This window comes from Bacillus sp. FSL W8-1127 (assembly GCF_038006725.1).
Taxonomy (GTDB): Bacteria; Bacillota; Bacilli; order Bacillales; family DSM-4216; genus Bacillus_O; species Bacillus_O smithii.
The window spans coordinates 1,614,806-1,672,476 of sequence record NZ_JBBOVU010000001.1 but is presented as its reverse complement, the minus strand read 5'-3'; the positions used below and the strand labels follow the sequence as shown (position 1 = coordinate 1,672,476).

General features: G+C 38.8%; 47 protein-coding genes and 6 pseudogenes (2 of these 53 running past the window's edge). 15 read left to right on the top strand and 38 right to left on the bottom strand.

Translation table 11 applies throughout. The features are described from left to right. From NST12_RS07940 to NST12_RS07925, 4 genes are all read right to left on the bottom strand, one after another. Positions 1–1,360: the start of a DEAD/DEAH box helicase gene (locus NST12_RS07940; RefSeq protein WP_341102163.1), read on the bottom strand. The gene continues 1,529 nt to the left of window position 1, outside the view; 1,360 of the gene's 2,889 nt are visible here — the first part of the coding sequence; it begins with the start codon at positions 1,358–1,360; its stop codon lies off the left edge, out of view. Between the two features lie 140 nt (positions 1,361–1,500). Then, positions 1,501–1,905, bottom strand: coding sequence for a (deoxy)nucleoside triphosphate pyrophosphohydrolase (locus NST12_RS07935; RefSeq protein ID WP_003352883.1), 405 nt, complete (start codon positions 1,903–1,905; stop codon positions 1,501–1,503). 1,123 nt (positions 1,906–3,028) lie between these two features. Continuing rightward, positions 3,029–4,000: a 2-hydroxyacid dehydrogenase gene (locus tag NST12_RS07930; RefSeq protein WP_048623346.1), complete on the bottom strand. Its 972-nt coding sequence runs from the start codon at positions 3,998–4,000 to the stop codon at positions 3,029–3,031. A gap of 255 nt (positions 4,001–4,255) precedes the next feature. Beyond that, entirely contained in the window at positions 4,256–5,218 is a 963-nt protein-coding gene (locus NST12_RS07925; RefSeq protein WP_278898847.1) for a bile acid:sodium symporter family protein, read from the bottom strand. A 339-nt stretch (positions 5,219–5,557) separates the two neighbouring features. On the opposite strand from NST12_RS07925, the pseudogene NST12_RS17090 reads away from it, so the two are divergent. Beyond that, positions 5,558–6,517, top strand: a pseudogene (locus NST12_RS17090) (HAMP domain-containing protein); the annotation flags it as partial. After that, positions 6,491–7,459, top strand: a complete 969-nt coding sequence (locus NST12_RS17085; protein ID WP_445662342.1) for a methyl-accepting chemotaxis protein — start codon at positions 6,491–6,493, stop codon at positions 7,457–7,459. The pseudogene NST12_RS17090 and the gene NST12_RS17085, both read left to right, overlap by 27 nt. A gap of 76 nt (positions 7,460–7,535) precedes the next feature. On the opposite strand, the gene NST12_RS07915 is transcribed toward NST12_RS17085, so the two are convergent. The 7 genes from NST12_RS07915 to NST12_RS07885 all read right to left on the bottom strand — a co-directional run bounded on the left by NST12_RS07915 (position 7,536) and on the right by NST12_RS07885 (position 15,835). Continuing rightward, positions 7,536–9,167: a pyridoxal phosphate-dependent decarboxylase family protein gene (locus tag NST12_RS07915; RefSeq protein ID WP_341102160.1), complete on the bottom strand. Its 1,632-nt coding sequence runs from the start codon at positions 9,165–9,167 to the stop codon at positions 7,536–7,538. A 425-nt stretch (positions 9,168–9,592) separates the two neighbouring features. Next, complete coding sequence (locus NST12_RS07910; RefSeq protein WP_341100851.1) at positions 9,593–11,521, bottom strand: ABC transporter permease; 1,929 nt, start codon at positions 11,519–11,521, stop codon at positions 9,593–9,595. Continuing rightward, on the bottom strand, positions 11,496–12,266 hold the full coding sequence (locus tag NST12_RS07905; protein WP_341100849.1) for an ABC transporter ATP-binding protein: 771 nt from the start codon (positions 12,264–12,266) through the stop codon (positions 11,496–11,498). The genes NST12_RS07910 and NST12_RS07905 overlap by 26 nt, the downstream gene beginning before the upstream one ends. A 108-nt stretch (positions 12,267–12,374) precedes the next feature. After that, entirely contained in the window at positions 12,375–13,346 is a 972-nt protein-coding gene (locus tag NST12_RS07900) for a HAMP domain-containing histidine kinase (RefSeq protein WP_341100847.1), read from the bottom strand. Beyond that, positions 13,343–14,044: a response regulator transcription factor gene (locus NST12_RS07895; protein ID WP_270583792.1), complete on the bottom strand. Its 702-nt coding sequence runs from the start codon at positions 14,042–14,044 to the stop codon at positions 13,343–13,345. Before NST12_RS07895 ends, NST12_RS07900 begins: the two co-directional genes overlap by 4 nt. Positions 14,045–14,636: 592 nt before the next feature. After that, on the bottom strand, positions 14,637–14,816 hold the full coding sequence (locus tag NST12_RS07890; protein WP_003352877.1) for a hypothetical protein: 180 nt from the start codon (positions 14,814–14,816) through the stop codon (positions 14,637–14,639). Beyond that, on the bottom strand, positions 14,813–15,835 hold the full coding sequence (locus NST12_RS07885; protein WP_340397298.1) for a nucleotide-binding protein: 1,023 nt from the start codon (positions 15,833–15,835) through the stop codon (positions 14,813–14,815). The genes NST12_RS07890 and NST12_RS07885 overlap by 4 nt, the downstream gene beginning before the upstream one ends. 294 nt (positions 15,836–16,129) lie before the next feature. Here NST12_RS07885 and NST12_RS07880 point away from each other — a divergent pair, with 294 nt between their 5' ends. The 3 genes from NST12_RS07880 to NST12_RS07870 all read left to right on the top strand — a co-directional run bounded on the left by NST12_RS07880 (position 16,130) and on the right by NST12_RS07870 (position 20,116). Next, positions 16,130–16,852, top strand: a complete 723-nt coding sequence (locus NST12_RS07880; protein ID WP_341100845.1) for a DsbA family oxidoreductase — start codon at positions 16,130–16,132, stop codon at positions 16,850–16,852. 187 nt (positions 16,853–17,039) lie between these two features. Further along, positions 17,040–18,122 (top strand): FUSC family protein, encoded by a 1,083-nt coding sequence (locus NST12_RS07875; protein WP_341100843.1) that lies wholly within the window; start codon positions 17,040–17,042, stop codon positions 18,120–18,122. A gap of 659 nt (positions 18,123–18,781) precedes the next feature. Continuing rightward, positions 18,782–20,116 carry an amino acid permease gene (locus NST12_RS07870; RefSeq protein WP_048623338.1) on the top strand — a complete coding sequence of 445 codons (1,335 nt, stop codon included), beginning with the start codon at positions 18,782–18,784 and terminating at the stop codon, positions 20,114–20,116. A 222-nt stretch (positions 20,117–20,338) separates the two neighbouring features. On the opposite strand, the gene dhaM is transcribed toward NST12_RS07870, so the two are convergent. Genes dhaM through NST12_RS07855 form a run of 3 tightly spaced genes read right to left on the bottom strand, consistent with a single transcriptional unit; the run spans position 20,339 to position 21,452 of the window. Then, positions 20,339–20,716 carry a dihydroxyacetone kinase phosphoryl donor subunit DhaM gene (gene dhaM, locus NST12_RS07865; RefSeq protein ID WP_341100840.1) on the bottom strand — a complete coding sequence of 126 codons (378 nt, stop codon included), beginning with the start codon at positions 20,714–20,716 and terminating at the stop codon, positions 20,339–20,341. Continuing rightward, on the bottom strand, positions 20,709–21,299 hold the full coding sequence (dhaL, locus tag NST12_RS07860; RefSeq protein WP_341100839.1) for a dihydroxyacetone kinase subunit DhaL: 591 nt from the start codon (positions 21,297–21,299) through the stop codon (positions 20,709–20,711). The genes dhaM and dhaL overlap by 8 nt, the downstream gene beginning before the upstream one ends. Positions 21,300–21,314: 15 nt before the next feature. Further along, positions 21,315–21,452 carry a dihydroxyacetone kinase subunit DhaK gene (locus tag NST12_RS07855; protein ID WP_341100836.1) on the bottom strand — a complete coding sequence of 46 codons (138 nt, stop codon included), beginning with the start codon at positions 21,450–21,452 and terminating at the stop codon, positions 21,315–21,317. Positions 21,453–21,568: 116 nt separating this feature from the next. Between NST12_RS07855 and NST12_RS07850 the strand changes: the two genes are divergently transcribed. After that, positions 21,569–22,732, top strand: coding sequence for an IS256 family transposase (locus NST12_RS07850; protein ID WP_048623008.1), 1,164 nt, complete (start codon positions 21,569–21,571; stop codon positions 22,730–22,732). 106 nt (positions 22,733–22,838) lie between these two features. Here the strand turns inward: NST12_RS07850 and dhaK are convergent, their stop codons facing one another. Then, on the bottom strand, positions 22,839–23,747 hold the full coding sequence (gene dhaK / locus NST12_RS07845) for a dihydroxyacetone kinase subunit DhaK (RefSeq protein WP_341100834.1): 909 nt from the start codon (positions 23,745–23,747) through the stop codon (positions 22,839–22,841). A gap of 662 nt (positions 23,748–24,409) precedes the next feature. After that, on the bottom strand, positions 24,410–25,777 hold the full coding sequence (locus NST12_RS07840) for an ISLre2 family transposase (protein WP_003355652.1): 1,368 nt from the start codon (positions 25,775–25,777) through the stop codon (positions 24,410–24,412). Between the two features lie 157 nt (positions 25,778–25,934). On the opposite strand from NST12_RS07840, the gene NST12_RS07835 reads away from it, so the two are divergent. From NST12_RS07835 to gabT, 6 genes are all read left to right on the top strand, one after another. Beyond that, on the top strand, positions 25,935–27,296 hold the full coding sequence (locus NST12_RS07835) for an IS4 family transposase (RefSeq protein WP_445662341.1): 1,362 nt from the start codon (positions 25,935–25,937) through the stop codon (positions 27,294–27,296). A 333-nt stretch (positions 27,297–27,629) separates the two neighbouring features. Beyond that, entirely contained in the window at positions 27,630–28,997 is a 1,368-nt protein-coding gene (locus NST12_RS07830) for an ISLre2 family transposase (protein ID WP_003355652.1), read from the top strand. A gap of 476 nt (positions 28,998–29,473) precedes the next feature. Further along, a complete protein-coding gene (locus NST12_RS07825) occupies positions 29,474–30,163 on the top strand; it encodes a GntR family transcriptional regulator (protein ID WP_048623334.1) in 690 nt (229 codons plus the stop codon). An 85-nt stretch (positions 30,164–30,248) separates the two neighbouring features. Further along, positions 30,249–31,061, top strand: coding sequence for a carbon-nitrogen hydrolase family protein (locus NST12_RS07820; protein WP_341100830.1), 813 nt, complete (start codon positions 30,249–30,251; stop codon positions 31,059–31,061). Positions 31,062–31,068: 7 nt separating this feature from the next. After that, positions 31,069–32,442: an APC family permease gene (locus NST12_RS07815; protein WP_341100828.1), complete on the top strand. Its 1,374-nt coding sequence runs from the start codon at positions 31,069–31,071 to the stop codon at positions 32,440–32,442. Between the two features lie 20 nt (positions 32,443–32,462). Continuing rightward, positions 32,463–33,818, top strand: coding sequence for a 4-aminobutyrate--2-oxoglutarate transaminase (gene gabT / locus NST12_RS07810; protein ID WP_341100826.1), 1,356 nt, complete (start codon positions 32,463–32,465; stop codon positions 33,816–33,818). Positions 33,819–34,452: 634 nt separating this feature from the next. Here gabT and NST12_RS07805 read toward each other — a convergent pair. The 4 genes from NST12_RS07805 to NST12_RS17080 all read right to left on the bottom strand — a co-directional run bounded on the left by NST12_RS07805 (position 34,453) and on the right by NST12_RS17080 (position 36,796). Beyond that, positions 34,453–35,409, bottom strand: coding sequence for a sporulation protein (locus tag NST12_RS07805; RefSeq protein WP_341100824.1), 957 nt, complete (start codon positions 35,407–35,409; stop codon positions 34,453–34,455). Between the two features lie 346 nt (positions 35,410–35,755). After that, entirely contained in the window at positions 35,756–36,127 is a 372-nt protein-coding gene (locus NST12_RS07800; protein WP_270584215.1) for an iron chaperone, read from the bottom strand. A 19-nt stretch (positions 36,128–36,146) separates the two neighbouring features. Beyond that, entirely contained in the window at positions 36,147–36,518 is a 372-nt protein-coding gene (locus NST12_RS07795; protein WP_341100822.1) for an iron chaperone, read from the bottom strand. A gap of 98 nt (positions 36,519–36,616) precedes the next feature. Next, positions 36,617–36,796, bottom strand: a complete 180-nt coding sequence (locus NST12_RS17080) for a hypothetical protein (protein ID WP_445285691.1) — start codon at positions 36,794–36,796, stop codon at positions 36,617–36,619. Between the two features lie 208 nt (positions 36,797–37,004). Here NST12_RS17080 and NST12_RS07785 point away from each other — a divergent pair, with 208 nt between their 5' ends. Further along, positions 37,005–37,148: a DUF4158 domain-containing protein gene (locus NST12_RS07785; protein WP_445662325.1), complete on the top strand. Its 144-nt coding sequence runs from the start codon at positions 37,005–37,007 to the stop codon at positions 37,146–37,148. 208 nt (positions 37,149–37,356) lie between these two features. After that, positions 37,357–37,721, top strand: a pseudogene (locus tag NST12_RS07780) (Tn3 family transposase). Between the two features lie 225 nt (positions 37,722–37,946). Here NST12_RS07780 and NST12_RS07775 read toward each other — a convergent pair. The 18 genes and pseudogenes from NST12_RS07775 to NST12_RS07695 all read right to left on the bottom strand — a co-directional run bounded on the left by NST12_RS07775 (position 37,947) and on the right by NST12_RS07695 (position 57,324). Next, a complete protein-coding gene (locus NST12_RS07775; protein WP_341094497.1) occupies positions 37,947–39,278 on the bottom strand; it encodes a short-chain fatty acid transporter in 1,332 nt (443 codons plus the stop codon). Between the two features lie 1,343 nt (positions 39,279–40,621). After that, positions 40,622–42,496: a molecular chaperone HtpG gene (htpG, locus tag NST12_RS07770; protein ID WP_341100820.1), complete on the bottom strand. Its 1,875-nt coding sequence runs from the start codon at positions 42,494–42,496 to the stop codon at positions 40,622–40,624. Between the two features lie 200 nt (positions 42,497–42,696). Continuing rightward, positions 42,697–43,074 (bottom strand): annotated as a pseudogene (locus NST12_RS07765) (YidH family protein). A gap of 163 nt (positions 43,075–43,237) precedes the next feature. Further along, positions 43,238–43,514, bottom strand: a pseudogene (locus NST12_RS07760) (amidase); the annotation flags it as partial. A gap of 294 nt (positions 43,515–43,808) precedes the next feature. Next, complete coding sequence (locus tag NST12_RS07755; protein ID WP_327797668.1) at positions 43,809–44,273, bottom strand: hypothetical protein; 465 nt, start codon at positions 44,271–44,273, stop codon at positions 43,809–43,811. Between the two features lie 12 nt (positions 44,274–44,285). Then, a complete protein-coding gene (locus NST12_RS07750; RefSeq protein WP_341100817.1) occupies positions 44,286–44,792 on the bottom strand; it encodes a hypothetical protein in 507 nt (168 codons plus the stop codon). A 591-nt stretch (positions 44,793–45,383) separates the two neighbouring features. Then, a pseudogene (locus tag NST12_RS07745) lies at positions 45,384–45,804 on the bottom strand (isochorismatase family protein). Between the two features lie 6 nt (positions 45,805–45,810). Then, positions 45,811–45,951 carry a hypothetical protein gene (locus tag NST12_RS17075; RefSeq protein ID WP_445662324.1) on the bottom strand — a complete coding sequence of 47 codons (141 nt, stop codon included), beginning with the start codon at positions 45,949–45,951 and terminating at the stop codon, positions 45,811–45,813. 246 nt (positions 45,952–46,197) lie between these two features. Further along, positions 46,198–46,653: a GNAT family N-acetyltransferase gene (locus NST12_RS07740; RefSeq protein WP_048623323.1), complete on the bottom strand. Its 456-nt coding sequence runs from the start codon at positions 46,651–46,653 to the stop codon at positions 46,198–46,200. Positions 46,654–46,915: 262 nt separating this feature from the next. Continuing rightward, the gene (locus NST12_RS07735; protein WP_048623400.1) at positions 46,916–48,118 is read right to left on the bottom strand and encodes a transposase; all 1,203 of its coding nucleotides are present in this window, start codon (positions 48,116–48,118) and stop codon (positions 46,916–46,918) included. Positions 48,119–48,535: 417 nt separating this feature from the next. Then, entirely contained in the window at positions 48,536–49,819 is a 1,284-nt protein-coding gene (locus tag NST12_RS07730) for an IS110 family transposase (protein ID WP_270584767.1), read from the bottom strand. Between the two features lie 118 nt (positions 49,820–49,937). Next, positions 49,938–50,747, bottom strand: coding sequence for an ABC transporter permease (locus tag NST12_RS07725; RefSeq protein ID WP_048623313.1), 810 nt, complete (start codon positions 50,745–50,747; stop codon positions 49,938–49,940). Positions 50,748–50,757: 10 nt separating this feature from the next. Further along, positions 50,758–51,699: an ABC transporter permease gene (locus tag NST12_RS07720; protein ID WP_341100813.1), complete on the bottom strand. Its 942-nt coding sequence runs from the start codon at positions 51,697–51,699 to the stop codon at positions 50,758–50,760. Positions 51,700–51,735: 36 nt separating this feature from the next. Next, on the bottom strand, positions 51,736–53,295 hold the full coding sequence (locus NST12_RS07715; RefSeq protein ID WP_053083237.1) for an ABC transporter substrate-binding protein: 1,560 nt from the start codon (positions 53,293–53,295) through the stop codon (positions 51,736–51,738). Between the two features lie 39 nt (positions 53,296–53,334). Next, positions 53,335–54,039, bottom strand: coding sequence for an HAD family hydrolase (locus tag NST12_RS07710; RefSeq protein ID WP_048623311.1), 705 nt, complete (start codon positions 54,037–54,039; stop codon positions 53,335–53,337). A 48-nt stretch (positions 54,040–54,087) separates the two neighbouring features. Next, complete coding sequence (locus NST12_RS07705) at positions 54,088–55,815, bottom strand: CocE/NonD family hydrolase (RefSeq protein ID WP_341100806.1); 1,728 nt, start codon at positions 55,813–55,815, stop codon at positions 54,088–54,090. A gap of 147 nt (positions 55,816–55,962) precedes the next feature. Next, positions 55,963–56,348, bottom strand: a pseudogene (locus NST12_RS07700) (LLM class flavin-dependent oxidoreductase); the annotation flags it as partial. A gap of 478 nt (positions 56,349–56,826) precedes the next feature. Continuing rightward, positions 56,827–57,324 (bottom strand): DinB family protein, encoded by a 498-nt coding sequence (locus NST12_RS07695; protein WP_341100805.1) that lies wholly within the window; start codon positions 57,322–57,324, stop codon positions 56,827–56,829. A 244-nt stretch (positions 57,325–57,568) separates the two neighbouring features. Between NST12_RS07695 and NST12_RS07690 the strand changes: the two genes are divergently transcribed. Next, positions 57,569–57,671 carry the 5' end (the start) of a beta-class carbonic anhydrase gene (locus tag NST12_RS07690; protein WP_341102157.1) on the top strand. It continues 485 nt past the right edge of the window, so the window shows 103 of its 588 coding nt (coding positions 1–103); it begins with the start codon at positions 57,569–57,571; the stop codon falls past the right edge of the window.

Below are 57,671 nucleotides of genomic sequence, written 5' to 3'. Positions count from 1 at the left end.
TGTCACCAGAAAACCCATAGTATTGAATCTTTTCGACAATATGATTAACACGCTCTTCAGAAACTAACTTTGATAATTTTGTGGTATCGTTTATTGTCTCTCCATTAAATTGAAAGTCTATTACCCCATAATAGTGAAAAGGACAAAGCATATCTTCTTCTAATGCTTCTTGCAAACGAATTTCATAGGCAATATTATAATCAAACAATTGAAATATATTAAAATCATCCGTCCGCTCAGGTGTAGCTGTCATTCCCAACAAAAACTTAGGTTTAAAATAATGAATGACTTTTTGATAGGATTTGGCACCCGCTTTGTGAACTTCATCCACTAAAATATAATCAAAGCATTCAGGATCGAATTGGTGCAAGATTTCTTCTTTTGAAATCGTCTGTATCGTTGCAAATAAATATTTAGCGTCTGTTTGCTTATAAGAACCCGATAAAATGCCAAAATCTTTTTCTAGACCTCCTAGAACCCTATAAAAATCAGATTTTGCCTTTTGTAAGATTTGCTCTCTGTGAACAATAAATAACATACGTTTCGGAGCAAAACTACGTACGTCAAAGGCAGAAAGATAGGTTTTTCCCGTTCCGGTTGCTGAGATCACTAATCCTTTATCTTTTCCAGCTTCACGCAAAGCTTGAATTTCTTTTAAAGCGGCTCGTTGCATTTTATTAGGAACAATCTTTATAGCATCTTTAATCGAATTCCTATTGTATTGAGTGGGTAATTCGATCACATGATCTGTTGCTTTCTTGTCAGCATTCTGTGAGTATGTCTTTTCGTAATGATCAATCCATTGTTCAGTCAATATTTGAGATTCTTCCCAGACTTCCTCAAATTGATTTTTGAAGTGGTGGACAATTTCTCCGTTTTCATGTGATGTTAGTTTTACATTCCATTCGTAGTTAACTTTTAAGGCATGTGCTGTGAGATTAGAACTCCCAACAATTAAGGAATAATACGTATCATGTTCAAATATGTATCCTTTTGCGTGAAAACCTTTTAAATTGGTTAACCTCACTTCGACATTTTTGATCTTCATCAATTCTCTGAATACTTTTGGCTGGTTAAAATTTAAAAAAGTAGAAGTTAGAATACGCCCTTTAATTCCTTTATATTTAAGATCAAGGAAATGAGATTTTAACATTGCCAGTCCACTCTCTGTAATAAAGGCCACCGAAAAAATAAAGGACCGACAATTTTCGAGTTCCTCTAATAAAGAATTTAAAACATTCTCATTTTTGGTCGTATCATTAACCAAAAGCTTAGGTTTATAACTCCCTGTTTGATGATACTTTTCATCGATAAATCCTTTATGTAATGATGCTTCTAAGTTTTGTATAAAATTCCCCATTCTATCACCATCACCACTTGCTGCCAATCATCCATTATTCATTTTAATTCTTGTCATATTGAAGTGCAAATATTGTTGAAATTGAAAAAAGCTATTCATGGCTAATCAGAATAGCTTTTTTGTTTCTCATTTATTATGAATTATTCATTTAATAATGATATTTTAGTTAACTTCTCAATCGCTGGAACATCTGCCGGTGCCCAATCCAACGTTTTCAATTCTTCTATTGGCAGCCATTTAATAGAAGCATGCTCTGTTAAAACGGGTTCCCCTTCAATAAGTGTGCAATAAAATGTCGTTAAGTGAACAATTCCAAAATCATATTCATACACCGTATATTCAATTTGATCTCCAATTTCTACTTTGCAAAGCATCTCTTCTTGTATTTCTCGTTGCAGGGCTTGTTGAGGAGTCTCGCCTTCCTCGATTTTCCCTCCTGGAAATTCCCATTTATAAGGTAATGATTTGCTTGGTCCCCTTTGTGCACATAAAATTTTTCCATTTTTTATGATTACTGCGCCAACGACGTGAATTTCTTTTTTCATGAGCTCCTCCTTATAAGTCAACTTGATGCAAATTATACCGCTATTAAATATGGAGTTTAAAAATTCTTTGTCAAATTGATGGTATTCATTCCAACTATACAACACAATCTCTCTTATTAAAAGTGATTCAAGCACTCACTATATCTGATAAAACACTATTAATTCTGATAAGATCAAAAATCTTGAATTCATATGAATTTTACTCTATGATTTCAGTTCTCATTTCCTTGATCCACATGATTCTTTTTATTCCTAACAATCATGGACTTACCCTTAATGTGAAACTATCATCATCGGGCATAGAGCACCAAAGTTTCTTCACCTTTACCATTTCTGCAAAACTCTATTAAACTCGTGTATTTGCGAAGGTAAGAGACCACGGCTAATTCTGCTTCATTTTATTCAATTATTTTTTATAGAAAAACTTGGTTTACTTAGCCAAACTTTGTCAGGATATGGTATTATAAAGGAAATGATATCGAAAAACAGCAAGACGATCACGAGAAAGAGTATCCGCAATTCTTTACGCTTTATAATTTATCGCGCAACATTAAAGAAAAGAGTGTGATGTCTATGTCAACTACAGCTCCAATCAGTACAAAGGCAGTAAAAGAACGTGCAGCACGAAAATTGCAGAGGGCGTCTTCCAGCAAAAAAACAGGTTATGTTATGAGTAGCACAATCAAACCTGTCCGGGTCGATAAAAATGATCCTTTGGTCAAAAAAAATATTAATAGCCGTTAAAATGATGAAACCTTGGCCCCGCTTCCATAGCGGGTTGTTTTGTTTTTGTGCCTTTCATAACTGGCGTTGCATCAAATGTTTTTTAACGATATGCTGTAATCCCCTGGCGATGACCCGACAAGATCGGCAGGATTTTTAATGGGAAAATGATCCAAATTCATTTCGCTTAGCCCCTTAAACATTTCGCCACTTAAATGCTTCCTATACAAGTCAATCATTTTTAGCATGTATCCGCCTGCTTTCATTCATCATTTTGTTTATTATATGCTTTGTTTTCCATTTTTATCATCACAAAAAACGGATCCGAAAGATTGGATCCACATTTTAATTATGAAAATATGTATGAATCACCACTTCCATCGTAAGTGGCGATTCATTTTTACCGTATACAATTTACCAGATTTTTAGGTTTTTCGTTTTGAACACCGGCTATTAAATTCGTTACGGCAAGATCAGCCATTTTCATTCTGGTCGCAGTACTGGCGCTGCCTATATGCGGAAGGGCGACGACATTCGGTAAAGTTAATAGAGGATTATCTAAAGATACGGGCTCCTCTTCAAAGACATCTAACCCTGCTCCCGCAATTCCCCCATTTTTTAAAACGTGGTACAAAGCTGTTTCATTCACAATTCCGCCTCTTGCCGTATTGATAAGGATAGCGTTCTTTTTCATCAAAGAAAGTTGTTCATAGTCGATTAAATTTTTTGTTTCGGGTGTGTAAGGAGTCATAATACAAACGAAATCCGATATTTTTAGAAGCTTTTCAAGCGGAGCATATTGAACCCCTAATTCCTCTTCTTTTTCATATTTACGCCTTCTGTTAAAATAGTAAATTTCCATGTCAAAACCTTTTGCTCTCTTCGCTAAAGCTTCTCCAATCCGTCCTAATCCGATGATACCTAAAGTGGATCCATATACATCTTGCCCTGTTAATTGCATGAGAGACCATGTTTTCCAATTCCCATTTTTTAAATAATCAGATGCCTCGATGAGACGACGTGCTGTTGCGATCAATAGGCCAAACGTTAAATCCGCTGTCGTCTCTGTTAAAACGTCCGGTGTATTAGTGACCATAATACCATGATTGGTTGCGCTGTTAATATCGATATTATTATAACCGACGGCCATATTAGCAATGATTTTAAGCCTTTTTGCTTTTCTTATGAGCGAATCATCTATATTGTCTGTTAACATGCACAATAAACCGTCAATATCTTCTATTTCATTTTTTAAAATCTCATACGGTACAGGGATGTCTTCTTTTTCCCACATTCGCACATCGCAAATAAGACTTAACCGGTTTATGAATGGTTCAGGAATTCTCCTCGTGATATAAACTTTCGGTTTCATTGACTACCTCCATCATTTCATAAAGATGTATCGTAAATTTCACAGCCTTTTTCTTTTAAGGCAATATCCATCCAGCTTCTGTCTACGGTTCCTTCTTCTATGGATTGAAAAATCTCTTTCTCTTTTTGAGACTGTGTTTTTACTTTATTCAGAATCTCTGCCGCCTCCTCTGCCGGGACAACTATGAGACCATCCTCATCTCCTACAATAAGATCTCCCGGTTGACGTTCATTCGCAAATGAATAGAAAAAATGTTTACTTACTTATTGTTAATTCTGATATTTGTTCATTTTTCTCTCCCATGCGTCTGAAAACCGTTGCGAGAATGGAACCGGAGATGTTATGCCAGACGCTAAAAATCGCACTAGGCACAGCCGCTATTGGCGAAAAATTAACGGTTGCAATGGCGACACCCAATCCCGAATTTTGCATTCCTACTTCCATTGCCACAGCCTTTTGTTTGGCTAAATCCATTCCGAATAGACGAGCAAGCAAAAATCCCAGCAAAAAGCCGAGGACATTATGCAAGATAACGACAGCAAAAATGAGCGGACCTGTGGTAGCCAGCTTATCGTGACTGCCTGCCACTACACCTGCTACAATCATAACGATCGCAATGGTAGATACTAGCGGCAGCGCCTTTGCACTTGCTTCCGCCTGCTTGCCAAAGAATTTCCTAATGACAAATCCGAGTGCCAATGGAATAATCACCACTTGAATAATAGAGACGAATAATGACCACATATTGATGTCTACCCACTTGCTTGCCAGTAGCAAAATAAGTAACGGAGTAACAATCGGTGCTAGAATGGTTGAAACCGATGCGATCGACACAGCGAGGGCCACATCCCCTCTTGCTAGAAACACCATCACATTCGATGCCGTTCCACTTGGACAGCATCCTACCAAGATGACGCCAACAGCCACTTCCGGCGGCAGATTTAATCCCCAGGCCAATAAGAAAGCCAACCCCGGCATGATAATGTAGTGGCACATAACACCTAGAGCTACATATTTTGGCCGACGAAATACTTCTTTAAAATCGGCTGCGGATAATGTGAGTCCCATCCCGAACATGACAATTCCTAACAACGGAACGACATAGGCTCCGATCCATTTGAAATGATCTGGGAAAATATAAGCAATAATGGAAAAAAGAATAACCCAAAACGTAAAGGTTTTCCCTGCAAAAGAACTAATTTTTTCGATAAATAACATGATGATAGCCACCTCATTCTCATTTCTAGTGATTTGATAATTAGCTAGATAGTATGTTATCAGAATTTTTTATATTTTACAATTTTACTATCGATTTCTTCACTTTCGCTTTCTTAATAATAAAAAAACTGTCGCATACAAAGAACGTTTTTAGTTTTTCTGCATGCATCTCCTTTTAATCGATACAAGATTGAGGAAGGTCCAGTACATATTGTAGGTGCCTTCAGATTTATCAATTATCCCCACTTACAATTGATTATTTTAGAACAATAGCTTTATCACAACGAATGTAGGCTGCAAAATAACTTATCGGCATTCTTCGCATTATCTCTTACGATTATGAATTTCTTTATTCCCCCTATTTTTTCAAATTCTCATTGGCAGACGAAAAACGCGTTTTATTGTTCTATCCCTATAACTTTCATTGAAATGACCGATATAAGCTATAGAAAAAGGAAAGGAGATTTCAACATGAATATTTTTAGAAAGTTATCTTTAAACAAATTTAAAAAACTTTCATTTGCAACAAAATCCATCGTTGCAACCACAGCACTCATCCTATTAGTCGGAACCATACTTATCCTTTCAAGTTTATCCATTCAAAACGAAGTATTGACAAAAGAAATGGAGAAGCAAGCAACGAATATTGCACAACGTTGGGGAAACGAAATTGATCCCTCTCTGGTTGAGAAAGCTGCATACGAAAAAGATTTCAATGGTAAAACCCAAAGAAAATTAACCGCTTTTTTTGACAAAATTTCGAGTGACAATCCAAATGTTGCCCAAGCATATATAATGGGAACCAAACTGAATCAAAAAAATCAATCCGCTATTATTGCGACACCCACAAATATAAAAGAAGGATTACAAAAAAACGGAATCAACGTCGGTGATTTATATGAACAACCGAAAACGATCGCTAAACCGATTAAAGAATTAAATAAAACAAAAAAAATAACCGTTTCGGATGTGTATGAAGACCAATTCGGAACTTGGGTGACCGTGCTCTATCCCATTAAAGACAGTACAGGCAACGTATGGGCGTTCTTTGGAGTAGACGTGGATGCGAGCATGGTGAAGGATGGAACGGAAAAATTTTTGCTTAACTCATTGTTGATTCTGATACCTGCCATTATCGTGATCATTCTTATTCAAGTATGGGTTAGTCGCAGAAGCTTCAAACCCTTAAAACAGTTATTAACGGGGATTAACGAAATGAGAAACGGAAATCTTGATATTCAACTTCCTACCAGAGAAGATGATTTAGGGAAAATGAATGAAGCATTCAATGAAATGGCGTCCGAATTAAAATCAATGATTGGGAAAATGAGACAAACCTCTGATACCTTATTACAATCATCCGAATTAGCATCAAAAGTTACGGAACAATCGAAAGATCACTCTGTCATCATCAGTAATAACATTAAACAAATGATCGATGGGATCCAAGTACAAGAAGTATCAGTGACAGAATCAGCAGGAGCTATCGAACAAATCGCGACTGAAATCAACACGATCGCACAATCAGCTCAAGAAGTTTCTACCGTATCTAAACGTATGGAAGATTACGCAATAAATGGTCTAGACGCAATCAATGAAGTCATTTCACAAATGAGAATCATTAATGACACTGTAAAACAATCCAGTCATGTGATCACTTCGCTACAAAAACGTTCAAACGAAATTACCGGTATTCTCGAAGTCATTACCAACATTTCAAGCCAAACGAATTTATTAGCTCTTAACGCTGCGATTGAAGCGGCTCGCGCAGGCGAACACGGTAAAGGGTTTGCGGTCGTAGCGGAAGAGGTCAGAAAGTTGGCGGAAGAGTCTAACCATTCTACTGAGAAGATTGCCAAAATCATTGAAGAGATCCAAAATGAAACCAACAACGCTGTTTCCGCTATGGAGCATGGAACAGCTGAAGCAGAAAAAGGAACCAAAATTGCTCAAACAACCGGAGAACTTTTCTTTAAAATTAAAGAGATTGCAGACCAAATTTCTAGTCAAATCGAAGGTGTTTCAGCCGCATCTCAAGAGATTTCTGCCGGAACAGAAGAAGTTACGGCATCTGTCAAAGACCTTGAAGCAATTGCACAAAATAACTCAAACTTCACTCGTGAAATAGAAGAAAGCACTGGACAACAATTAGAATCCATCAACCAATTATACGAAGCTTCCAGAGAATTAAATGAGTTAGCACACGATTTGCAATCCATGATTACTAAATTTAAAGCATAATAAAAAACCGATAGGCATATCCCCTATCGGTTTTTCGCTTCATTTGGATTCTTTTCCATTCATTATCTCTACAATATCATACTAGAAATAGAGATTTCTGATAAATATTCATGTGTTCCTTCAAAAAGGTTATATATTTGTCTACTTCTTCCATTGTCGTATATGGTGAAATGGAGAAGAATTTGTGTGCATAAACAGGTAGCCTTTTGGTCTTATCACGAACAGGAATTAATCTTTGTTTGGATGTATTGCCAAAATAGATCCTGTCTCTGTCGGCGCCGATTAATTCAGCAAATCCACTATTATATTCATTAATGGCCACTACTTCGTCTTTTGTTAATTTCCCTCCTAGTTCTTCTTTCCAAAGAACTTCGTTCGGATAAAATCTAAAAGTTGTCACTGGCGCTATTTCGTTTGTCACAGCTACATTGGCAAACTCTCTTAGCAAAGATTCTCTAAAAGCTATGTTCACACGAATATAGTTGGCCAACAGTGACTGGTAGCCTTCAATCCCCATCGATAACAGTGAAGCATATATAGTAATGGCACTACCCATACGAGAACATTCCAGCGTGTAGCTTGTATGATAACTTCCATACCCTCTATTGCCGACATAAGGCGTTTCAGAAGCATCTAAGTCTACAAACCTTAAATCTTCCCTGTTTTTTAACAGAAATAAACTTGATATGTAAGGGGTTTGGCCCATTTTATGAAAATCAAAGACCATACTGTCCGCTAAATGTATACTTTTTAATTTTTGTTGGTATCTTTTTAAAACTAAAGAAACACGATCTTCGAATTTTAATGGATTCTTCACAAAATCATATTCATTAAAGAATGTGTACATTGCCCCCATAGCAGAGTCGGCATGGATATAAATGGGTTTTAAGTTGTATTTTTGCTCTAATTCGCTAGTGATAGCATTTATACCTTCAATATCATCTATACCAAAGGTGTCTGTTGTTCCCATAGTCGCGAGGACGTAAACCGGTATTCCACCTTCAGAGATCACTTGTTCCATTTTGAGTTTCAGATCTTCTAAATTCATGGAATGGTCATCATTAACCTTCACACGTATCATGTTGTTGACACCTATACCTGTTGCTTCTGCTGCTTTATAAAGACTGTAATGAGATAATTCGGAGCAGAAACAAAATATGTTTTTAGGAACCCCCTCTTTATTCGAATCCGGGAATTGACGAGAAATCGCGATTCGTAATGAATGAAAGACCGCTCCTTGACCTCCCCATGTTGCATATCCGGCACTTGTATTTTCGTCATACCCTACCATTTTGGACAGCATGCTCGTCACCATGACTTCCGCTTTAGCTGCACCTGACCCCTCTACATCCCAAAGGGCATTCCCATTTAGCAGAATCATGACTAAGTTGCCTAAAATACTAGCTATATTCGGCAGTGGAGATACATTTGCTACATAATTGCTATTCACAAAACGGTGACCTTTTGCCAGATCAATCAGTTCCGTAATCGTTACTTCCATTGGCAATCCTTTTTTCGGTACATTGGCCTCTTTGATCACACGATTATAATAATCTTTTGTGTAATTGGGCATTTCTCCTAAAGTTAATTTGGAAGGATCTTTTAATTCATCGATTTTAGTAAAAATAGTATTGATATATTCTAATATTTTTTTTCGTTGTTCCTCATTTCCATCAGCACTAGGAAATAATTGTTGCAGTTGATTCATGTTAGTCATTTGCAAATCCTCCGATTGTCCATTCTTAATGTTAGTATCAGCGATCTATGGCGAATAACCTCGATTCAAAAACTTTCTCCCGCTCTTGTTACCAGCTGCTTGCCGGAATATGCCTCAATCTAAGAGCTGACAGCAGGTTTTAATCTCCCCTTTTCTTCATTATCCTTTTGCTTTTAGATAGCCCAATCCTTAATTTTTTAAGAAAGGGTTTGAATGAAAAAGAGGGGAGTTTTAGATTTAAAATTAGATTCGAAGCTGTCCTTTAAACCGTATGGCGCCACATTCTTTTTATCGGCTAGAAAAATAAAGAATTTAGATGGCAAAATAAATGGAATCTTAACTGCTTTAAGAAATGCATATTTCATATGGACATACAAACAGCCCCCATTCAAATGGAGGCTTCCGCACAATTATGATTAAATCAGCGATTTTTTCAGATTTCGCAAATAACGCGAGCGAATGATTAAGAAATAGATGACTTGGGCGATGAAAAAACATGCTAATACGATGATCATTTCTCTAGCAATGGATAAGATATAAAAACTTTGCAAAGCCATAAAAGCGAAGGCGCTATGAATACAGGCGACGACAATGGGGACAAAGAACAGCAGAGCCATTTGACGCGTGACGATTTGATTCAATTCTTGGTCGGTCAAACCGACTTTTTTAATGGTTAAATATTGTCGTCTGTCATAGTCCAAATCACTGTACAAACGGAAATATAAAAAGCTTCCTGCCGCGACGAAAAAAACTGTTCCAATCAATAAAGCGACAAATAGCATCGTTTTGTACATACTCATCTGGTTGGCATAAATAGTACCGCTGACCATCATGGAGTAAGGGCCTTTTTCACCAGGAAAGGCGCTTCCGTTGTTTACTAAACGATTGGCTATTCCTGCCGTTTTTTCAAACCGCTTCGTGTAGTAGCCTGTGAAAGTTTCCCACTTAACAGGTTTGATTTTGGGATACAACTCATCACTGACAACCAAGCCTTCATGAAAAAACTGAAAAGGAAAAACCGCATTTTTCGTGTACGTTAAATCTTTCCATGTTAAATTTTGCTGCGGGATCGCATATGTTTTCGTTTTCGGCATGATTCGAAAAGAAGTTGATGATGCCAAAGAGCGTGCTTTGTTCCCAGCCAGCGGTTTTTCTCGAACATCCAGCCCTGTCAACTTAGACAATTTTTTATATTGCGAAAAAGAAAGAACCGGCAACAGCTGCTCCATGGAACGTGAAGACGATGAAGACGTTGTTTGATCAAAAGTCTTCATTTTTACGATTTTGACTGGCAATTGAAATTTTTTGTAGTGCAGATGCTTCTTTTGAAAATCCTTTTCGATCTGCTGTAAATGCTGTTGATGCACTGGTGATCGATCCAATGCAAGATAGCCGACGGCAACGGGGTTATCTTTTTGAAATTGGCGATTCATTACATTCATGGATGCGAGTGTCCCAATTGCGCAAAATGCCACAGTAGAAACGATGGTGACCATAAAAAACATGCGGGCATTATCTTTCAAACGATAAGCTAAACTTGAAATCGTAATGATATTCGTTTTTTTCCAAAAGAAAGATCGTTTCTTTTGCAATAATTTTGTAATAAAAACAGAAAGTTGTGTGTAGAAAAAATAAGTTCCGACAATAGTCATTCCAATGACCGGCAATATTCGAGACATCATGTTTCCTATCGTTGTCGTTGCGGCCAAGTAATAACTAACCGTTAAAAGAATAGCTGCGAATAGCGATAAAAGTTTGGATACTTTTGGTTCTTTTTTCGGCTTTTCTCCTGCTTGGAATAGATCAATCAGTTTGTTGACTTGAACGAGTATGGTAGTGAATAAGGAAATACAGAAAAATAAAACGAAAAAGGCTCCAATCGTCAAGAACAATGCTTTTGGAGAAACGTAAAACGGCAAGGATTCCAGTCCAAACATATTCGATCCAATCATTAAAAACAATTTTCCAGTAATGAGGCCAATAATAATTCCTGTAATGATCGCGCCGATTCCAATCAGCATATTTTCCAGAAAAACCATAGAAACCAATTGTCCCTTTGTCATCCCGTGCATCATCAAAATTCCAAATTCTTTTTTACGGGATTTTAGAAAGGTACTGACAGAATAAAGTACAAATAAGAAAGAAAACACGTACATGATCATTTCCGCTGCTTTCATTAATTCCACCGCCGTTATGGCAGTGACGCCTTTTTTGATTCCAGGATGAAAAATAAACAAAGCATACACAAAGAAGATCAAAACAGAAAAGGCGCTGCTGAAAAAATAAGCGGCATACGTTCTTTTGTTTCGGGTGACATTTCTATAAACGAACTGTGGAAAGTTCACGACTGTCACCCCCTAATAAAGAAAGCATATCGATAATTTTTTGGAAAAAAGTTTGGCGGTTATCGCCGCGGTAAATTTCATTATAAAGTTGTCCATCTTTAATAAAAATCACGCGATGACAATAGCTGGCGGCCACAGCATCATGTGTCACCATCAAACAAGTAGCGCCATCTTGTTCATTGATCTTTGTCAGCATTTCCATTACATCTTTGGAAGACTTCGAATCTAAGTTTCCTGTCGGTTCATCAGCCAAAATCAAAGAAGGTTTGTGAATGATGGCACGGGCAATCGCTGTTCGCTGCTGTTGACCACCTGATATTTCATACGTTCTCTTCTTTAAAATAGATTGGATTCCTAGTTTCTCACTAACGACCTCAAGTCTTTTTTTCATTTCACGTACACTGACGCCGTCAAGGGTCAGCGGCAATACTATGTTTTCCTCAACAGTTAAAGTATCGAGCAAGTTAAAGTGTTGAAACACAAAACCAAGCTCATGTCTTCGAAACAGCGCCGTCTCCTTTCGATTTAAAGTGTGGGGGTTTTTCCCATTGATAAAAATTTCACCCGCTGTAGGGCGATCAATGGTGGCGATCACATTTAAAAGAGTGGTTTTCCCACTTCCAGACGGCCCCATAATGCCAACAAATTCGCCTTTTTCAACAGAAAAATGGATATTATTTAACGCTTTATAGGCCACTTTGCCCTCATAAATTTTTTCTAAATGTTTCACTTCTAAAATCGACATTTCGAATTCACTCCCTGATCATTGGTATCTTCATTTTATCGAGAAACCCGCTTCCTCACCATTTCGTAAGATTACAGTTGACTTACAATTTTGTAAGGTTTCTGATTGCTAGAAGAGAATTCGAACCGTCGTACCTTGACCCACTTTCGATTCTATTTCGATACGGTGGCCCAATTTTTCACAAATTTGTTTCGCTAAATGTAGACCCATTCCCGTGGATTCTTGGAAATGACGACCATTTTCGCCAGTGAAATATGGTTCGAAAACACGGGGCAAATCGCTTTCGGGTATTCCCACCCCTTCATCTTGTATTTCCAAAATGATATGACGGCCCTGTTTCAATCCGCGAAAATATACTTTTCGGTTTTCATGAATCGTATATTTTACAGCATTTGTGATCAGTTGTGTCAAAACAAAAGACAACCATTTTTCATCAGTGGCTATAGTCAAGTTTTCAGGGATTTCTATCGATGGAAAAACGTGTTTTCGAATAAAAAGACGTTTTTGACTGGATGTAACTGAACGGACCATTTTTTCCAATTGAATCGTTTCTACATAAAAATCGTGTTCAAATAAATCTAAACGAGCCGTGTATAAAACCATTTCTAATCCTTTTTTTAAACGATCGAGCTCATCACCAATGGCCCGAAAACGAACATCATCCTCATCTTGAATAATTAAATGAATAACGGATATGGGAGTCTTCATTTGATGTACCCATTGATGAATAAATTGTACATGATCTTCCAGCTTATATTTATAGTTATGTAAATCTCTTTTATAATGATCGAATTGACTGATGAGAAGTTGATGTAAACTTTCAGATAGAGGGGATCGCTGCCATTCGCTCGTAAAATCTTCCATTGAAGTCAACGGCTTTTCTAATCGTTGATAAAAAGAACGATTCGTCCAATATCTGTAGCAAAGATAGGCGATCAAAAGACAAGTACTGAGAAAGATCGCATATAAACTAATCGTCAAATGATGATAACCGTCCAGCCAGTAAATGGACGTCACCACGAACAATTGAACGAAGTAAAGAAAAAAGAGCGGCAGTTGATCTCGTATAAAAAGCTTCATTTTTTCGTCTCCCAGTTTGGCATGAATCGATATCCTTGGCCACGAATGGTTTCGATCGCATCATGAATCTGTAATAAAGCTAATTTTTTCCGGACCCGTGTGACATACACATTTAAAGTGTTGTCGTCCACAAACGCTTGATCATCCCAAATTTTTTCTAATAGTCGATCACGGCTCACGACTTTCTCTGCTTTTTTCATCAATTCATCCAATATTTTGGCTTCCGTGAGACTTAGATCAATAGTTTGATCCTCTAAAGAAAGCAACAAACGTTCCAGATCCAGCTTTAAACCCGACACAATCACCATTCGTTCATTGTTAGAATGGGCATACGGCCCATAGGCGCGTCTTAATTGACTATTGATTTTAGCCGTCACAATTTCATAATCAAAGGGCTTTGTAATATAATCGTCTGCTCCATTTTCCAGTGCCATGACTTGGTCCATCTTGCTGTCGCGTGCAGAAATAAATAAGATGGGACAAGTGGAAATGGTCCGAATTTGACGGCACCAATAATACCCGTCAAATTTAGGCAAGTTCACATCTAAAAGAACAAGATGTGGATCATATTGTTCAAATTGAGCTTTGACTGTTTCAAAATTTTCTATTGATTTTGTATCAAAGTTGAATTTATGTAGATGCTTTTCAAGTAGACGAACCAGTTGGATGTCATCTTCTACAATCAATATTTTAAACATGAAAACCCCCCTTTTTCCCTACTATGATTGTATCAAAATGTCAAAAACGAATGAAAATGGAAATCGATTGTCTGGTTTTCTTAGTAGCAAATTAAGGTATAATAAATCGTTATCTATAGTAAAAAATTACTTGTCAAATGATTGAATACTACACTTACCTCTTGACTAGCCATCATCCTTCCATGATCAATTTTTTGTGAAAAAAATATGGTTTTATCCATTTAAATAAAGGATTGCTTAAATTGTAAAAAAATATAAAAATAGGTTTGAAGGGAGGGTTTTGTTTTTTAGTAACGGATGGCTGAAATGGAATAAGGATGTTTTTTCACAACAAGTGAGAAGAACGTCTTTAAGAAGGAATTATTTTTGATCAAAAGTTATTACGACACACCAAGCTACTACTTCTGGTGTCATTTTTTCATCAAAAAGGGGAAATCGTTGAGAAGGCAACAAGCAGTATATCGATTCAGGTCATGTCGATGGAATTGGTATGACGAATCTTCGAGAAACGCCTAAAGAACTATTCCTCCATAAAAGTAAAAACACTTCACCATAAAGATTGAAGTGTTTTAAAAAAAACTTAATAAGTTTCTTATGCCCAATTTTCAAAAAGGTCACCGTATTTTGCTTTGCGTTTATACACTACGGCTCCGACTTGTTCCTTACCTTTAACGGGTGCCACTGCCTTTACTCCAACAACAGGCTCGCCAAGTTTATATGAATCCTTGGCAGAAACCTTTCTTTTCACTGCTGGATTAATAAACCTTGTCATTCAGAAGCACCTCCAAAAAGATAATGGATTGTTTTCATCAATTCATAGTTTGCAAGAAATTGGGATCCTATTTCATCATCAGTTAAAAAGGTTGACCCGGAAATAGTTACAGTTATAACCAATTCATTACCTATAGGATAGCATATTAAATAAGTTTTAAACAAGTGATCTTTTGTTAAGAGGACCAATTCTTCCCCTTTTAAAAAGCTATCGATAACCAGAATCCTATCTTCGTCCTCTTCTTTTTTCCCATCGTTTATTGTAAAAGGATAAAAATCGACTCGTCCTACTTTTCCTGCAACATGTCTTAATCCATCATTACCTTCTTTTTTCCACACGCCTACTCCGTCTATACTGAATAGTGGATGAATAGCATATACACTTCGAAGTGCATCAGACAAGTAATCGTAGATTTTGGTCTCATCAGAATGAATAAGTTCTTTGGTTAATTTAAGGGTAAAAAGAGCCACTGCGTCCCGCTCTTTTTGTCTTAATTTTGCTTCTTCTAAAAGTATAGCCGGGTCTTCATAAGGTCCCTGTTCTTGAATTTTTCGTTTTATATGACTGCAAGCTACATTTACTGCAGCAGCAAAATTTTGTTTTTCTCGCACTTCATATTTCAAAGGAGAAATTCCAATTAAATCTGTAGGCAGGCGATAACCTTCGATTTCTGTTTCGTTTAACACTTTAGGTACTGTATTCGGAATCAAGTAAAAAACCCGTCCTCTTCTTAACCTTCCCCAAAAAAGACCCATTTCAAACAATGTATTATCTCGTGTCATGACAGACGTTGTACCCCGTATATTTACGATATCGTCTGGGGAGAATATGAAAACAGCAAAGTCATTTTGATCTAATTGCGCTTCGAGATCTTCCATTGTGTAATTTAAAGGATTGAAAGCTCCAGCAGACCAAGGAGTAACTTCTGCAACATAACTAAGTGCTTCATGTACAGCATTTACATAATCAATTGACTCTCTTGCAGATCCAATAAAAACTCTAGGTTTATTTTGTGCCATAATGCCTCCAAACCATTTAGTTAGTTTAGATTTTCGCTAAATTGATAAGTATGGGTTTAATTCTTATCGGTCTGTAAGATATTTCCTCCTATATCATATTATATTTCTTCTTATTTCATAAATTATTTTGTTTTGACAGGAAAAAGCCGCAATTAGCAAGCTTGGCTTTTTCATCCAATCCTCTTCACTTTTTACATAGAGCATAAGGAATAACAACACAATGAGCAAGATACGTGGGATTTAATCAGCTTTGTGTTACTATATGGTGGAATCCAATAATATGAGGTGTTCCATATGAAAATTGAAGTATGGTCTGATTACGTTTGTCCTTTTTGCTATATAGGGAAGCATCGATTAGAAAAGGCCTTATCGCAGTTTCCGCATAAAGATCAAGTAGAAATTGAATTCAAAAGCTTTGAGTTGGATCCAAATGCCCCAAAAAACAGTGGAAAAAGCATACATGAAGCCATTGCAGAAAAATATGGAATGAGTATCGAACAAGCGAAACAAACCAATCAAGGTATAGGCCAACAAGCCGCCAGCGTTGGACTTTCTTTCGATTTTGATCGAATGAAGCCGACGAATACTTTCGACGCTCATCGTTTAGTAAAATTTGCAAAAACTCAAGGGAAAGAAGCGGACATTTCCGAAAAACTCTTTCGGGCTTACTTCACGGAAGGCAAGCATATTGGGGATCACGAAACATTAGCCGATATCGCCGAAGCAGCCGGGCTGGATCGCAAGCAAGCTTTAGACGTTCTTCACGATCAAAATGCTTATGCCAATGATGTCCGCATAGACGAAGCCATAGCGCAGCAATATGGCATTAGAGGTGTTCCATTCTTTCTCATCAACCAAAAATATGCCATTTCTGGTGCTCAACCATTGGAAACCTTTGTTGGTGCTCTGCAAAAAGTATGGCAAGAAGAATCCGCTTCCCCTGCCTTTGAAGACCTTTCAACGGAAGATAATGTAAGCTGTGCTGATGGAAGCTGCGCCATTCCTGAAACAAAATAGAACGAACCAAAGTATCAAATAGAATCTATACAAAGCCAGATTCTTTACTTAAAGTTCCACTTGTCCATTAAATAAAGATCATTTATTTCAGCAACCTTATTCCGGTACTTTTATCGGGGTAAGGTTGTTCATTATTCTTAGGTTATTCCATAATATGAATGGTAGAGAATGAAACAGGAGGAAAGAAATGAATCATAAACCGCTGAATTTTTTGAAATACTTTTTGCAATGGGATCCTTCTATTCCTGTCCCGAAATTGCAAATTCTTTCAAGTGCTTTAGGAATGGCTTTGCCGATTATTGTCGGTGCGTTAATCGGCCATGTAGAAACGGGATTCATCGTTGCTCTAGGCAGTCTTTTTATGAACCCTCCAAATGTGGATCATTCGTTAAAGGAAGAAGTTTTAAACTATGTGCAGACCATCGTCGCAGGATTTATTGCCATTAGTTTAGGAGTATTTATTGGAAATCATCATTCGCTATCAGCTAGTATCTTTTTGGTGTTTGTGAACGGATTAGTTTCTCTAGTAGGCGGCCTGAATCGTACGTTCGCTGTGAACAGCATGCGTTTTACTATTTTATCTATGATCGGTGCAGGTATATCCCCGCCCACACAGATCAGCCCATTGCTGATAGGTTTGTTTTTTTCTTTAGGTTCAATATGGGCTGTATTTTTATTTCTCTGTTTTTCTGTTTATTATCGGTTTTTTATAAAAAAGAAACCGTTTAGCAAATCATTATCCAACAATCCCTCCAATGTTGATTTTTTTACGCAATGTAAATACTGGCTAATCAGATTGAAAACATCTCGGGCTTGGCTCTATACGATCCGTGTCGTTTTGTGTTTGAGCGTAGCACAAGTGATTCAATTATATTTAAAGAATCCACATGCCTATTGGATCAGTCTGACTGTTGTTTTGGTGCTCCAAAGAAAAACGTCTATCGGTCCTTCTAGAATTTATCAACGCGCTCTTGGAACTTTTTTCGGCGTTCTGATTGGTGGCGCCATATTAATATTTCCGTTGTCCATTCTGTGGATCGTCGTCATAGTGGCGTTCATCGGTGGTATTCGCATTTATTTAAAGACCCAAAATTATGTATATTATTCAATGGCGATGGTACCTTTGCTTTTTATTTTGCTTGGCAAAGGAAAACACATTTCTTTTGATTTAATGATCGATCGGCTAGTGTACACTTTTGCCGGCTGTATTATTGCCCTTGTTTTCGGCTATTTCCTTTGGACCACCCCCGAAAAACAAAAATACATTTAAAAAGATCATTTACGATGAATTTTGAATTTCAATCCGTTCACAACAATATGCTTTTAGCACATAAATAAAAAGGCTGTTTAGGCAACGACCCCAAAACACACTTTCTGTGTACCTGCCATCCGAAAGAGTAACCCCCTCATTATTGATCAACGCTTCATGAAGAGATGTTTAACCGTTATCTTTCTTTACTAGTCCTACATTTTATTAGGATTGTAAATACACTATCCCCTTACGATCTGCTGTGACGAGTGAATAGGTCAAGTTCGCTTTTTTTAAAAGGAAAACGAAATTTTTTACGAAATTTTTTATAGTAAATCCCTTAAGATCGATTGAGCGTTTTTCCTCCATCCATTTTTATGACTTAAATCACTTTCCTATACTATTTTACGATAATAGAAACCTTCTGTTCAGATAATGATAAATATGACATTCTTTTATAAGTTCCCATTTGTTTTTTCATTTTGGATTATACCTACATCTTTAAAAATCAGTTTATTCGTAATTTTCCGATCTTTTAAACTTACATTGACACAGTGCTTCATTATGATATAGTAATATCAAAAACTTTAGCGCTTAAAAGCATTTAAACATCAAAACGTTATATGATTAAAATGCTTTGGTGCAAAAGTAAAAAATAAGAATAACAGGAATGAGAAAACATGGAAGAAAAAAATCAAGGTTTACGTAAGGGACTGTTGCCAAGACATGTCCAATTTATTGCTTTGGCAGGCATGATTGGAACAGGGATATTTAAAGGAAGCTCGGACACTGTCAATATGGCCGGTCCCAGTGTTGTGCTTGCCTATTTAATTGGAGGACTATTGCTTTTTATTGTCATGGTCGCATTAGGAGAAATGGCGATTGTTTATCCTAAACTCAATGTGCAGCATCTGATCAATAAAGCTTTTGGCAATCGGATATCCTTTATCGTCGGATGGCTCTATTGGATTAATTGGATTATTGTAACTGTCGTTGAATTGCTGGCAGCCGGAAGTTTTTTGCAATACTGGTTTCCTTCTATGCCATTATGGTTGTTAAGTTTCATCTGTGCTGCCTTTATCGTGGGAATCAATTTATTTCAAGTAAAATACTACGGCGAACTTGAATATTGGATTGCCGGCATTAAAATTGTTACGTTAATGGCTTTTATTCTTTTAGGTTCTTTAATCTTGCTAGGGATTTTTCCCGGTACCACGTCCTCCTTATCAAATTACACAGCCCATGGCGGTTTCTTCCCCCATGGTTTAGGTGGAACGTTCAGTGCCTTTTTAGTGGTGATGTTTTCATACGGCGGAGCTGAGTTAATTGGAGTCAGTGTCACGGAGACAAAAGACAGCCAGCGTGTTTTGCCGAAAATTATTAAAGGAACCGTTTGGAGAGTCATTATTTTTTACGTCCTGCCCATTCTCATCATTTGCGGAATCGTTCCTTGGGATCAAGTATCCTCTAAAGAAAGTCCTTTCGTGCAAGTTTTCGGCTTCTCAGGACTTCCAGGCGCTGCTCATGTAATGAATTTTGTGCTTTTAACGGCTGTTCTGTCAGCTGCTAATTCAGGAATATACGCTACATCCAGAACATTGTTTACGATGTCTCAAACAGGTGAAGCTCCTAAGGCCTTTTTGAAAACGTCCAAACAAGGCGTTCCGTTAAACGGAATATTATTAACAACCATTTGTATATTAGTGGGTGTATTTTTAGCTTATATGACCCCTGATCAAGTCATCAGCTATCTTATGACCATTCCAGGATTTACCGTTTTATTAATTTGGATCGGGATATGTTTAGCCCAATTAAAGCTCCGGCCTCAATACTCGGAAAAACCTGTTTTTCAGGTAAAAGGGTTTCCTTATACGACGATTATCGCTGCCATTTGTTTATCTTTCATCTTTTTAGCTTTTATTTTTAATAAACAAAATATCATTGGAACGATTGTCTGTCTGGTCATTGTCGCTGTACTTATTCTTCTTTCTTTTACTGTCAAATCAAAAAGATAAAAGACTTGTTAAAAAGGCCAAGAACCTGGATTCGTTAGGTTTTTGGCCTTTTTTCATATGCTCTAAATAACCTATCGACAACAGACGAATCAGCCCCATTCGATCCATGATATTTTGGCTTCATTCCATCTATCATACTTCGATATGGCGTTAGATAAAAATTTTGGATCAAATAAAAAACTTCCAATCTGCAAGACTATCTTGCAAATTGGAAGCTTGTTTTTATTTTATTTTCAATGGTTTGAGTTGATCTATAATTTCTTCGAAGGGTGCATCGGCTTGTATCAATGCGGCTGCTGTATAAGCGCTCTCAACTAACGCGGTATCCATAAGATGAACTTGCTTTTCGGTTATTTCTATCGCCATTTCTAAGTTCATTTTCGCACTGCCTAGATCATAAAAGGCCAACAGTTTATCAGCACTATTCTCGGAGATCGCGGAGCTGATCTTCTCAAAACTTGTCCCTACACCCCCTTCCTCTGTTCCCCCTGCACAAGTGATCGAAACGTCTCGGGCTGCCTCTTTTAATAATCGCACTACTCCTTCCGCCAGTTCTTCGATGTGGGAGACAATGACAATCCCATATTCTTTTTTAGTCATTCAGAATGCCTCCCTCTAACATCGCTTCAAAAAAGTATCCGCTTGAAACGGCGCCAGGATCCAGATGCCCGATGGAACGTTCTCCAAGATAAGAGGCGCGTCCCTTCGTTGCTTTCATATCTTTTGTTTGATTCACAGCTTCCTGTATCGTTTCTTTTGTTAAATTTCCGGATTCCAGCGCTTCGATCACAGGGACCCAAACATCCACCATGGTTTTTTCGCCCGGTACTGCCTTTCCCCTCTTTTGAATCCCTTCAAGCCCTGCTTTTAGAATCGCCGCTATATTTTTTTCATCCTTGCCGGCTTGTTTGGCCATCGCCATAAGGGCAGATCCATAAAGAGGTCCGGAGGCGCCTCCGATTTTACTCAGAAGCGACATGGAAGCTTTTTTCAAAACATCTTGTACCGTCGCATATTCCTCCTCTTTTAATTTTTCTTCCATGTCTTTTGTTCCGCGCGCCATATTCGTGCCATGATCGCCGTCGCCTATAGCGCTGTCTAATTCACTTAAATAAACCTTTTGTTCATTCACTTTACCAGCAAATAAAATGAGCCATTTGACAGTATTTTCAGTCGTTAACATCCATCATTCCTCCTTCTATACCCATGCAGGTGTCTTAACTGGAATTTTCAAATAGTGGGTCCAAGTATCATCTGCCAGTTTGACAAGAGTTAAAGAGACCCCTGCCATATCAATAGAAGTCATAAAGGAACCAACTTTTTTATAATCAATCACCAACTCGATGATGTAAATTATTTTGTGTAAGCAAATTTTTCTACTAGAAAAAAAGAAAAAGGCAGGGTATTCTCAGATTTGCGACCAAACAAAACTGAAAGGAGATACCCTACCTTATGAGTAATAGTATACTCAACTCAGATTTCGCAAATCAACTGGAAAATATGATAAAAGATTTTGTTCAAGAAAAGCTTGAATTCATCATGAGAGAAGAAATCAAAAATTTCCTCCAAGTGGAACAGGAACACGTTCAAAACTCAAGAAATGGTTATTATCACCGTACTCTTGATACAAAGTACGGGAAAATAGAAGCTCTTACGGTTCCAAGAGATCGCAACGGGGATTTCCAGACTCAACTGTTTGAGCCTTATCAACGTCAAGACGGCTGGCTGGAACAGGCGATTATTAAAATGTATCAAAGTGGGATGAGCACTCGAGAAATTGGGAAGTTTATCGAAAGAATTCTTGGTTCAACCTACTCTCCTACCACGATTAGTCATATTACAGATGCCGCGTTGGAGGATATTCAAAAATGGCAACAACGTCCATTAAACAAACGGTATTCTGTGTTGTATCTTGATGGGTTTTATATAAAAGTTCGTCGTGATACGTATGCCAAAGAAGTCATTTACGTTGTTCTTGGTGTCAATGAAGAAGGTTATCGTGAAATTCTTGGCTTTTACGTTGGAGGTCAAGAAAGCGCGCATGGCTGGCAAGAGATTCTCCAAGACCTTTATACACGCGGTGCTCATGAAGTCTTACTTGGTGTTTTTGATGGACTCCCAGGTCTTGAAGAAGCCTTTAAAGCCGTCTATCCGAAAGCCGATGTTCAACGATGTGTGGTCCACAAAGTAAGAAATACGTTAAACAAGGTAAGGAAAAAAGACCAATTTGAAGTGGCTGAAGACCTAAAGCTGATCTATCGTTCGATGACAAGAGACGCAGCCATTCAAGCCTTTCATGAGTTTAAAGACAAGTGGTCTAAAAAGTATCCTAGAGAAGTCCAATCTTGGGAACAAGATTTAGATGTCCTCCTAACATTCATGAAATATCCGACCAGTATTCGTAGTGTCATCTACACGACCAATGCGATTGAACGAACGATTAAAGATATACGTAAACGACTCAAAACGATGAACAGCTTAACCAGTATTGAAGCAGCAGAAAAAATCACGTTCTTAACGGTACAGGACTTGAATGAAAAATGGTCCACTAGAAAACTTAAAGGGTTTTCTACGGCATACAAGGCACTTCAAGATATGTTTGAAGAAAGATACTGAAAGACCAAATTTTGTTCATGAAGAACAGAGTCTAGGGAGACTAAGTTGTCTTATATGAGACTGAATATTCAGTCTCATATAAGACAACTAAACACCTCCTCCAAGATTAAAAAAACGTATCTGAGAATACTCTCTTACACAAAATTCTTGACGGTACCACCAACTCTTCTTCCTTTAATAAAGCATGGACATCATTCATGAACACAAATTGTTCCATTAACGGTGTAGAACCTAGTCCATTTACCAATACGGCATATTGATCCCCTTTTTTCCAGTTGAATGCTTTTTTCAATTGGTTGACTAGTTCTTTTGCGATTTCTCTTGATGTTTTTATTTTTTCACGCCGGTATCCCGGTTCCCCATGAATTCCAACACCGTACTCCATTTCATCCTCTGCTAGTTGAAATCCCGGTTTGCCTACTTCCGGAACGGTCGCCGGAGAAATAGATACCCCTATCGTTTTGATATTCGGTACTAACTGATCCCCCAATGTTTTTATCTCTTCAAGGGATAAACCGGACGCTGCCGCAGCACCTAAAATTTTATGTACCAGAACAGTTCCCGCTATTCCCCTTCTTCCGGCTGTAAAAGTACTATCTTCAACGGCGATGTCATCATCAACAATTAATTTTTCGACTTGTATATTTTCCATTTCAGCCATCTCTTGAGCCATCTCAAAATTCATCACATCACCAGTGTAGTTTTTCACAATCAATAAAACACCCGCACCTTGATCCGCTATCTTAATGGCTTCAACTATTTGGTCAGGTGTTGGAGAAGTAAAGACTTCGCCACAGACGGCAGCCGACAGCATGCCTTGTCCGACAAAACCTGCATGGCTAGGTTCATGACCGCTCCCTCCTCCGCTGACTAGTCCCACTTTTCCCTCGTCTTTAAAAGTTCGATAAATGACACCTGTTCCTTCTAACCTCTTTACTAGTCCTTCATTTGCATAAACAAAACCGTTCAGCATTTCGTCTAATACATTTTTTGGATCATTTAATATCTTTTTCATCGTTTAGCCCCCTATTGTATTTTCGAGGTTTTATAGTTATGAATATCCTATAAAATAAAATGATATTCCGCTCAACAAATGACTAACAGCATGAATGATTGGGTATGCTATGGTTCACGTCTAAAAAAGTATTTTTCTTCAGATAATATGTAACCCCTTACATTTTGTTTTGCAAATTTTGGTATTCAGTCAATCTTATTTTCCCATATTTATATGATTCCAGCAAGCTTCATAGTGACGATGAATCCTAAAAAATTATGAAGAAATAAAGTTCGTTGTTAAATCAAAAATTAACTCAACTTTCGCAGTGAAAAATTTATGAATAATCCTTGATTTGATAGGTTTCTTTGGGTATCTCATATTCACTTGACACTGAAAAAATTCGTCTAAAAAACAAAAAGACACCTCTTTCTTTTGGTAAACTATTGGTGACCAAACCAAAAACCAAAGAAAGAAAGGTGTCACCATTATGATAACGAAAAAAGAGTATTTTGCGCAATTACCAAAAGAAATAAGAGTCAGTCAAGACTTTGTGGGAATTTTTTTGGTTCGCTGAAAATAGATGTAAGTCATAGGTTAGCGAACCATTTTTTTGAATTTCATCCGTAAGCGCTTTCGGACTCTCATCCCTTGCCATGACAGACGAATATGTATACCTTTTTTTACCATCCCTTGAATTCAGACAGGGCATGATAGATCGGAGTCCCGGACGATTGCTGTAAATATGGCACGTTATTCCGCGTTACCTCTGGAAGAAGACGGCGGATGCGTTGTTTCGCCTTGTTCACGATCGTCTGTTTGGTAGATGCCGTTTCCTCCGCCGGATGCGACGATTCTTCTCCTAAACGATGTCCGAAAAGACGAATCCCATCCATCCGGGCAATCATTGCCTTGAAAAACGCCCTGAGTCCCTTGTCTGTCCAACTGCGGCGGTATTTCACCCGATACGCCAGCTGGCTCATCACGCTTTCAGCCCTCCCCATCGGATACATGCCCGTTGTGTCCACTCCTTGCTCCTTCAGCCATTCCCGGTAATCACGGATGCATCCCGGCATCGATTCGATCCGGTGGATCAAGGCAGCCAGCTGTTGTTCTTTCGCTTCGTCCCCCAGCGTGCCGAGGGCGCTGTTCAGTTCCACAAGCAGCTTCTCTTCATCCTGCTTCGCCAGCTTTTGCCGAATCGCCTGCCACCGTGGATGGCCCGAGAGGCATTGGCGCAACTCACGCGCCACGTGGAATCGATCCAATTGGAAGCAGACCCGTCCTTTGAAATACTCCCGGCACGCGGTAATCCATGGAGCGCCGTCCCCGTTGATGACAAGAAGATCCCGACACGGATCATAGGCATATTCGTTCATCAAAAATTCCTCGAAGCCTTCCCACACCTCCCCCTTGCCTTCATGGACGTAATGGCGCTGATTCACGAATTCGATCCGTGAGCCGTTGCGCTTCCATCCTTCGTGAACGGTCAGGATTTTGTCTTCCTTGGCCCGTTTTCCCTTCCCTTGGAGAGAGACAAACAGTCCATCGGCCTCCACAAACAGCACCCGTCCATATCGCTGGTCAACCGGGCAGTGCAGCGGAACTTCAGCCTCGAGCACCAACTGGCGGATCGTCTCATGGCTCATCACCGGATACCCGACCATCTGGGCAAGCGTATGAGCCGCTTTGCGATAGGAAGAGCACTCCACAGCCAATCCCATCGCCGTTTCTTCTAGACAAGGGCTGATTGACTGCGATCCATCAAACGCTAAAAAGGAATCAAGCAAAAACGTGTAACGGTTTTGTTCTCGGTCTAAATAGTAGTTTCGCTCAAAGGTAACTTCGCCAAACAAGGTTTGAATCGTGGTGCGTCGTTTGTCTTTCAAGTGGTACCGGCGCTTGTCCCGGGTTTCCGCCAATTGTCGGTCGATGTCCTCCAACAGAGCCGTAAACAGCTCGGTGAAGGCGTTTTGCAAGGCTCGAAACAAATCAAGTTCGATCTCTTTCCATGTCAACGAATTTGTGGTAAGATGTTGTTGAATATTCATGGGACTCTCTCCTCCTGTTTGATGGTGTGAACAATGATCATCTTACCAGGGAGAGAGTCCTTTTTTCATGTTTCCTGCTTGGGATCCTACCGCGCTTTGCTTGGTGGCCCCGATGAGGGGGATTGCGAACCTACGTTCCCAACCCCCTCATCGGGGAATTCTAAGAATTTCTCCCACAAACATTTTACTCACACAAGAAATAAAAGACGGATTTTCTGAATTACAAATTGGTAATCATTTAAGAAAAGCAGGAATTATCAAGGCTTGTGGTTATTCTTGTTTATCGATTTTTCAACTATTATTTCTTCTTGTTTTTCAATACAGAAACTGGTACCACGCCTTACAAAGCAAAAAGGCTGCCGATTTACCAGGAAAAGATACCATTTATCGTTTTTTGAACTCGTCTACGTATAACTGGAGAACCTTTTTACTATCTCTGAGCTCCGAAGTGATTCGTCGTGTGAAACAAACGATTTCGAAGCGCCGTGTTACCGTGTTTATTGTAGACGATTCGATTTATTCTCGTAACCGTAGTAAATCGGTTGAGCTTCTAGCTAAAGTATTCGATCATTCCACTCGTCAGTTTGTCAATGGTTTTCAACTATTAACGCTCGGATGGTCCGATGGCTTTACATTTGTACCTATCGATTTCGCTCTTTTGAGTTCAGCGAACCAAAAGAATCGCTTGAACGAAATCCATTCGTCCATTGATAAACGAACCACAGGCTACAAACGACGGCTCGAGGCATTGGAAGCAAAACCAAACATGGTGTTGAAATTAGTAGAACATGCATTGGATAAAGGAATTTTCGCTGATTATGTGCTCATGGATACATGGTTTACTCATGCCCCGTTGGTGGAGAAGATTCACTCCAAAGGCCTTTTTGTCATTGGTATGGTCAAACAGCTGAAACAACGGTATCTTTTCAACGGAGAACGTTTAACCTTGGAACAACTGTATCGAAAAGCGAAACGAGACATTGGCAAAAAAGAAACACTCGGCTCGATTCACGCAACCCTTCATACGGGTTTACCAGTGAAAATCGTGTTTGTGCGGAATCGAAACAACCAAAGTGAATGGCTAGCCATTTTGAGTACAGATACCACGCTGTCTAATGAAGAAATCGTTCGAATCTATGGGATGCGTTGGGACATTGAAACCTTTTTTAAATTCAGTAAATCGTTTTTACATTTAGCCAAAGAGTTTCAAGGTCGTTCCTATGACATGATGATTAGCCATACTACCATTGTCTTCACTCGGTATATCTTGATTGCTTGGCAACTTCGGAAAGAAGAGGATCCGAAGACCATGGGCAACTTATTCTTGTTTCTATGTGACGAAGTAAAGGAGATGGACTTTAAAACGGCTTTACTACAATTGATTTCTCTTTTCCAAACTTTGGCTGAAGCTAAGGTTTATTTGAGTATGGACATTTTTCAGTGTCAACTGTCCAATTGGATTACTTCTTTACCTCGTTATATCAAGGACTGTCTTCATATTTCTGTGTGCGAAAGTTGAGAAATTAACATAAAAAATTAGCTTATGGACTGGATGAAAGGGTGTTTTTAACTTTGTATGACGTACTTTTTTCGCAAATGAATGATCCAAATCATGACGAACTTCACTTTGCTCGAACTAAAAAATACCTTTTGGAAACGTGTGAGTAAAATGTTTGTGGGAGAAATTCTTAGAATTCCCCGATGAGGGGGATTGCGAACCTACGTTCCCAACCCCCTCATCGGGGCCACCAAGCAAAGCGCGGTAGGATCCCAAGCAGGAAACATGAAAAAAGGACTCTCTCCCTGGTAAGATGATCATTGTTCACACCATCAAACAGGAGGAGAGAGTCCCATGAATATTCAACAACATCTTACCACAAATTCGTTGACATGGAAAGAGATCGAACTTGATTTGTTTCGAGCCTTGCAAAACGCCTTCACCGAGCTGTTTACGGCTCTGTTGGAGGACATCGACCGACAATTGGCGGAAACCCGGGACAAGCGCCGGTACCACTTGAAAGACAAACGACGCACCACGATTCAAACCTTGTTTGGCGAAGTTACCTTTGAGCGAAACTACTATTTAGACCGAGAACAAAACCGTTACACGTTTTTGCTTGATTCCTTTTTAGCGTTTGATGGATCGCAGTCAATCAGCCCTTGTCTAGAAGAAACGGCGATGGGATTGGCTGTGGAGTGCTCTTCCTATCGCAAAGCGGCTCATACGCTTGCCCAGATGGTCGGGTATCCGGTGATGAGCCATGAGACGATCCGCCAGTTGGTGCTCGAGGCTGAAGTTCCGCTGCACTGCCCGGTTGACCAGCGATATGGACGGGTGCTGTTTGTGGAGGCCGATGGACTGTTTGTCTCTCTCCAAGGGAAGGGAAAACGGGCCAAGGAAGACAAAATCCTGACCGTTCACGAAGGATGGAAGCGCAACGGCTCACGGATCGAATTCGTGAATCAGCGCCATTACGTCCATGAAGGCAAGGGGGAGGTGTGGGAAGGCTTCGAGGAATTTTTGATGAACGAATATGCCTATGATCCGTGTCGGGATCTTCTTGTCATCAACGGGGACGGCGCTCCATGGATTACCGCGTGCCGGGAGTATTTCAAAGGACGGGTCTGCTTCCAATTGGATCGATTCCACGTGGCGCGTGAGTTGCGCCAATGCCTCTCGGGCCATCCACGGTGGCAGGCGATTCGGCAAAAGCTGGCGAAGCAGGATGAAGAGAAGCTGCTTGTGGAACTGAACAGCGCCCTCGGCACGCTGGGGGACGAAGCGAAAGAACAACAGCTGGCTGCCTTGATCCACCGGATCGAATCGATGCCGGGATGCATCCGTGATTACCGGGAATGGCTGAAGGAGCAAGGAGTGGACACAACGGGCATGTATCCGATGGGGAGGGCTGAAAGCGTGATGAGCCAGCTGGCGTATCGGGTGAAATACCGCCGCAGTTGGACAGACAAGGGACTCAGGGCGTTTTTCAAGGCAATGATTGCCCGGATGGATGGGATTCGTCTTTTCGGACATCGTTTAGGAGAAGAATCGTCGCATCCGGCGGAGGAAACGGCATCTACCAAACAGACGATCGTGAACAAGGCGAAACAACGCATCCGCCGTCTTCTTCCAGAGGTAACGCGGAATAACGTGCCATATTTACAGCAATCGTCCGGGACTCCGATCTATCATGCCCTGTCTGAATTCAAGGGATGGTAAAAAAAGGTATACATATTCGTCTGTCATGGCAAGGGATGAGAGTCCGAAAGCGCTTACGGATGAAATTCAAAAAAATGGTTCGCTAACCTATGACTTACATCTATTTTCAGCGAACCAAAAAAATTCCCACAAAGTCTTGACTGACTCTTTGGAAACTTCTTCCTTGATTAATCATTTTTCAGTATCGATCCCCTCTCTCCCAACTTTCGCTGCTATTTCTCCAGACGATTACTGGCAGCCTATTGATCATCATTTATAGAAAAATTCAATAGCTGACTGATAGATGAACGCATTACGAATATGCTTTCTTTCGTCGTATACATAGTTGGATGAAATAAGTCTGTCATTTGCATCCCAATCAATTGTTTGCCTATTTCAATAGTAAAAAGTATGAGAGATAATCTGACAATAAATTTGATATTTCTGAAAATTCGTGTTATTTTATAAGAAACCATTCATTAGAAAGGAATGATGCAATGAAGACTGCACCTAAAATGACTGAGGAGAAAATATATCATGTTCTCCGTGACGCCATTGTAAATGCAGATTTTCCTCCCGGGCAACAATTAAAAGAAAATGTATTAGCAGAAGCCTTCGGGGTCAGCCGTACACCTATTCGAACGGTTTTTCAGCGATTGAAATACGATTCATTAATCGAATTAAAGCCAAAAAGAGGTGCCTTTGTGTACTGCCCCACTCCAGCTGAAGCGGAGCAAATATTCAGCGTCCGGAAAATGTTGGAACCCCAAGCGACTGAACTGGCGGCCCACTATGCAACATCGGCAGAAATCGATCGTATGCATCATTTTTTAGAAGAAGAACGAAAATTAATGAAAGATCATTTGTTTCACCAGTCATTAGTGGCAACAAAGAATTTGCATTTGAGTATCATTGAAGCATCCAGAAATTCGTATTTAATCGAATTTCTTAAAAAAATTATTACTTTATCCCATATCATATTAAGCTTCTATGATGTATCTGAACATAAAGAAGCAAATGCCATCTGTGAGCATGATGAATTATTAGAGGCGATTAAAAATCACCAGCCAAAAGCAGCAAAAGAACTAGCTTTTAAACATATCGAATCGATTCAAAACGATATTGATTTTTCAAAAGAATTTACGGATCCTGTCTCGATTACACAAATCATTCATCGTTACGTATAAAGCCACGGCATAAATTGTATACAATTTTTGTATACATAAGATAAATCCTCAGTACTGGGAGGTAAACCAAATCGTTCGAGTGACCATGGCTCAATTTTCACCAAAACAAGGCGATAAAAAAGAGAATATTCATAAAATGATCGAAATGATGAAAACAGCAAAAAAGCAGCAATCACAGCTCATTCTGTTTCCGGAATTATGTTTAACTGGATATTTTGTTTGGGAATCTTTAAGTGAGTTGGCCGAGCCGCTTTCAGGCAATTGCATTCAAATTTTCCAAAGTGCTTGTAGAGAACATGAAATCTTTGCTGTTATCTCTTTTCCGGAAAAAAATAAGGACTCCACCTTCTCTATCACTGCCATTCTGATTGACGACAAAGGGACGATAAGAGGCATCTATCGAAAATCCCATCTCTTTGCTAACGAAAGAAATGTATTTAAAGGAGGAACAGAGCTGCCTGTCTTTGATACCAAGCTTGGAAAAATAGCATTAATGATTTGCTATGATCTGGAATTTCCAGAAGTCGCAAGAATACTCCGGCTTAAGGGAGCAGAGCTTCTACTCGTACCGCTGGCAAACATGAAGCCTTATGAAAAGCATCAATTCATTTATTTACAAAGCCGCGCTATGGAAAATCAAATTCCAATCGTATTGTGCAATCGTACCGGAACAGAATATGATACTACTTTCTTTGGTGAAAGCGCTGCCGTCGACGGAAACGGCACTGTAATCGTCAAACTAAATGATGAAGAACAGCTAATCACCATTCATGTTCCGCTAAATAAACCATTTGATGAACATTTAAATTATATGGCAGATCGGAGAACCGACTTATACGTAGAGCTATTTAATGAATTGACTGATAAATCAGAAAACAAAACCGAACAAAGGAGATGATATGGATATGAAGAAACAGCTTCATCTGAAACGAACATTAAAGCTGCCGCAAGTGATTATTTTTGGCCTTGCTTATATGGCACCTATGATTGTTTTCGGAACCTATGGCATTTTAGCCGAGACCACCCACGGTTCTGTTCCAACCGCCTATGTCGTTGCGTTGATCGCCATGCTATTTACCGCCTACAGCTATGGAAAAATGGTAAAAGCCTTCCCCACCTCAGGTTCAGCCTATACTTATACTCGAAAGTCGATCAGTTCACATTTGGGGTTTATTATTGGCTGGGCTATATTGTTAGATTATTTATTTCTTCCCATGGTCATCTGGCTGATCGGATCCGTATATCTTCATTCTGCCTTTCCGTCCGTTCCTCTATGGATATGGATCATCACCTTTATCGTCATCACATCCATCATTAATGTCATTAGCGTTAAAATGACGACAAATGTCAATTTTTTCATGATGGTTTTTCAACTGCTAGTGATTGCTTTTTTTCTCATATTATCCATCATGAACATAACTTCGAATACCGGAAGCAACTCATTCGATCACAACCCGTTTTTCAACAGTCACTCCTCTCTTTCATCTATACTTGCAGGAGCTTCCATCGCATGTTATTCATTTTTAGGATTTGACGCTGTCACAACCATGTCTGAAGAAACGCTGCAGCCGGAAAAAACGCTGCCGCGAGCTATTTTGCTTGTTACTTTCATCGGTGGAATCATCTTTGTCATTTCCTCTTGTTTTCTATACCTTGTTCATCCAAACTACACTAATTTTCAACATCTTGATTCAGCTGCATTTGAAATTGCTAAACAAATTGGCGGAACATTGTTAAGCTCCATTTTCCTTTCCGGTATGATCATTGCCCAATTTGCATCGGGAATCGCTGCCCAGGCAAGCGGTGCACGCCTATTATATGCAATGGGCAGAGACAACGTATTGCCGACAAAATTATTTGGCTATTTAAATGCAAAAACCAAAACACCCATTCTCAATATTGTGATAATGGGAGCCATTTCTTTACTAGCGGTGAATATGGACGTTACGACATCCACATCCTTTATTAATTTCGGAGCGTTTTTGACATTTATATTTGTCAATGTGGATGTGATTTTTCACTACTATATAAAACAAAAAAATCGTTCAAGCAAGGATACTTTTTTCTATTTTCTCATTCCTTTAGTAGGAGCCGTTTTAGACTTTGGACTATTTTTGAATTTGGATAAAAATGCAAAAATTCTCGGTTCGATATGGACCTTCATCGGAATCGTTTATCTAGCCTTTTTAACAAAAGGCTTTAAAATAGCACCACCCGAAATGGATTTTCAAAGCGTTGAAAGTCCGACAGAATTGCCTCTTGATCAAAAATCTATTTAAAATGGAAAGGATGGATCCAAATGAAATACGCAAATGTTAAAAGCAGTTTACCAGGAAGCATATCTAAAAGTTTACTGGAAAGAAGAGAAAAAGCGATCCCCCGTGGAGTTAGCTATGGAATACCTACTTTCGCCAAAGAAGCAGCTGGTTCACTCGTAACAGACGTGGATGGCAATACGTTTATAGATTTTGCAGGAGCCATAGGGACGATCAACGTAGGACACCGCCATCCAAAAGTGGTAGATGCTTTAAAAGCTCAAATTGATCAATATATTCATACAGGATTTAATGTCATGATGTATGAACCGTATATTGAGTTGGCTGAAAAACTAGCGGCCATCGCCCCGGGGAATGAGGATAAAAAAGTGATTCTCCTCAACAGCGGAGCAGAGGCAGTAGAAAACGCCGTGAAAATTGCTAGAAAATATACAAAAAGACCAGGCATCATTAGCTTTACACGAGGTTTCCATGGAAGGACATTAATGACGATGTCGATGACAAGCAAAGTGAAGCCTTATAAATTTGAATTCGGCCCCTTTGCTTCAGAGGTTTATAAAGCGCCTTATCCATATTTTTATAGAAAACCAGGAAACATTTCGGACGAAGAATATGAAAATTTCATCATCGAAGAATTTAAAAACTTTTTCAAAAATGACGTTGCTCCAGAAATGGTAGCGGCTGTTGTTATGGAACCTGTACAAGGCGAAGGTGGTTTCATCGTTCCCAGTAAAAAATTTGTTCAAGCGGTTTATGACATTTGTCATGAATACGGCATTTTATTCGTGGCGGATGAAATCCAAACAGGTTTTTGCCGGACTGGCCGTTATTTTGCCATTGAGCATTTCGACATTGTTCCTGATTTGATCACCGTTTCTAAATCACTTGCTGCAGGAGTACCGTTAAGCGGCGTGATTGGCAGAAGCGACATTATGGATGCTGCTTCGCCAGGTGAATTAGGCGGAACTTATAGCGGAAGCCCACTCGGTTGTGCGGCTGCATTAGCCGTATTGGACATCATTGAATCCGAGAATTTAAACGCTCGCGGCGAACAAATCGGTAAAACCGTCATGAACAAGTTTAAAAATTGGTACGATCGATTCGAGTTTATCGGCGATATTCGGGGGCTGGGAGCAATGTGTGCAATAGAGCTTGTAAAAGACAGAGAGACAAAAGAGCCTAACAAAGATTTAACCAATCGAATCATCGCTGAAGCCAATAAGCGTGGTTTACTTCTTTTAAGCGCAGGCATATTCGGCAATGTTATACGTTTGCTGATGCCGATTACCATTACTGATGAACAATTGCAAGAAGGACTGGAAATTCTTGAACAATCTATTTTGGTGGCAGCAGCCTCTATTGAAAAAATTTCTTTATGACGAGGGAAAATCAAGAGACAACGCTAAGTTTTGCCATGAACAAAGCCATCCCTTGAGCGGGGATGGCTTTAATAACAAAAGAGGGTTAATTTTTGTCTGTGTTATTATTAATCTTAACTTGCAAATAAATTAGTGAATTTTAATTAGAATAGCATATCACAGTTGTTTTTCATCTAGCTTGAAATATTTGTTGTGGCGCTGATATTATTACCAAGAAATCGATTTGTTTCTAAATATGGATTTCAATCCACGCACTCATATAGAGTGCGACGATTAGCAGTCCTTTACTATCGGAATATGGATAAAATTTAAATCCACGCACTCATGTAGAGTGCGACAGCGGTTTTTGATCAAAAAAACCGAAAATTCCCGTCTTTTTGATCAAAAACTCACTATTTTCTTTTAACAAAACAAAGAAATTTTTTAAATGAATACCATAATTTTCGAATAAAAGGGTCGGATTCAGGTGCGAATGTTTCGGTGATTTTATGTGCGCTTTACATTCGCACCATAAAATGATGGTTCTTCTTTAAACATTAATTTATTAAAACCAATGTGTTCTGCTTTTGCTTGTTGCCGCATACTAACTGGCAGAACCTAAAGCATCTTTTCTTCATCAATCAAAGGAAAATCTTTACTCATCATCTCCAAAGAAATCATCAAAACCAAATCCATCGTGGTCATATTCGTGATCATGATCATGGTCTTCATGGATCAAATCTTCCATCACTTCGTCTAAGAGCATGCCTCCTAGTGCTCCTGCCACAAATCCTCCAATCATTCCTGCCGCAGAGTTTCCATGTTGACGGAATGGGTGTTCGTCATAATCATATGGTTCATAAGAATAGGTATGATAGGAATGCGGTTGGTGATAAAAACCCGGCTGCTGAATGGCTTCCACAATATATCTTTCCAACACGTTTACTAATGCCGGCATATCATTCAAAACTTCTTGTGTCAAAAAGAATTCTCTTTTGACTTCAACTTCATGATAACCTTGCCGAACCTCTACTTCCATCCAAACGCGAATTCCTTGTTCTTCCAATGCAAGACGCATTTCTATTTCATGTATATCTTGAGCAAAATGACTCATCGGGAAAAATGAAAATTCTTGACCAAAGCGATCCAATTTTCCTGATGTTGATGTTTGACGAAATCCGAGCCGTTCCAGTGCTGCAAAAACATTCATGATTGGCGGAATAGGTCGAATTTCTACATAATCCACATCTTTTTTATCCGCTCCACCTTCAATGTCTAAGTATGTATCAAAGTAAAAGGAAACGGTTGGGCAGGAGACAGGCAATGTAAAGGGGAGCTGATAGTGAAATGGAATGTATTTTTCTTCATGGGCATGAATAATAAACGGCCCGCTGGCAGGGACAGTGGCAATATGATGTTTGGCCATACCATGTTCATTTCGAATTTCCATAAACAACCCAACATCAATGGAACGGATTTTTTGATCTACTTCTCCTCCAAATATGACGACGTCACCCTGCACATTTTCGCCAACTTGATAGGAATTCGTATATAAACGCAAGTCAACGGTAGCTGAACCTTTTCCAAAACTCGCAAGTATCTTTTTAAACATGGTCATGCTCTCCTCTATATTGTATTTCAGTATTGTATTATAACATTTTTATTTTTTACTCTCATTTGTTCAATCTTCAAAATTGGGACATTTTTCATCCCCTTTCGTTTCATATCCCCCCCTGCTCATAATTATTTCACAATTACCAAATCAATTTTTTACCGATGCCAAAAAAGCCTATCTAAAAGAAAAGGAAATCTCCTTGCTTTTAGATAGACTATTCATCTTGAATTTAAAAGAAAACGGTAATCTCATCATTAAGGATATGATACTTTCCCATATCGTTTATGTTGCAAAAACGCATGACATTTTTTCGTGCCATGCGTTTTTGATAAGACATGATGTATTATTTCCGCCAAAAATTCGTATATTCTGCTTTATCCTGGATATTAAATTCGATGATCTTCTCTAGCAATTCGTAATTTACCGGCTCATTCCACGGAATTCGAAACAAGCCTTTGGTAGCACTGTAGCCAGCTTGGGCAATTTCATCGGCAAAGTGCGCAATGACTACTTCTTCGGGTGAAACGCTCAAATGATGCTTCGCTGTGGAAAAACCGATGATAAATGTGCCGTGATCGGTAAACATTGGCGTATTCCACTTGATTTGCGGTTCCAAATTTGGGAATTTATTAGCTACCCACGCCAAAATTTCCTCTGTTCGGTCGCGGTGGTCGGGGTTATCGATACCTGCTAAATATTTTGCAAAAACTTCCATATCTTTCTCCTTCGATATGCTATTTCCGCCAAAAATTCGTATATTCTGCTTTATCCTGAATATTAAATTCAATGATCTTCTCAAGCAATTCGTAATTAACTGGTTTAGTCCATGGGATTCGGAACAAGCGTGAAGAAGCGCTGTAGCCAGCTTGGGCGATTTCATCGGCAAAATGCACCATTGTCTTTTCTTCGGGTAAAACGCTCAAATGATTCTTTGCCGTGGCAAACATAATGATGTATGTGCCGTGATCGGTAAACGTGGGTTTGTTCCACTTGATTTGCGGTTCCAAATTCGGGAATTTATTAGCAACCCACGTCAAAATTCCCTCTGTTCGGTCGCGGTGGTCAGGATTATCGATACCTGCTAAATATTTTGCAAAAACTTCCATGTCTTCCTCCTTTGCTATTATGCTATTGTCGCCAAAAATTCGAATTCTCAGTCTTATCCTTGATATTAAATTCAATTATCTTCTCAAGCAATTCGTAATTAACTGGTCCAGTTCATTGAATTCTGAATTATGCATGAAGAAGCGCTGTAGCCAGCTTGGGCGATTTCATTGGAAAAATGCACCATTGTCTTTTCTTCGGGTAAAATGCTCAAATGATTCTTTGCTGCGGCCAACATAATGATGTATGTACCGTGATCGGTAAACGTGGTTTGATCCACTTGATTTGCGGCTCCTGGTTTGGAAATTTCTCAAGTTGATGAGATACTCTTAGCTATGATTTTATCAGTCTACTACACTTGTATCAATAGAGTACACTCTTGTTGATAAAAATGAACTAATTAACTGAATAATTGCAGAAATGAGATGATACTGTATGAAAATTGCGAGAGGTAGAGAATTGCTACACCGGAATAGCGACAGGCCTTTATGCAAATTCCTGAAGATGAGTGGGTGCTAGGAACCTACTACACTTTTTCCAAACCAGATTTAGAAATTATAAATAAGCAAAGGAGAGAAGAAAACCGTTTAGGGTTCGCCGTTCAATTAGCCGTTCTTCGGTATCCCGGTTGACCATACACTCATATCAAAAGCATCCAGATTCAGTCATATATTATATATCGAAACAAATCGGTGCCACTCCATCTTAGTCTTTATCCTCAACAAAACTAGAAGCTATTTTACGTGGACAAATAAATACAAAGGTCATGAAAAAAATGATGAGGATGTTTTGCGACTCGCTCACTCTATAAGAGGAGGAACAGTCTAAACATCCCTTATAATGGGGAAACTAGGCTCTTATTCAAGGCAAAACAGTTTAGCTACAGCCTTACGTGAGATGGGAAGAATCGAAAAAACAATCTTTATTCTTAATTACATTTCGGATGAATCTTTAAGAAGAAAAATACAAAAAGGATTAAATAAAGGAGAAGCCATGATTGGACTTGCAAGAGCTATAAACAAGGAGAGCTTAGGGAACGAACCATACAGCATCAATTGCAAAGAGCCAGTACTTTAAACATAATTATCAATGCCATCAGTATCTGGAATACCCTACTTCTAACAAAAGCAGTTGAATATCAAAAACGGACAGGTAGTTTTCATGAAGGCTTATTGCATGTCACCTTTAGGCTGGGAACTTATTAATTTACTAGGAGAAAATCATTTTTATTCAGAGAAACTGGTCTCATTAGATTCTTTAAGACCAGTACAACTTTCTTAACGTTGTTAAAAACGGGGGAACCATCTTGAAAATCGGCTTAGCGTTCTAAATCCGCATTTTCCTGACAGTACCCCTTTATGGATGAGAAAGGAAAGAGCCTAATTCATCAAATTATATCAACAATCTTCCACTGTTACACCGCTTGTATTTTAAAATAAATATCCCATAACAAGCACGGCTGCGATATAAACAATTCCTACCCAGAACATCATGACAACCGTATACCCCATAACATCCTTCAATTTCAACTTTGATATAGCAAGCGCCGGCAAAAGCCAAAACGGCTGAACTAAATCGTTCCAAGCACTGCCAAGCATTACACTCATAGAGGTTTGACTAAGAGAGGAATGTAGTTCTTTTGCTGCGTCAATCATAAACGGTCCTTGAACAACCCAGTGTCCTCCTGCAGAAGGAGCGAAATAGTTAATAAAAAATGAACTGATAAGTCCCCAAAATGGAAGTGATTCTGCTGAAGAGAAATGGACAAATCCCTTCGCAATGGTATTCACCAATCCCGATCCGGTCATGATGGCCATAATGCCTGCATAAAAAGGATATTGCAAGATGATACCGGAAATCGTTTTGATTCCTTCGTTTAAACTAGCTATATATTTGGCTGGCGAGCCTAATAAAAGAATCCCCAGAAATAGAATAATGAAATTAACTATATTTAGATTCAAAGAATGCCCATCATAAAAGTAAATGCATACATAAATAATTCCAATGATACCGATAATGAAAGATAATAAACGACTATTGTTTAATTTATTCGCCAATGTATTTTCTTCTAAAAATTCTGTAGCCGCTCCTGTTTCTTCTGAAAATGCAGATGGATTAATTTCGATAATATTTTCTTTTCTTTTTGGATGCAGCATTGCATTTAACATTGGAAGAGTAATAATAAGAACAATGGATGTCATGATCACGGGCGGTGAAAAAATGGTTTCTGAAAGAGGAATAACCCCCATTGTTTTTTCCATTGGATGACCCGGAGTTGAAATAAGCACTGGAATACTGGCGGATAAGCCTAATCCATAAAGGGTAAAGCCACTATAGGCAGATGCAATGATTAACGGATAGTGAACACCTTTTACTTTTACTGCCAATTTTTTCGCCATTACACTTCCGATGACGAGCCCAAATCCCCAATTTAAGTAGCAACCAATGCCTCCAACAAGGGTTGCTACGATAATGGCTGCTTTCGGAGTACGAACCTTGCTTGCAATTTTATTTAGCAATTTATCAATCAACGGAGAAGTTGCCAGCACATACCCCGCAGCGAGAATAACGGCCATTTGTGCTGTGAACGCCAATAAATCCCAAAAACCATTTCCCCAATTCAACGTCATTTCTTTAAATCCTTGCCCTTCAACAACTATTGATAGAATCATTGTTAAAAGGGTTAGTCCAATGGCAAAAACGAAAGGATCGGGAAGATACTTTCTCATTAAATTTGTAAAAAAATTTGTCAATTTTTCCATGCTATACCCCCAAAAATTCATGTTGCTGTTTTGATCAATTTATCAGTTCAAACAAATCTGCACTTATTTAAAAACGCTTACATTTCTGTTTATCGAATTTCCAAAAGTTTTTGGTGCATATACAGCACAATATCGTATTTCATCAGGGTTATTTAATAAGAGTTTGTTTTTCTCACTTCGGGGATCGATTCAATGATCATCCATGAATTTTTTGGATCCACTATGTTTCTTAAAATGGGTTATTGTTCTAACACATCATGAATCTCAGGTTGCGAAATAAAAACTCCTCCTTTCTTTTATTTTTTACACCATCAAGATATGATTTATTTTGAACAAATATTCATATTCGAACATGCACAAGGAATGCGTTAAAAGCGTCGATTATGATCAATATCTTCTAATTGAGAAACCTATTCTTAAGGTGAAATTACCCATTCATTTTTTTAAGAAGACCTAGCCTTTCGATGGATAGATTTAAGAATTGTTCTGTTGTGTTTAAGGAGAAGAAAGATAAGTATATGAACGAACGGGTGGATCGTATAGAAGATTAAATCGAGTAGGAGGGAGCGATTAACTCCCGTCCTCTCACACCACCGTACGTACGGTTCCGTATACGGCGGTTCAATTAAGATAATTGACGCAAGTCTTTATAACTTCCGTGAATAGCTGTTCTCTTTATGCCAGTGGTCACTCCACCCTCCAAGAGGTCTCCCACGGGATTCACCGCTTCCTCCCTCAAGTGAGGTACTACGTTTTCTGTGTTCATCATGACTCACTGAATACCAAGGGCTATTCTCTCTTAATTGTTCGGTCCTTCTTAGTTGTTCTAGACCAACTAATACTATGACCTCTGCTGACTTCTGACGGTTCAGCTACTTATCACTAAGTAGGTTATGAAGAGTACTTCACATATCCGCCAGACCTCCCCGGGTAAGTACATGCACTTTCACACCATCTATCCGCCTCATTTACTCGATATGACCTTCGACAGAAAGAGCTTTGTTTTGTTATGCAAACTCACTCAATCATACCTAGCCTTATATGAGGTTCGTGTTCCTCGGACCGGTGTTTTGCCTCCAGCTTCCTTCAGATTCCGCGTCACCACGGACACCCTTGCTCTTGGCTAACCTCTACTTCTGTCTTCGGGGTTCGGGACTTACACCCTATAGTTCATGTACATGCCGGGCGCACATACAAAATGACTGAAGACAAAGACAGTCTTCAGTCATTTTGTGATCATTGAGCATATATAGTTTAATCTTATATCCGTTGCGAGATATCAAAATGATAAAAGCTTAAGATAGCCAAAGACAAAGTGGTATGTCCTTGCTATATGCACAACATCACACCATAATCTTGCAAATATCGTTCGAAAATTCAACCGGATCATTGATTGGCAAGCCTTCGATGAGAAGAGCTTGATTGTACAATAAGTTGGTATAGAGTTTTAATTTTTCTTTGTCGTTTGCGTAAGCGTCTTTTAAAGATTGGAAGACGTCGTGATGGACGTTAATTTCTAAGATTTTTTCCGCTTTGATGTTTTGGTTGTTCGGCATGGCGTTTAGAACTTTTTCCATTTCGATCGATACTTCCCCTTCTGTTGCAAAACATACAGGATGGGATTTTAATCTTGTGGATGCTCTGACGTCTTTGACTTTGTCCGATAGTACTTCTTTCATATAATCAAAAAGTTCTTTGTTTTCCTTTTCTTCTGCTTCAGTTTGTGCTTTGTCTTCTTCAATTCCCAAGTCGCCGCTGGATACCGATTTAAATTCTTTGTCTTTGTATTTCATTAACATTTTGATCGCAAATTCATCGATATCTTCGGTGAAATAGAGAATTTCATACCCTTTTTCTGCTACTAATTCCGTCTGTGGAAGCTTTTCAATTCGTTCAATGGTTTCTCCGGTCGCATAGTAAATATATTTTTGATCCTCCGGCATTCTTGAAACATATTCATTTAAAGTAACCAGCTTTTTCTCTTTTGATGAGTAGAACATCAATAAATCCTGCAATAATTCTTTATCTCTTCCAAAATCTTGATAAACTCCGAACTTTAATTGTCTGCCAAACGATTGATAAAATGCTTCATACTTATCTCGTTCATTTTTTAATAAGCTTTCCAATTCTCTCTTAATTTTATTCTTAATGTTTTTGGCGATAAACTTTAATTGTTTATCCTGCTGCAGCATTTCCCTGGATATATTGAGAGATAAATCTTCTGAGTCGACCATCCCTTTGACAAAGCTAAAATAATCTGGAAGCAAATCAGGACATTTTTCCATGATTAAGACGCCGCTGGAATACAGTTCTAATCCTTTTTCGAATTCTTTTGTATAGTAGTCAAAAGGTATTTTCTCAGGAATAAATAAAATCGCTTGATATCTTACTGTACCGTCGACGCTGATATGAATATGTTTAATCGGCTTGTCAAAACCGTAATGTTTTTCTTGGTAAAAATTCTCGTAATCTTCATCCGTCAATTCACTTTTATTTTTTCTCCAAATCGGAACCATGCTGTTAATAATCTTTTCTTCTTTATACTCTTCAAATTCGTTTTCGCTGCCCTCTTTACGTTTTCTTTCCGTCACATCCATTTTGATAGGATAGCGAATGAAATCAGAGTATTTTTTGATGATTTCTTTTAAGCGGTACTCTTCAAGGAACTCATCGTAATTTTCATCTTCTGTATTTTCTTTCAACTTTAAAATAATCTCGGTTCCAACTGAATCTTTCTCGCATGGTTCAATGGTGTATCCATCCGCTCCTTGAGATTCCCATTTATATGCTTCATCGCTGCCTAAAGCTTTACTGATGACTGTCACTACATCTGCGACCATAAAAGCGGAATAAAATCCTACCCCAAATTGACCGATGATTTCATGGCCATCTTTCAATTCATTTTCGTTTTTAAAAGCAAGAGAACCGCTTTTCGCTATCGTTCCAAGGTTATTTTCAAGCTCTTCTTTTGTCATTCCAATACCGGTATCCAAGATCGTCAATGTTCTGTTTTCTTTATTGGGGATGATTTTAATATAGTAATTGTCTTTGTCAAAAGTGAGCGAATCATCTGTCAGCGCTTTGTAATAGATTTTGTCAATGGCGTCACTGGCATTGGAAATGAGCTCTCTTAAAAAGATTTCTTTTTGTGAATAAATCGAGTGGATCATCATTTCCAACAGTCTTTTCGATTCTGCCTTAAACTGCTTTTTCGCCATAAAGACTCTCCTTTCCACGAACAAAATTCCTATATGTAAAGAATGTCCTTATCGCTTTATGATCAAAATTAGCACTCTCATATATTGAGTGCTAATCAATAGTTTAGATAGCACAGAAAATGGCATTTGTCAAATAGGATATAAGCCATATCGACTTGTTCTATCTTCTAATGATAGGCAATGAGGATTCGAGCGATCATTTATTTTCCTATTAACGAAACAAAGAAATAATAACCGAACAAGAAAGTGACAAGCAACATTAACATTGCTAAAAACAAAATAAGAGAACGAGAAGGCCGAAACGTTTGTTCATTAATTTGTTTCGCTTTTTGAAAATAGCTGATAGTCGAAAAAAGGATCGTACATACGCCTGTTAAGACCGATAATAGACCGATGATTTGCACAGTCATATTGGATAAAGATTGAGTAGCCGATTTGATATGCAAGTTTAGAATAAGAAAACCGATTCCCATAATTGCAATCGCAGTTCGAATCCATGCCAAAAATGTTCGTTCGTTGGCTAAATGCTACTGAATATATTTTGAATCTTCTGTAACGGTACGTTTATTCTCATCCATGAATCCATAGCCTTTCCATTTAAAGTCTACACCAATATATACTTAGAAATTTCCGTTTTCAATAATTGTTCTTGACAAAATTGGATTGCTTCACGAGTATTCAATCAAGAATTCCTGTATCGCCAGACGGATTGCTTGTTTGGACGATGTTTTCACTCTTAGCTTAGTTCATGGAATGGGATTTTTCAATAAAATCGATTAGTTCTTCAGTAGTCAGAACCGTTGCAAATTCTCCATGCAAAGTGGCAAGAGAAATGACAAGAATTTGATCAGCATCATAATATGCACCATCAGGTCCTTTTAATCCAAAGGCAGCTGTAGCGCCTGATACTAGATTTGTATTAAATCCTAGGTTTCCGCTCATTCTTGTAGTAGTGGAGTGGAGCGCATTGAGAAGTCGTTAAACCAGTAATGACGACATTATGGATTTCATGTTCCTTATAGGCGGGAAAAAGTTGTTTTGGTTGCCGGATAACCTATAAGGATAAGACTGTGGAAGGGACTTATCAGTATGGCTTTGGAATTCTGAATTTTAAAGAATAAAAAAGGGCGGATGTTTTCCGTCCAAGTTTGAATTGAGAAACGTGAATGAAAATGAACGATCAATAAAAATCGGCCCTTTGAGTCATTGTATTTTTTGGGACATGATCATTAGATTTTATTTAGAGACTTCCATTTAATATTTTGTGAAATGTTTTAATTTTTTATCTTTTGTATACATTGGCCCCGTTTTGTCAGCGATCCCTCTCTTCATAGAAAGCACGAGCTCTTTTCTCTATTTCATTTAGCATCGCATCATTTTCCACTAACGTCTCGCGTATTCGATGAATCAATTGCAAAGCGTTTGGTCCAGAGATTTGCTTTGCCACACGTTCAAGAAGAACTTTCGTATCAACAGAAAATTTACGGGCAAACCCTTGACACATTATCATATTCTTCCGAAGAGCTTCGTTGTATTCACCTGCAAAAGCTCGGCGTAAACATCCGCGCATACCTGCATAACCATATGAAATTTCGGAAGCAGCCCTATAAAAAAGAATCATCCCATCTGCATTGCTGGATTCCGGATGTAAACGAAGTTCACTTACCAATGAGACTAAACGTTGTACCACTGGCTTGGCAGACTCCGTTGCGTTCCACCACTCCATCAAGCAATGCTGTTTCTCTGCACTCATATTGATAAGTCGTGTATTAAGCAAAGAACTTTCCTCCTAAAGACGAGGGATTGCTTGAATTTTCTCGTTCTTCGCGCGTATTGCCTCCCATTCAGGACCAAGAAAGGACTGGCCAAGCTTATTAGCTCTCTTAATCATTTTAGCGATTTGACGGTTTAAATATCGACTTTGCTCGACTAAATAAAAAACGCTCGGATCAGCTCCTTGAACAGCTAATTCAAAATTGGGACTTAATTGTTTTTCACTAATACGCAAAGTATCAAGATCAAAGACAAGCATTTCTTTTTCAAGAGGAATCAAATCACCTTGACGGATGCGTTGAATCGTCCCTTGTACAGCATCAAATCCGTAGCCGATATCCGCAACTGTTGCATGATACGGATTCAGTCCCGGCGCCACTCTTATAGATGGAATTCTTCGAAAACCTGTTGTAATAGAACACACTACTTCCTTGGCGGCCATCCCTTTTTTTAACGCAGCCTCAATAGCATCAAGATAATCATCTCGTTGATTAGAATGGATCCCTACAAAGTCAGATGACATTTATAAGTCCCTCCCCTTAGTTTTTTAGATTATTCTGAAAGAACGATATAGGTGTATGTCAGTTGTTTGTCTATTAAGATTTTTTCGCAAAAAGTAACGGTAGGAAAACGTGGTTTGAATCAAATTTTATACAATTGAAGTGAACATAAGACTATTAGAAATAAATACATTCGGCTCATTTCACTTGCGGCTCTTATCTGTATAAAAAGTCGGCGTTTCTTGTTATTGAATGTCTGTATGTTATCCTTTGGAGGAGTTGATTAATTGTGGTTCATGAATTGGATATCCAAAATACATTACTATTACTGCCTATCATGCTCGACTTACGTCCTTCTCTACTACATGTCCATACTTAGCTAACAAGAAAAGGCACCTGTAGATCATTACAGGTGCCTGTGACTAGATCATTGTCTATTCAAATTGATTTCATAATATAGAATCCATCTGTATCTTCCACTTCAACAATACCGACTTCTCCTCTGCCATGAGATTTAGCCCTAAAGCAGGAACAAATTAACGGTCAATGGGATATGGAATGATTCATATTAATAGCGGGAATGCTTATTGTATTTTTTCTTAACACTAAAAAAATTATATTAAAAATTTAGGTCCTATGATTTGTTCAATCAGTTCTTCCTTAGTCAAAACCGTTGCAAATTCTCCATGCAAAGTGGCAAGAGAAATGGTATGAATTTGATCAGCATCATAATAGACACCATCAGGTCCTTTTAATCCAGAGGCAGCTATAGCGCCTGATACTAGATTTGTATTAAATCCTAGGTTTCCACTCATTCTTGTCGTGGTGGAAACGCAATGAGGAGTCGTTAAACCGGTGATCACGACATGATGGATACCGTGTTATTGTTCCAAGTTGGTCCCTATAAAGGCACTGTTCACATGTTTTTGAATGATGACTTCGCCTTCTAATGATTTACAATCTCCTTAAACGAAACTCCTTTACTGTTAGCAGCCAGAGGTGAATGAGAATTCGTCGATATATGTGGACATGGATAACAGGTCATTGCTTCTCTCTCCATATTTTTAATAAACTGTTAATATTTTCTTCAGCGTTAGGATTATTGTGCTTTCCCCATCTTTTATCTTCAAATCCCTGTTGAACATTAATTATTAAAAGAGCAAATAGATGATTGGAATTCATGTTCATCCCCCAATTTAACAATTTAGGCTCCCAACGGAGATTCATCTTCGAATTTTTTATAAATCAAACGAATTTTTTTGCATTCCCTTTTAAATATCTTCAAGTTTACATAATAATTTTATGATAATCTTAAAACTTCTTCTAAAAAATAAAGCAATGTTCTATCTCCTCTTCTATTAGTTAGATTGAATAAACAAGAATTTTGACATAATTACTTAATGTTTTCCGATTGCAAAGATATGAAAATCAGCTGATTTCATAATATAGCCACTCCGATAATTTTCCACCCATTTTGTTGTATAAAGACTGTGCAATTTTATTATCTTTTGCCGTTTCCCATGTCATAAAGGCAAAGTCGTTTTCTCGTATGTATTCTAAGCATGCTTGAAATAATTTCTGTCCGATTTTCTTTCCTCTTGCATTCGGAATCACAAATAAGTCATTTAAAATGGCCTGTTTTTTTACTTTTAAAGTGCTAAAAGTAAAGTACAAAGTAGCAAAACCTACCAGTTCTCCTTGATGTTCAGCAACAAATTGAAGTCCGCTCGAAGGATTTTCCATTAAATGATGAATCAAGTCTTTTAAATCCCTTTCTTTAGGGACAGGTTGTTTGTAAAAATCAACAATATACTGCAGCATTAGTTCATATAATTCAGAAATATCTTGCTCCATTGCCGGCCTTATGACTACATGATGGTTCATTTTTTCTCCTCCGCGATCATCATTTTTTCTATTTTTCTATAATTTCTTTAAGTTTCGAGTACATGGCATCAAAATCGATCCGTTCAATAAGAAGATGGTTCCAATACCATTATTTAAATGAGCATTTTGCAAAATTAGATTTTTTGGATAAAAGTATAAAAAATAAAGCACTCGACAAATAGCTACCAGCATGTTATTTTACAAAATATTACAATAATCTTGTTTTCGGGCATACCTACAGAATTTTTCACATTGAATTTTTTTAAGCGGCTTTCTTCCCTTTATTTTCCTTTGCCATCGCTAGCGCTGAAACAAGTAATACAATAGCGTTCAGGTAAATATGGGTCTTTACTTTTTCAATTCCCCATACATGTAGGGAGTTCGCCGTAAGGTAGCTTTTCATTCTTGAATTACAGCGTTCTACACTTGTCCTCTCGTTGTAAAGCTCTTTCCAACGTTTTGTATCACGGTGCGGATTGGAATATCGGCGCACATCCTTTTTGATGTCGACTTTTACCACCATTCCATAGTTGGAAGATGAACAGGCTGCCATTCCTAATGGGCAATCCACTTTGCCGGTTGCGTGAGGACATCTGAACTTGAGCTGGTCCTTATCAGCTCCCCAATAAGTCATTTCATAACCCATGGAACAACGCGGAGTTCCATTGGAAGAAATCCCTTCAGGAGGCTCTTTTTCGTTGCGCAAATTGAGCGGGATAATGGCTTGCGCTCCAATGTTTTTGGCTGATTCATAGTTTTTTAGTTGGTCATATCCGCCATCCATGATCAGAAATTCAATTTTGGATTTGGTACGCTCTGCCACTTGCTCTATTAATTCTGGTGCGACTTCTCCATCGTTCACATGGGCAGGGGTTACTTTTATGGCCATTGGCAGTTCGCTTGCGGTATCGACTGAAAGATGCATCTTATAGCCAAACCAGGTAATTTTATTGCCGAAGGAATCATATTTTGCGCCCCAATTGGCATTACCCGTTTGTTCACTACGCTTTTTGGGCTGTTTCTTTTCATAGGCATCAATGGCGGCACTGTCGATGGCCTGGTGGCTGCCGTCAATTATTCCTTCCTCCTGAGCTAACTGTACCAAGTCAAGGAAGATCTTTTCAGCCAGCTTTTTTTTGATAAGTGCCGCAAAAACCCGGCTGAGAGTGGAGATAGACGGTGCGGGGCGATCAATCGATAAACCGCATTGATAACGGAAACGAAGGTCTTTATCCAATCGATGATGAAGGGCGGTAAAGGTGTCGATGCCTTCGAGTGGGGCAGCGATGAGAGCCCTTAGAATCCCTTCTCTGGAATGACCGTCAGCCCCTCGGGGTGAAGAACTTCTCAACTGTTTAGCATAAGGGCGTAAATCAAGCGAGCTAAAAAAGATAGGTAATTTCTCTTTTGACTCTAATTTTTGCAGTTCTTCAAAGGAAAATAGGCTTTCTTGTAGAATATACAAAGTGACTTCCTCCCTCAATAAAGTTTATTTTTCTCCCGAATACTCGCTTTTTCTCAAAATTTCATAGACACTTAATAGAATACACACCTCATTTAATGGATATATGTTGAATTTTTTTAAATAATTTACATGGTAGGGGGCATCCTATCAACCAAATTGTATTTATTTGGTAAAAATAAGGTATAACCGTGCTTCATCATCTCCACATCACTCACGGTCGCTAACCCTCCCACATCTCTCCGGATTGAATTCCATACATTCCTTCGTCCTGCGTATCCATGAGGTGGAGGTTGGATATGCTCCTTTGCTGGGTCACATGCCCGTATGGAATAAATAAGCTCCAACTCTGCACTATTGGTGTTTGTCATTTGAGATAATTACGGTATTCTGAAATGATTTCATGAACTTAATAAAGCCTTAAGCTGCCTGTAATGAATCGATTTGAGGCAAACCTCTCAATAACTTTGAACCATCAAATTCACACTGTTTTTGACCAATGACAAATAAGACACGTAGTAATTTACAACACAAGGCAATCAGTGACTGCTGTTTCTTCAAAGGTCGATCAGGACGCTTTGTGTAGTATTGATGCAGGGCTTTAAACGTTGGATTATGGGCAACGAGTGGACGAATGGCCAAGTATAAAGCTCTTCGCAATCGACTTCGTCCTCGTTTTGTGATCTTGGTTTGCCCCTTAAACTTCCCGGAACTATGTTCACGTAATGACAGCCCTGCCAGATTTACTAATTGCTGGGGATGACTATACTTTGTTATATCCCCGACCTCAGCGAAGAATAGCGCGACTGTTGTAGGACCTAAGCCTTGAATATTGATCATTTCCTTCGCTCCAGGTATCGTTACTACAAGTGCTTCCAGATCCTTATCTAACTGTCCTAATTGCTCTTTGTATAGCTCATATTGATCGAGTAAATAATCCAATTCACGTTTAGCAAACTTGATACCAATTTGGATACCAATGCTCTTTTTCGCTGCTTCTATTAACTTTGTAGCTCGTTTGATTCCTACACCACGGTTTACTTCTTGTTTCCATTTCGCAAGAACTTCTTCTGATGTCATTTCTTTAATCTGAGAGGGGAATGGAAAGTTTCTTAATGTACAAAGAGCTGCCTTTCCTTCCCAGTCTTTAAATACATCGAAAAACTCCGGAAAGTAACGCTGGATGTGATTTTGAATACGACCTTCTGTGATCATAAGCTGCTGGATGAGCTGATCTCTTAATTTGACGCCTTCTCTTAGCTCTGCATAGATGCCATCTAAGAGATTTGGTACGGAGTATCGCCCATCTTTAATCAGCTGTGCAATCACACGTGCATCTTTCGTATCGTTTTTAGTTGGAGAGTTATCATCCAGCTCTTTAGTTTTTTTGACATGCATAGGATTGACCAAGACAAAGTCATAACCTTTAGCAGTCAAGAAATAGGCCAGACTCAGCCAGAAATGACCGGTCGGCTCAACACCAAAAATGACATGTGTTTTTTGGTGTTCCTTTTGATGCCTCGAAACCCAATCAAGCAGTTTTTGATAGCCATGTATGCGATTTTCAAAGATCAGTCTTTTTCCAAATTCGATTCCTCGATCATCCTGAGCTCGAGCGACGTGTTTGTCTTTGGCGATATCAATGCCTACAATTAATGTTGATGGTGTAATTTGCGAGATTTTACGATTTTGCGTATAATTCATCTTGAGTCCTCCTTGGTAATTATTAATTCGGGGTCAATGCATTGACACCCTGTACTATACCAAGAGGGCTCTTTTTGTTTCAAACCTCAAATTTCTTCATTACAGGAATAGCTCCTTTCTAGTCCTTCCGCGCTATCCAGTCCCTTATCCCATCTCCAAGCAAGTTGAATCCAAGAACCGTCAACGTAATGAATATGCCGGGAGCAAGTGTATACCATGGTGCTTTATAAATGTAACTTTGCGATTCATTCAACATTCTGCCCCAACTTGGATCCGGAGGTTGAACACCTAATCCCAAATAACTGAGTGCCGCTTCTATTAAAATAGCAGCTGAAAAATTTAAAGAGGCTGCTACAATAATAGGCGACAAAATATTTGGAAGAATATGATAAACAATGATTCTAAGATGCCCCGCTCCTAAATGTCTGGCCGCTGTTACAAAATCAGTTTTTTTATAGGCCAAAAAGCCGCTGCGAATAATTCGGGCAAACCCGGGAATAAAAAAAATACCAACCGCTATAATCGTCTGCGTTAAATCGGGCTTAAAAATAGAGACGAGAACGAGTGCTATGATAATTCCTGGAAATGCCAATAAAGCATCCATCAGGCGCATCAAAATTTCATCCACCCATTTTCCTAAATAACCCGAAGCAGCCCCGATGACCAATCCACCGGTGATGCCAATGGCAACGGAGAAGAAACCTACTGTAAAAGCTGTTTGAGAACCCTCCATTACGCGGCTTAAAATATCCCTTCCAAAGTTATCTGTCCCTAAAAGATGCTTGCGGCTTGGACTGGCAAGGCGATCCCCAATGTTCATTTCATTCACGTTGTGCGGCAAATAGACGAAACTTACCAACATGAGTAAAAACATTGCCGAAACCAAAATCATTCCAATCCATAGATTGCTGTTTTTCGAAAGATTCATGCGGACCACCCTATTTTAATTCTATTTTCGGATCTAACCAACGATAGGTTAAATCCACTATTAAGTTAACTAAAACAACAAGAAACGCTATAATAAGGACCATCCCTTGAATAAGCGGATAATCACGGCTGCCGATGGCGGAAACAAGCAAACTTCCAAACCCGGGAAGTGTAAAAACCTGTTCAATGACTAAACTTCCTGCAAGAATTTCGCCAAAATTCATTCCAACTACTGTAACGACAGGGATAAGGGCATTTTTTAATACATGTTTAAAATAAATAGTCGATTCTTTTAAGCCTTTACTATATGCAGTACGGACATAATCCTCGTTCAGCTGTTCAATCATCGTAGTTCGTAAATATCGTACAACGATGGCGATCTGCGGAATTGCTACTGCCAGCGACGGCAAGAAAAGAGAACGAAAAGCCAGGAATGGATTTTTCGACCACGGAACGTATCCCCCTGCAGAAAACCAATTCAATGTAAATCCGAAAATCAATATAAGCAGAATGCCAGACCAAAACGAAGGAACCGAAAGCCCGATTTGTGTAATGATCGAGATCAAAAAATCCATCGTTTTCCCTTTGCTCTTCGCTGCCAAAATTCCTAAAGGTATCGCTGTAACAATGATTATGCTTAAAGCAATGATGGCTAAAGAAAACGTAACGGAGGAGCGGCTTATTATTAAATTTAAAACGGGTTCAGAAAATCGCAGCGATTCTCCAAAATCTAAATGAAAAATGTCCGTCATCCATGATCCAAATTGTTCGATAAGAGGTTTGTCAGTTCCGAGTTTTTTATTTAGAGCTTCTAATTGCGCCAGGGTAGCCTCCGTTCCTAAAATCGCCAAAGCGGGATTCCCGGGAATAATTCGAAATGCGCAAAAAGACAGGAAAACGACAAAAATCAGTGTCAGAAAAAAAGTAATGATTCTCCTTACTACAAAATTCATACAATCACCTTGTCCCTTTGCCTAATTCATTGCCTCTTATTCTTTCACCTTAATCGTTGACAAATCTTGAACATAAATCGGATACGTTTTATATCCTTCCAAATTGTCTTTTAATGCCGTATTTGTGTTCGGATCCATAATATAAACGGCTGCTGCTTCTTCAGCCAAAATGGTCTGTGCCTTTTTAATGAGTTCTACCCGCTTATTTTCATCCATTGCCGTTCTTGCCTGTTCTAACACGTGATCAAACTGGGTGTTAGAAAAATTAAAGAAATTATTTTTGGATGTTGATAAATATTTATTTAAGATTTCATATGGATCTAATTTTCCATCCAGCCCTATAATGGTCATGTCATAATCTCTGCCTTGATAAACACGATCAAGCCATACTCCCCATTCGACGGTTTCAATTTTTGCTTTAATTCCGATTTTTTCGAGATACCGCGCGATTACTTGAGCTGTATCCACATGAAATTGATAATTGGACGGTACCGTTATCGTTGTTTCAAATCCATTCGGATAACCCGCTTTTGCAAGTAACTTTTTCGCTTTTTTGATATTAAACGCATACTTGTCTTCCAAGTCTTCTTGATAATATTTGCCCATAATCGGGCTCATGTTCGAACCGATCTTTGTTCCTTTTCCTAAAGCCACTCCTTTAATAATTTCATCTTTATCAATAGCATAATTGATTGCCTGGCGGACCAATTTGTTATTGAATGGCTTTCTTTTATGGTTAAATGCAAGTAATTGTACTAAGTTTTGCGGAGCGCTTACATATTTGTATCCTTTGCCTAACTCATCTAATTTTTCACTGCCGATTCGAGGATAAATATCAATTTCTCCTGATTTAAAAGCCAAGAAAGCGGCTTCGGCATCTTTAATAATCTGAAACTCAACCTTGTCCAAATAAGGAACACCTTTCACATAGTAATTAGGGTTTTTCTCCAGAACAAGACGCTGCCCTGGCAAGTATTCCACAAACTTAAAAGGACCTGTCCCAATTGGAGTTTTATTGCTGTCCTTATAACCTTTCGGAATAACGGCAGCCGTCACTGCCGTTAAGAAAGCGGCTTCCCTTTGTTTCAGTTTAATGACGACCGTTTTCTTATCCGGTGCCGTAATAGATTCCACATTGCTAAATGAAGTGTACAATGGTTTTCCTGTACCAATCCCCGCTAAAAGATCATAGGAATACTTTACATCCTCAGCAGTCACCTCTTGCCCGTTATGAAATTTGACTCCATCTCTCAGCACAAATGTATAAGTTAAACCATCCTGCGAAATTTTATAAGATTTCGCAATTGCCGGGATAAGCTCACCTTTATTGTTTGGCTTTAGCAGCCCTTCAAAAACATTGAACATTATTTCTCTTGTTCCCGCGGCTTGAGCCAAAAATGGGTCCAAATAATCGGGATCTTGAGGAACTGCGACGACCACTTCTTTATCCCCTTTTTCTTTTGTGGAAGAAGTGCCAATTGATACCTCTTTTTGGCTTTCACATGCGGATAGCAATAAAACAATCGAAATGCTTAACCATAGCCTTTTCATGAAATTGGTTTTTTTCCTTTTTCTTCTTTTAATACTTAAAGCCATCCAAATGACTCCCCTTTACGTTAAAATGAGGAATTATATTTATAAAAGAAGATCCATTTTATTTAATAAATCTGGCACTTCTTCTATAGAACGAATCGTGTGAGGATACCGAATTTCCTCTATTCCCTCCTGATTAAACCGATTAATCAACAAAGCTTTCATTCCTACTTTCGAACTGCCAACCACATCATCATAGTAGTTGTCCCCGACGTATATGCACTCTTCTCCGGACACGCCAGCGTCTTTTAAAGCTATTTCAAAAATCGCTGCATCCGGCTTTTCAACGCCAACTTCTGAAGAAATAATTATATGATCAAAATAAGCAGTTAAATGATGTCTTTCCAAAAGTTCTCTTGCACTGTGATCCCAGTTGCTGATCACTCCCAGTCCGTAAGAATGCCTTTTTAATTTAGTTAACACCGAATTCACAAAAGCGAAAGGACGCCATTGCTCTATAGGCTTTTTCATCTCCAGCATTCTTTCGCTCTGTCTGCTCAAATGAAAATGGAGGCCAAGCTTAAAATTCAAAACACCTAAATACCAAGGATAGAAAGTTTGAACATCTTTTCCTAAAACACTAGGATACTCTCTCATAAAATATTTATCTGTCAGATGATAAGCCCTTTCGATTTTTTCCAACGAAATATAAATTCCATTTTCCGCTAAAAATTGCTGATAAACGTCCTCTCGTTGCTGATAAAAAAGGGTATAGCCTAAATCAAACCAAACGAACTTTTTTTCCATGTGTTCCTTCCTTCTTTTTAACGTGGACATTCATTTTAAAACTCGGAGTTACTCTTTAACAATCGGTAGGACGACATGCGACGGATATCGTCCGTCATGATAAATCGTTTGAGTTGCAGCAATAAAATCCGCTTCCGTCGCACTTCCCGGTTTGACCAATCTATTTGGATTACGGTCAAATGTCGGAAACAATGAACTAGTTATATCAAGACGAATGGAATGCCCTTTATGAAAAACGTTGGCAACAGCGCCGGCATTTATTTCATATTTAATGACTCGGGAAGCCGGCACAGGTTCTTGTCGTTCCAAGGAGTTCCGAAAACTCGCCCTAATGATTCCTTCTGCAACGTTATACGCATTTCCGTTCGGATGAACATCGATGAGCTTCACGACAAAGTCTGTATCTTGCGCAGTCGTCGATGCATACAGGATGACTTTTATGTCGCCAACAACAGAAACATCTTCTTCTAATATGTCTGATGTATAAACTAAAACATCGTTTCTCACTTCAATGGGAAGTTGATTTTTCGGACCCATCGGCGTTAAAACGGGATCAGCTCCTGATCTTCCGCCAAGTGCCGGTACTGGAATGGAAGGGTGATAAACAAAAATATCAGGTGATTCATTTTCAGGTGGATGAATGGAGAGCTTTCCATCACCATTGATTGAATTGGCTTTATATGAACTATGCAGATAGTAATTGGTATTTACCGTATTAGGAGGCGGCCATTGAGATGACTCTCTCCACTCATTGCTGCCCATCAAAAAGTACTGCACTGGCTTTTTATGTCCCCATTCGTTTACTTCATCTTTTAACCATCGGTTAAACCAGCTCAGTTGAATTTCATCGATGCGGTTGCCGGCATCTTTTCCAAAATCAAGTTCACCAACAAATCTCGACCATGGCATATGGTACCAAGGAGTAATAAACAAATATTGTTCATTGGCTGCCACAGCGTTCGCATATTTTTTTATACCTTGAAAGTTTTCAATTGTTCCGTCGATGAAGATGTCATACCATCCACCAATATGTAGAGCAGGAACGGTTATTTTCTCATAATAGTCCCGTATAGAGTATCGATCCCAATATTCATCCCTCACGTTATGTTCAAGCCACTCTTTATAAAATGGTGTTAATTCCTCTTTTACAACCGGCACATCCTTCAAAGGCAGGTAATGATAGAATGAGTGGATCGTCGGAGTCTTGAAAGAAATCTCTTTTAACCACTCCCATTTTCCTCTGCGAAACCCTTCATTCTGGCTAACAAACAATGTCCAAGACAAATTCAAAGCAAGAGCAAATGCACCATGTTTATAAACCTGTCCGTTATAGCCATCCGAACCAATCATTGCCGGAACAATACATTTTAAATAAGGAGGCCTCTCAGCAGCTGTTAACAATTGCACTGCACCAGCATAAGAAAAACCGTACATCCCGACTTTAGGTTCTACATCAGGCAAATGCGCCGACCATACAACCGTATCATAGCCGTCCTGTCCTTCCGTCCGATAAGGATCGAATGTCCCTTCAGACTCCCACCTCCCACGAGTATCTTGAACAATAACTACATACCCATTTTGGGCATACCATATTGGATGAGCGTAATTCATTGTCTGGGCATCGCTCTTGTTGTAAGGGGTTCTTAATAGCAAAACCGGATATTTTTCTTGGTCATCTGGCCGGTATATATCTGCATACAAAATGGTCCCATCTCTCATAGGAACAGATACATCTCTAGTAATTCGAATATTCTCCGTTACTTTCTGCTTCTTCATTGCTAAGCATGTCCCTACCTTCCTTTTATGGGTGGCATCCACACCATCGCACTTCAGACCGTCCCTCTTTCCAAACGGCTATTGTAGTTTTTTCGAGATCCTGGCAAGCGGATGATCTTAATAGACTGAATTTTCAATTATTTTTTAAAAAAGAAACCTTTCTTCAAAATATTGTCCGTCATTCACGGCGCTAAATTGCAACGCTTTTGTCGATAACGGCAGTCCGCCCGGAGCCTTCCCAATCCCAAGATCGACTCTTCCGGAAGCTAGAGTAGACAAAACATGAAAATTTTCCGCTACTTTAAAAGGACTATAATGCTGAAGCATGACGCCTCCTGATCCGATGCGGATCGACCTCGTTCGGGCAAGCAAATACGACATTAAAACTTCCGGAGACGACCCGGCCAACTGTTCCGTATGATGATGCTTCGACACCCAGAAGCGCGAGTAGCCCCCTGCTTTTTGAGCGAGGCGTCAACAGCTGAAGAGCCTTCAAGGATCGGACTTTGATCTAATCCAAACTGATCACTAATGTGCATCTCCCTCTTTTCTATTCTTAGTTTTTTGGTATGAATAATAGGTTTTATTTTTATGATTAATCTTATCACCGGAAATGACAAAAAAGCAATACTTCCGGTGATAGAAAGATTTTTATCATTCATCCAAAAAATCTATCAATTCTTTTATGATACGGATGCTATTAACGATTTTAAATTTTTCAACCAAATGGTAGTGAACTCAGCTCCATAATAAACGCTAGGAATATACGGTTTGAGCATCATCAAATGATCGACATCGACTTCCTTCCGGTTCATCTTTAATGCATTCATTAGGCAAAAATCCGATTTTCCATCCATATTGAATGGGCATTTTGCCACTTCCAGATGATTTCCCTGAATTCAAATCAAGTCTCCCTTTCGCCCCATTAAAAGCTGGTATCTCAATCTGGTTAAAAAAACAAAAATGCTAATCATTTTTAACAGCTTCATTCATTCCAACAATGGTGCTACTCTACTGCTTCCTCCTTGGTATCGTTAACGTTTTCCAATCTGTAGATTTTATTTGTTTTGCAATATAGACAATCTGTCCGATGTGATAAGAATAGTGGTACATTTGCCTTTCGATAGCTTGGATGACAGTATGAGGTTCATTTCGGATCGTGATGGATTTTAAAAGATCTTTTTCGTCGATTTCGTATAAAGTTTTTAAAAAAATTTGCCATCCTTTTTCCCAGCGATCAAGTAGTTCTTCCCTGCTTTTTAGATCGTTGGTAAATTCATCATCGCGATTTCGATTTGGTTTTTCTCCGTCTGAAGCAAAAAAGTCGGTCCAGCGCGAAATCATGTTGCCGTTCATATGTTTAACAATCATGCCAATACTATTGGATTCTTCGTTAAAACAGTAAAAAAGTTCATCTTCGGACAATTGTTCCATCGCTCTCTCTGCTGTTTTCTTCATATCCAAAAAACGTTCACGCACAACCTTTAAATACTCTTGACCAATTGTCACTTCAGCACCTCCAAAAAAGATCGTTATATTTGTTTTATTTCGCAAAAAGGATCCTAATTCCTGTTCATAAAAATAAGGAGAAATCTCTTTATAGATTCTATTGAAAATAACGATCTCTTTTTATAGAAAACCGAAAATAAAAATCTAAATATTCTAAAAATAAATTGACGGCCACACAGCGATTGGATATAATCACAGTAAACAGATATGATTTATGTAATTTTGAAAGGAAGGGTGTTGGAAAATAAGTGACATTTTAAATGAAGTATTGGCCGCCAACGAAGAATACTCTGCTCATTTCGGCGATAAAGCCCATTTGCAGCTGCCGCCAAAGCGTCGTTTTGCCA

Excerpts from the sequence above, each read along its gene's own strand:
- NST12_RS07935 (WP_003352883.1), bottom strand. The coding sequence starts at position 1,905 with ATGAAAAAAGAAATTCACGTCGTTGGCGCAGTAATCATAAAAAATGGA.
- NST12_RS07930 (WP_048623346.1), bottom strand. The coding sequence starts at position 4,000 with ATGAAACCGAAAGTTTATATCACGAGGAGAATTCCTGAACCATTCATA.
- NST12_RS07925 (WP_278898847.1), bottom strand. The coding sequence starts at position 5,218 with ATGTTATTTATCGAAAAAATTAGTTCTTTTGCAGGGAAAACCTTTACG.
- NST12_RS17085 (WP_445662342.1), top strand. The coding sequence starts at position 6,491 with ATGAATGAAGCATTCAATGAAATGGCGTCCGAATTAAAATCAATGATT.
- NST12_RS07915 (WP_341102160.1), bottom strand. The coding sequence starts at position 9,167 with ATGAATCAACTGCAACAATTATTTCCTAGTGCTGATGGAAATGAGGAA.
- NST12_RS07905 (WP_341100849.1), bottom strand. The coding sequence starts at position 12,266 with ATGTCGATTTTAGAAGTGAAACATTTAGAAAAAATTTATGAGGGCAAA.
- NST12_RS07900 (WP_341100847.1), bottom strand. The coding sequence starts at position 13,346 with ATGAAGCTTTTTATACGAGATCAACTGCCGCTCTTTTTTCTTTACTTC.
- NST12_RS07895 (WP_270583792.1), bottom strand. The coding sequence starts at position 14,044 with ATGTTTAAAATATTGATTGTAGAAGATGACATCCAACTGGTTCGTCTA.
- NST12_RS07890 (WP_003352877.1), bottom strand. The coding sequence starts at position 14,816 with ATGACAAGGTTTATTAATCCAGCAGTGAAAAGAAAGGTTTCTGCCAAG.
- NST12_RS07885 (WP_340397298.1), bottom strand. The coding sequence starts at position 15,835 with ATGGCACAAAATAAACCTAGAGTTTTTATTGGATCTGCAAGAGAGTCA.
- NST12_RS07880 (WP_341100845.1), top strand. The coding sequence starts at position 16,130 with ATGAAAATTGAAGTATGGTCTGATTACGTTTGTCCTTTTTGCTATATA.
- NST12_RS07875 (WP_341100843.1), top strand. The coding sequence starts at position 17,040 with ATGAATCATAAACCGCTGAATTTTTTGAAATACTTTTTGCAATGGGAT.
- NST12_RS07870 (WP_048623338.1), top strand. The coding sequence starts at position 18,782 with ATGGAAGAAAAAAATCAAGGTTTACGTAAGGGACTGTTGCCAAGACAT.
- dhaM (WP_341100840.1), bottom strand. The coding sequence starts at position 20,716 with ATGACTAAAAAAGAATATGGGATTGTCATTGTCTCCCACATCGAAGAA.
- dhaL (WP_341100839.1), bottom strand. The coding sequence starts at position 21,299 with ATGTTAACGACTGAAAATACTGTCAAATGGCTCATTTTATTTGCTGGT.
- NST12_RS07850 (WP_048623008.1), top strand. The coding sequence starts at position 21,569 with ATGAGTAATAGTATACTCAACTCAGATTTCGCAAATCAACTGGAAAAT.
- dhaK (WP_341100834.1), bottom strand. The coding sequence starts at position 23,747 with ATGAAAAAGATATTAAATGATCCAAAAAATGTATTAGACGAAATGCTG.
- NST12_RS07840 (WP_003355652.1), bottom strand. The coding sequence starts at position 25,777 with ATGAATATTCAACAACATCTTACCACAAATTCGTTGACATGGAAAGAG.
- NST12_RS07830 (WP_003355652.1), top strand. The coding sequence starts at position 27,630 with ATGAATATTCAACAACATCTTACCACAAATTCGTTGACATGGAAAGAG.
- NST12_RS07825 (WP_048623334.1), top strand. The coding sequence starts at position 29,474 with ATGAAGACTGCACCTAAAATGACTGAGGAGAAAATATATCATGTTCTC.
- NST12_RS07820 (WP_341100830.1), top strand. The coding sequence starts at position 30,249 with ATGGCTCAATTTTCACCAAAACAAGGCGATAAAAAAGAGAATATTCAT.
- NST12_RS07815 (WP_341100828.1), top strand. The coding sequence starts at position 31,069 with ATGAAGAAACAGCTTCATCTGAAACGAACATTAAAGCTGCCGCAAGTG.
- gabT (WP_341100826.1), top strand. The coding sequence starts at position 32,463 with ATGAAATACGCAAATGTTAAAAGCAGTTTACCAGGAAGCATATCTAAA.
- NST12_RS07805 (WP_341100824.1), bottom strand. The coding sequence starts at position 35,409 with ATGTTTAAAAAGATACTTGCGAGTTTTGGAAAAGGTTCAGCTACCGTT.
- NST12_RS07800 (WP_270584215.1), bottom strand. The coding sequence starts at position 36,127 with ATGGAAGTTTTTGCAAAATATTTAGCAGGTATCGATAACCCCGACCAC.
- NST12_RS07795 (WP_341100822.1), bottom strand. The coding sequence starts at position 36,518 with ATGGAAGTTTTTGCAAAATATTTAGCAGGTATCGATAATCCTGACCAC.
- NST12_RS07785 (WP_445662325.1), top strand. The coding sequence starts at position 37,005 with ATGCAAATTCCTGAAGATGAGTGGGTGCTAGGAACCTACTACACTTTT.
- NST12_RS07775 (WP_341094497.1), bottom strand. The coding sequence starts at position 39,278 with ATGGAAAAATTGACAAATTTTTTTACAAATTTAATGAGAAAGTATCTT.
- htpG (WP_341100820.1), bottom strand. The coding sequence starts at position 42,496 with ATGGCGAAAAAGCAGTTTAAGGCAGAATCGAAAAGACTGTTGGAAATG.
- NST12_RS07750 (WP_341100817.1), bottom strand. The coding sequence starts at position 44,792 with ATGTCATCTGACTTTGTAGGGATCCATTCTAATCAACGAGATGATTAT.
- NST12_RS17075 (WP_445662324.1), bottom strand. The coding sequence starts at position 45,951 with ATGAATTCCAATCATCTATTTGCTCTTTTAATAATTAATGTTCAACAG.
- NST12_RS07740 (WP_048623323.1), bottom strand. The coding sequence starts at position 46,653 with ATGAACCATCATGTAGTCATAAGGCCGGCAATGGAGCAAGATATTTCT.
- NST12_RS07730 (WP_270584767.1), bottom strand. The coding sequence starts at position 49,819 with ATGAATTATACGCAAAATCGTAAAATCTCGCAAATTACACCATCAACA.
- NST12_RS07725 (WP_048623313.1), bottom strand. The coding sequence starts at position 50,747 with ATGAATCTTTCGAAAAACAGCAATCTATGGATTGGAATGATTTTGGTT.
- NST12_RS07720 (WP_341100813.1), bottom strand. The coding sequence starts at position 51,699 with ATGAATTTTGTAGTAAGGAGAATCATTACTTTTTTTCTGACACTGATT.
- NST12_RS07715 (WP_053083237.1), bottom strand. The coding sequence starts at position 53,295 with ATGGCTTTAAGTATTAAAAGAAGAAAAAGGAAAAAAACCAATTTCATG.
- NST12_RS07710 (WP_048623311.1), bottom strand. The coding sequence starts at position 54,039 with ATGGAAAAAAAGTTCGTTTGGTTTGATTTAGGCTATACCCTTTTTTAT.
- NST12_RS07705 (WP_341100806.1), bottom strand. The coding sequence starts at position 55,815 with ATGAAGAAGCAGAAAGTAACGGAGAATATTCGAATTACTAGAGATGTA.